General features: G+C 39.9%; 41 protein-coding genes, 6 pseudogenes and 1 other annotated feature (1 of these 48 cut by a window edge). Of the genes and pseudogenes, 6 read left to right on the top strand and 41 right to left on the bottom strand.

All coding sequences use genetic code 11. From position 1 onward, the window contains the following. Positions 1-606 (top strand): annotated as a pseudogene (locus tag FTU40_RS11160) (integrase core domain-containing protein); the annotation flags it as partial. Then, positions 95-208: a sequence feature (AL1L pseudoknot), on the top strand. (Overlaps the previous pseudogene by 114 nt.) A 40-nt stretch (positions 607-646) precedes the next feature. Here FTU40_RS11160 and istA (FTU40_RS11155) read toward each other — a convergent pair. The 29 genes and pseudogenes from istA (FTU40_RS11155) to FTU40_RS11015 form a co-directional block, all read right to left on the bottom strand. Continuing rightward, positions 647-1,324, bottom strand: a pseudogene (gene istA, locus FTU40_RS11155) (IS21-like element ISAba8 family transposase); the annotation flags it as partial. Between the two features lie 85 nt (positions 1,325-1,409). Beyond that, positions 1,410-1,535: pseudogene (locus FTU40_RS11150) on the bottom strand (transposase); the annotation flags it as partial. Between the two features lie 34 nt (positions 1,536-1,569). Continuing rightward, a complete protein-coding gene (locus tag FTU40_RS11145; protein ID WP_180040874.1) occupies positions 1,570-2,004 on the bottom strand; it encodes an excinuclease in 435 nt (144 codons plus the stop codon). A 17-nt stretch (positions 2,005-2,021) separates the two neighbouring features. Then, on the bottom strand, positions 2,022-2,426 hold the full coding sequence (locus tag FTU40_RS11140) for a hypothetical protein (protein WP_070154006.1): 405 nt from the start codon (positions 2,424-2,426) through the stop codon (positions 2,022-2,024). 15 nt (positions 2,427-2,441) lie between these two features. Then, a complete protein-coding gene (locus FTU40_RS11135; protein WP_070154005.1) occupies positions 2,442-3,674 on the bottom strand; it encodes a beta-ketoacyl-ACP synthase in 1,233 nt (410 codons plus the stop codon). Next, the gene (locus FTU40_RS11130; RefSeq protein ID WP_070154004.1) at positions 3,674-4,399 is read right to left on the bottom strand and encodes a 3-ketoacyl-ACP reductase FabG2; all 726 of its coding nucleotides are present in this window, start codon (positions 4,397-4,399) and stop codon (positions 3,674-3,676) included. The genes FTU40_RS11135 and FTU40_RS11130 overlap by 1 nt, the downstream gene beginning before the upstream one ends. Further along, positions 4,396-4,833, bottom strand: a complete 438-nt coding sequence (locus FTU40_RS11125) for a 3-hydroxylacyl-ACP dehydratase (RefSeq protein ID WP_180040872.1) — start codon at positions 4,831-4,833, stop codon at positions 4,396-4,398. The genes FTU40_RS11130 and FTU40_RS11125 overlap by 4 nt, the downstream gene beginning before the upstream one ends. Continuing rightward, complete coding sequence (locus FTU40_RS11120) at positions 4,830-6,026, bottom strand: beta-ketoacyl-[acyl-carrier-protein] synthase family protein (RefSeq protein ID WP_180040870.1); 1,197 nt, start codon at positions 6,024-6,026, stop codon at positions 4,830-4,832. Before FTU40_RS11120 ends, FTU40_RS11125 begins: the two co-directional genes overlap by 4 nt. Beyond that, a complete protein-coding gene (locus FTU40_RS11115; RefSeq protein ID WP_168384514.1) occupies positions 6,019-6,576 on the bottom strand; it encodes a DUF3261 domain-containing protein in 558 nt (185 codons plus the stop codon). The genes FTU40_RS11120 and FTU40_RS11115 overlap by 8 nt, the downstream gene beginning before the upstream one ends. After that, positions 6,566-7,867 (bottom strand): NAD(P)/FAD-dependent oxidoreductase, encoded by a 1,302-nt coding sequence (locus FTU40_RS11110; RefSeq protein WP_104500150.1) that lies wholly within the window; start codon positions 7,865-7,867, stop codon positions 6,566-6,568. Before FTU40_RS11110 ends, FTU40_RS11115 begins: the two co-directional genes overlap by 11 nt. 18 nt (positions 7,868-7,885) lie before the next feature. Further along, complete coding sequence (locus FTU40_RS11105) at positions 7,886-10,210, bottom strand: MMPL family transporter (RefSeq protein ID WP_104500149.1); 2,325 nt, start codon at positions 10,208-10,210, stop codon at positions 7,886-7,888. Next, complete coding sequence (locus FTU40_RS11100) at positions 10,185-10,826, bottom strand: outer membrane lipoprotein carrier protein LolA (RefSeq protein ID WP_075166727.1); 642 nt, start codon at positions 10,824-10,826, stop codon at positions 10,185-10,187. The genes FTU40_RS11105 and FTU40_RS11100 overlap by 26 nt, the downstream gene beginning before the upstream one ends. 7 nt (positions 10,827-10,833) lie before the next feature. After that, positions 10,834-11,253, bottom strand: a complete 420-nt coding sequence (locus FTU40_RS11095; protein WP_005090845.1) for a thioesterase family protein — start codon at positions 11,251-11,253, stop codon at positions 10,834-10,836. Between the two features lie 9 nt (positions 11,254-11,262). Beyond that, complete coding sequence (gene hutH / locus FTU40_RS11090) at positions 11,263-12,795, bottom strand: histidine ammonia-lyase (protein WP_104494806.1); 1,533 nt, start codon at positions 12,793-12,795, stop codon at positions 11,263-11,265. A gap of 5 nt (positions 12,796-12,800) precedes the next feature. Further along, positions 12,801-13,715 carry an acyltransferase gene (locus FTU40_RS11085; RefSeq protein WP_104500148.1) on the bottom strand — a complete coding sequence of 305 codons (915 nt, stop codon included), beginning with the start codon at positions 13,713-13,715 and terminating at the stop codon, positions 12,801-12,803. A gap of 17 nt (positions 13,716-13,732) precedes the next feature. Next, complete coding sequence (locus tag FTU40_RS11080) at positions 13,733-14,467, bottom strand: glycosyltransferase family 2 protein (RefSeq protein ID WP_070153995.1); 735 nt, start codon at positions 14,465-14,467, stop codon at positions 13,733-13,735. 13 nt (positions 14,468-14,480) lie between these two features. Further along, positions 14,481-16,142, bottom strand: coding sequence for an AMP-binding protein (locus tag FTU40_RS11075; RefSeq protein ID WP_104500147.1), 1,662 nt, complete (start codon positions 16,140-16,142; stop codon positions 14,481-14,483). A gap of 78 nt (positions 16,143-16,220) precedes the next feature. Continuing rightward, a complete protein-coding gene (locus FTU40_RS11070) occupies positions 16,221-16,775 on the bottom strand; it encodes a septation protein IspZ (protein ID WP_005090850.1) in 555 nt (184 codons plus the stop codon). Beyond that, positions 16,772-17,020 (bottom strand): acyl carrier protein, encoded by a 249-nt coding sequence (locus FTU40_RS11065; RefSeq protein WP_005090852.1) that lies wholly within the window; start codon positions 17,018-17,020, stop codon positions 16,772-16,774. The genes FTU40_RS11070 and FTU40_RS11065 overlap by 4 nt, the downstream gene beginning before the upstream one ends. Positions 17,021-17,029: 9 nt before the next feature. Beyond that, the gene (locus FTU40_RS11060; protein WP_005090854.1) at positions 17,030-17,290 is read right to left on the bottom strand and encodes a phosphopantetheine-binding protein; all 261 of its coding nucleotides are present in this window, start codon (positions 17,288-17,290) and stop codon (positions 17,030-17,032) included. Next, entirely contained in the window at positions 17,274-18,086 is an 813-nt protein-coding gene (locus FTU40_RS11055) for a 1-acyl-sn-glycerol-3-phosphate acyltransferase (RefSeq protein ID WP_075166721.1), read from the bottom strand. The genes FTU40_RS11060 and FTU40_RS11055 overlap by 17 nt, the downstream gene beginning before the upstream one ends. Beyond that, the gene (locus FTU40_RS11050; protein WP_075166810.1) at positions 18,080-18,700 is read right to left on the bottom strand and encodes a beta-ketoacyl synthase chain length factor; all 621 of its coding nucleotides are present in this window, start codon (positions 18,698-18,700) and stop codon (positions 18,080-18,082) included. Before FTU40_RS11050 ends, FTU40_RS11055 begins: the two co-directional genes overlap by 7 nt. 199 nt (positions 18,701-18,899) lie before the next feature. Continuing rightward, complete coding sequence (locus FTU40_RS11045; protein WP_180040868.1) at positions 18,900-19,190, bottom strand: transposase family protein; 291 nt, start codon at positions 19,188-19,190, stop codon at positions 18,900-18,902. Positions 19,191-19,494: 304 nt separating this feature from the next. Next, positions 19,495-20,517 carry a hypothetical protein gene (locus FTU40_RS11040; protein ID WP_180040866.1) on the bottom strand — a complete coding sequence of 341 codons (1,023 nt, stop codon included), beginning with the start codon at positions 20,515-20,517 and terminating at the stop codon, positions 19,495-19,497. Positions 20,518-20,736: 219 nt separating this feature from the next. Continuing rightward, complete coding sequence (locus FTU40_RS11035; RefSeq protein ID WP_075166716.1) at positions 20,737-21,522, bottom strand: acetoin reductase; 786 nt, start codon at positions 21,520-21,522, stop codon at positions 20,737-20,739. An 11-nt stretch (positions 21,523-21,533) separates the two neighbouring features. Next, positions 21,534-22,934 (bottom strand): dihydrolipoyl dehydrogenase, encoded by a 1,401-nt coding sequence (gene lpdA / locus FTU40_RS11030; RefSeq protein ID WP_104500146.1) that lies wholly within the window; start codon positions 22,932-22,934, stop codon positions 21,534-21,536. 11 nt (positions 22,935-22,945) lie between these two features. After that, positions 22,946-24,481 (bottom strand): 2-oxo acid dehydrogenase subunit E2, encoded by a 1,536-nt coding sequence (locus FTU40_RS11025; RefSeq protein WP_180040864.1) that lies wholly within the window; start codon positions 24,479-24,481, stop codon positions 22,946-22,948. Position 24,482: 1 nt separating this feature from the next. After that, positions 24,483-25,502 (bottom strand): alpha-ketoacid dehydrogenase subunit beta, encoded by a 1,020-nt coding sequence (locus tag FTU40_RS11020; protein ID WP_180040862.1) that lies wholly within the window; start codon positions 25,500-25,502, stop codon positions 24,483-24,485. Between the two features lie 15 nt (positions 25,503-25,517). Then, a complete protein-coding gene (locus FTU40_RS11015) occupies positions 25,518-26,480 on the bottom strand; it encodes a thiamine pyrophosphate-dependent dehydrogenase E1 component subunit alpha (protein ID WP_180040860.1) in 963 nt (320 codons plus the stop codon). Positions 26,481-26,822: 342 nt separating this feature from the next. Here FTU40_RS11015 and lipA point away from each other — a divergent pair, with 342 nt between their 5' ends. Continuing rightward, the gene (gene lipA, locus FTU40_RS11010) at positions 26,823-27,797 is read left to right on the top strand and encodes a lipoyl synthase (protein WP_180040881.1); all 975 of its coding nucleotides are present in this window, start codon (positions 26,823-26,825) and stop codon (positions 27,795-27,797) included. A gap of 259 nt (positions 27,798-28,056) precedes the next feature. Beyond that, entirely contained in the window at positions 28,057-29,148 is a 1,092-nt protein-coding gene (locus FTU40_RS11005) for a transcriptional regulator (RefSeq protein ID WP_075175507.1), read from the top strand. A gap of 233 nt (positions 29,149-29,381) precedes the next feature. Here the strand turns inward: FTU40_RS11005 and FTU40_RS15130 are convergent. From FTU40_RS15130 to FTU40_RS10995, 3 genes and pseudogenes are all read right to left on the bottom strand, one after another. Further along, positions 29,382-29,552 (bottom strand): annotated as a pseudogene (locus FTU40_RS15130) (IS5/IS1182 family transposase); the annotation flags it as partial. Positions 29,553-29,914: 362 nt separating this feature from the next. Further along, positions 29,915-30,601 carry a metallophosphoesterase gene (locus tag FTU40_RS11000; RefSeq protein ID WP_064095393.1) on the bottom strand — a complete coding sequence of 229 codons (687 nt, stop codon included), beginning with the start codon at positions 30,599-30,601 and terminating at the stop codon, positions 29,915-29,917. Positions 30,602-30,627: 26 nt separating this feature from the next. Continuing rightward, positions 30,628-31,608, bottom strand: coding sequence for a hypothetical protein (locus tag FTU40_RS10995; RefSeq protein WP_168398405.1), 981 nt, complete (start codon positions 31,606-31,608; stop codon positions 30,628-30,630). Between the two features lie 102 nt (positions 31,609-31,710). Between FTU40_RS10995 and FTU40_RS10990 the strand changes: the two genes are divergently transcribed. Then, positions 31,711-32,583, top strand: coding sequence for a competence protein CoiA family protein (locus FTU40_RS10990; protein ID WP_064095395.1), 873 nt, complete (start codon positions 31,711-31,713; stop codon positions 32,581-32,583). A gap of 251 nt (positions 32,584-32,834) precedes the next feature. Here FTU40_RS10990 and istB read toward each other — a convergent pair whose 3' ends face one another. Both istB and istA (FTU40_RS10980) read right to left on the bottom strand, forming a co-directional pair. Further along, positions 32,835-33,608 (bottom strand): IS21-like element ISAba8 family helper ATPase IstB, encoded by a 774-nt coding sequence (istB, locus tag FTU40_RS10985; RefSeq protein WP_180040858.1) that lies wholly within the window; start codon positions 33,606-33,608, stop codon positions 32,835-32,837. Then, complete coding sequence (gene istA, locus FTU40_RS10980; protein ID WP_180040855.1) at positions 33,608-34,627, bottom strand: IS21-like element ISAba8 family transposase; 1,020 nt, start codon at positions 34,625-34,627, stop codon at positions 33,608-33,610. The genes istB and istA (FTU40_RS10980) overlap by 1 nt, the downstream gene beginning before the upstream one ends. 88 nt (positions 34,628-34,715) lie before the next feature. Between istA (FTU40_RS10980) and FTU40_RS10975 the strand changes: the two are divergent. Then, positions 34,716-35,627, top strand: a pseudogene (locus FTU40_RS10975) (IS481 family transposase); the annotation flags it as partial. 17 nt (positions 35,628-35,644) lie between these two features. Here FTU40_RS10975 and FTU40_RS10970 read toward each other — a convergent pair. The 7 genes and pseudogenes from FTU40_RS10970 to FTU40_RS10940 form a co-directional block, all read right to left on the bottom strand. After that, the gene (locus FTU40_RS10970; RefSeq protein ID WP_180040853.1) at positions 35,645-36,928 is read right to left on the bottom strand and encodes an McrC family protein; all 1,284 of its coding nucleotides are present in this window, start codon (positions 36,926-36,928) and stop codon (positions 35,645-35,647) included. A 12-nt stretch (positions 36,929-36,940) separates the two neighbouring features. Continuing rightward, positions 36,941-39,145 (bottom strand): McrB family protein, encoded by a 2,205-nt coding sequence (locus tag FTU40_RS15325; protein WP_180040876.1) that lies wholly within the window; start codon positions 39,143-39,145, stop codon positions 36,941-36,943. 903 nt (positions 39,146-40,048) lie between these two features. Continuing rightward, positions 40,049-41,752, bottom strand: a complete 1,704-nt coding sequence (locus FTU40_RS10960) for a LeoA/HP0731 family dynamin-like GTPase (RefSeq protein ID WP_168416355.1) — start codon at positions 41,750-41,752, stop codon at positions 40,049-40,051. Then, a complete protein-coding gene (locus FTU40_RS10955; RefSeq protein ID WP_168416354.1) occupies positions 41,753-44,128 on the bottom strand; it encodes a GTPase in 2,376 nt (791 codons plus the stop codon). It lies immediately after the preceding gene. Between the two features lie 122 nt (positions 44,129-44,250). Beyond that, a pseudogene (locus FTU40_RS10950) lies at positions 44,251-44,592 on the bottom strand (ATP-dependent helicase); the annotation flags it as partial. A gap of 260 nt (positions 44,593-44,852) precedes the next feature. After that, positions 44,853-45,878: an HNH endonuclease domain-containing protein gene (locus tag FTU40_RS10945; RefSeq protein WP_180040851.1), complete on the bottom strand. Its 1,026-nt coding sequence runs from the start codon at positions 45,876-45,878 to the stop codon at positions 44,853-44,855. Positions 45,879-45,905: 27 nt separating this feature from the next. Beyond that, on the bottom strand, positions 45,906-46,490 hold the full coding sequence (locus FTU40_RS10940) for a bifunctional 2-polyprenyl-6-hydroxyphenol methylase/3-demethylubiquinol 3-O-methyltransferase UbiG (RefSeq protein ID WP_168416350.1): 585 nt from the start codon (positions 46,488-46,490) through the stop codon (positions 45,906-45,908). Positions 46,491-47,790: 1,300 nt separating this feature from the next. On the opposite strand from FTU40_RS10940, the gene FTU40_RS10935 reads away from it, so the two are divergent. Next, positions 47,791-49,014, top strand: the 5' portion of a protein-coding gene (locus tag FTU40_RS10935; protein WP_180040849.1) for an ankyrin repeat domain-containing protein. Its footprint extends 1,044 nt past the window's final position; only the first 1,224 of its 2,268 coding nucleotides appear in the window; the start codon lies at positions 47,791-47,793; its stop codon lies beyond the right edge, outside the window.

Raw genomic sequence — 49,014 nt, 5'->3', positions numbered from 1 at the left:
AAGTACAACAGATATCTGACCAAGAAAAAATGAAGCAAATGGAACGTGAAATTAAAGAATTAAAGCGTGCCAATGAAATTCTACGCAAAGCAGCCGCTTTTTTCGCCCAGGCGGAGCTCGACCGCCCTCACAAATAATGGTGGATTTTATCCATAATAAAGAGCTGTACGGAGTCGAGGCGATTTGTAGAATTTTACTGATCGCCCCTTCAACCTATTATCGGACTCTAGATCTCTGTGATGAGAAGCATTGCACGATCGAGGCATGCCAAAGAATGTGATTCATCATTCCGATAGAAGTGTTCAATATCTTTCTATTCGCTATACCAATCGTTTTGAAGCAGCAAATTTACGAGCATCAGTCGGTACAACGGGTGATTCATACGATAATGCTTTGGCTGAAACGGTGAATGGCTTATACAAAACAGAGGTGATTGAATATCTAAAAGCAGATTGGCAAGGTTTAGCACATGTACAACTTGCGACACTAAATTGGGTAGATTGGTTCAATAAAGAGCGTGTACATAGTGCACTAGGTTATGTATCGCCTTTTGAGTTTGAAGCAATGTACTATGATAAGGTTAACACGTTAGGTCAGGTGGCCTAACTTAAATAAAAAAGTCTCCGACAAACCCAGTACGGTTCAGTGCACGGTAGGGCTTACATACGCGAGGACGAAAGCTGTATTTCTTGGCGCAGTCGAGCAGTTTGGGATTCCATTTATGCTGCCCCTCCTGATAGGCATCCCGTTCAATCATGATCGTTTTAGCGTTATCAAACAGGATTTCTTGAGGTACTCCTGCAAAGAACTGAAATGCATTTTCTAGACCATCGATCCATGCATCGGTACGTTCATGATCATAAAATTTCACGAAAGTCGCTCTGGAATACCCTAATGTTGCGACAAAGGCTTTTAAAGTCGTGTTGTTGCGTCGAATTGTCGTGAAATCTACCTGCATTTGTTGGCCAGGTTGGGTTTGAAAACGAATGATCGGTTCCGGTTGAGCAACTGGTTTTAATGTTGCAAGATATTCCCTCAAGATCCTGATCTTTCCTGGATATCCCAACCCTAAAATTTCCTGGTAGAGCACAACAGCAGGAATCCATTCAGGATGAGCTGCGTTTACACGTTGGAGTAAATAGGCTTTATATGGGTCAAGGATACTTATTCTAGGCTGTATACGCTGATACTGAGGTGTGGTGTTTTGCCGTAAATATTTACGTACGGTATTTCTGGACACCCCCAGTTCACGAGTAATAGCTTTAATAGATTTACCTTGCTGATGAAGTATTTGGATTGTCACTGCTTGCTCCAAAGTTAACATGTTGAGCAGTCCAAAATGACCGCTATATTAACCAAGGGGGGGCAGTTTTTAAATGCCATTAGGGGGTCATTTTTACACTGCCGCTAACAATGGTGACCGGCGCTTGATCGGCATGCAGCACCTGCTGTTGCAGCACCACCTCTTTTAAAGCATTGGCCAAAGGTTCCAGTTCCACACCGCAGCGACCAATCCAGTCAGATAAGGTCTTTCTCTTGTTTCTAGAAAGACCATGCTATCAGACCATATTAGAACTTTACTAAGTCACCTTTTAATGCCACCCCTGCTAATGCCGTACCTTTCGCACATTGGTAAGTCGTGGTGCTACGTGCTTCATTGGACTTATAGAAACTCACCAGATTGGTCACCGCATTGGCGCCTTTGGCTTTGGCTGTATTTTGAAATTGAATCAATGCCGAACGAAGTACATGATCACATGAACTTTCCGCAGATTTGGCAAAACCATTGGTCTTTTTATTGGTCACTAAGCCTTTTTCAATCACCTTACCGCCCGACTTGGTTCCCGCCAAATAAAATTTTACTGAACCATCCAAAACCCCATCAGCAACAGCACGGCTTACAGCTTCTTGGAAATTGAAATCATGCATTTGGTCAGCTGCATGTGCTGATGTAAATGCAGCTAGCCCCAGAATAGCTGTGAAGCCAAATTGCTTAATATTCATAGTAATTGCTCTCTTATTTAATTTAACGTTTTTGAAAGTTGTGTAAATACCGAATTATCTAAACGTGCCTTCCATGCCATCGCATTTTTATGAATTTTATTACCACGTTGATCGAGATTACGGCTACCTGTAATTTGTGAACTGACTTGATTACCTGAAATGAGATAGGTTACTTGTAAATAATGGCTACGACGGGTTAAACCCGCAACTACCTTTGTCTGATCTGCCTGTTCAACTACCCAACCAGTGCGCGCATTTTGCCCAACACCAAGTCGAATATTGTTCACAATATCAGCCGCAGTCGCATATTTTGCTGTCATTAATTGCCGCTGCGGATAATCAGAAATTTTTACAGTACTACAAGCTGTTAATCCCAGCATACTCACTGCTGATAAGATATATAGTGTTTTTTTAAACCCCATTTTTTACCCTCTGTTTCAGTTATGGTCTATATTATTTTTGAAAATTAATGATGTATTAATGCCACCAAAGGCAAAATTATTCGTCATAATAATTTTTGCTGACATCGGGCGAATATCACCACAAATATAATCTAATTCCGCACACGCAGGGTCAATGTTATCTAAGTTTAAAGTTGGCACGAATTGATTACGTTGCATCATTTCAATGCTGAGCCATGCTTCAATTGCACCACATGCACCTAAAGTATGACCAAAATAGCTTTTTAATGAACTGATTGGCTTTTGACCCAATATACGCACAGTTGCTTGTGATTCAGCAATATCACCCTGATCAGTCGAAGTGCCATGTGCATTAACATAATCAATATCCGCAGCAGTAAGCTGTGCATCTTTCAGTGCCAATTGCATACAGCGTCCCATCATCTCAGAATCAGGTCGCGTCACATGCTGACCATCAGTATTGCTACCATAACCGATGATCTCAGCATAAATAGTCGCTCCACGTGCTTGAGCATGTTCATATTCTTCTAAAATCAAACAGCCTGCACCTTCACCAACAACCAAACCATCCCGATTTGCATCAAAGGGACGCGGAGTTTTCTCTGGATGATCATTTTGAACGCTGGTCGCTAACAGTACATCAAACACAGCTGAACCCGCAGCGCTGAGCTCTTCTGCTCCACCTGCAATCATCACAGTTTGCTTGCCGTATTTAATCGCTTCATAAGCTTGTCCAATGGCCATCGAACCGGAAGTACACGCACTTGAGGTCGGCAGCGTTAAACCCTTTAAACCAAAATACACCGTCATATTGACTGCACTAGTATGAGACATCATACGAATGTAGGTCGTAGCATTGAGTTGGCTCATATTATGCTCAATCAACATCGAGCCAAACTCACGTACGGCATCCACACTGCCCGCAGAGGAACCAAAGGCCACACCTGTATCGCCACTTTTTAAAATATCGGCATGTAGTAAACCTGCATCTTCCAGTGCTTTTTCAGCACATACGGCAGACATTAAAGCAACACGCCCCATGCCACGGGTCACCTTACGGTTAAAATGCTTGGGTACAGTAAAGGATTCCACAGGGCCCGCCAATTTACTGCGTAAATCAGGATAAATTTCCCAGTCAGGCATATAGCGAATACCGCTTTTCCCTTGTGCAAACTGCTCAAAAATTTGCTCTGCGGTTTCCCCCAAAGAGGTAATCCCAGACATGCCTGTCACAACAACACGTTTCATTAGATCAAGCCTCCATTGACTGAAATCACTTGGCGGGTGATATAACTGGCATCATCACTGCATAAAAACTTCACCGCTTTTGCGACTTCTTCCACCTGCCCCATGCGCTGCATCGGGATCATTTTCAGGGCATGTTCTTTGACTTCTTCCGTGACCATTTCGGTTTCAATCAAGCCTGGAGCCACACAGTTCACCGTAATTTTGCGTTTGGCCAATTCCAGTGCCAATGCTTTGGTCGCGCCAATTAAGCCTGCTTTAGCAGCACTATAGTTCACCTGACCACGGTTACCCATAATGCCAGACACCGAAGATAAGGTCACAATACGTCCGCCCTTTTTCAAGCGAATCATCGGCATCATCAAGGGTTTCAGCACATTATAAAAACCGTTCAACGAAGTAGAAACGACGTCATCCCAGTCTTCATCGGTCAGTGCGGGAAAAGCACCATCACGGGTTAATCCTGCATTCAGCACAGCACCGTAAAAAGCGCCATGCTGTGCTATATCTTGCTCTAAAATGGCGGCAATCTTTTCACGCTCATTCACATCGAACATCAGTACATGGCTGGCCTGCCCAAGCGCTTGAATTTTCTGAGCCACTGCTTCGGCCTCAGACTGTCTTGAACGAGCATGGACCGTGACATCAAAGCCTGCCTTTGCCAACTCCAAAGCAATCGCTTTACCTATTCCACGACTCGAACCCGTGACTAAAATTCTTCTGTTCACACTAATTTTCCAATGATTTCATTCATATTTTCAGGCTCAAATACGGTCAACATGGCGCTGAACCGATGTTCTTGATATTCAATTTCACAATTAAACTGCCCCAAACCTTCGTGCAGATAACTTTGTTCTACTCGAATCCGCACGGTTGTACCCAAACTAAAATAGGCACAGGGTAACTGCATTTTACGCGTTCCCAATAAAAAGCCAATTTTCGGTGGCAAGCCCTGAGTTTGTCCTTTATAACCGGCATAGGCACTAATGGTCTGCGCCATCAACTCAATGCTGCTCCATGTGGGCAAGCCTTCTGGCTCACAAAACATCAAATCTGGCGTGATGTGAAGTTCTGCAATAGCAAATTCATCATTGGCTTCAATCAAATGGCTCACGAAAACCATCGGTTTCGCATGCGGAATAAACTGTACTGCATCCATCATGGCAAAGCTGTCCCGAAAATTAAACTGATATTGCTGCCGCCAAAAGCAAAAGAATTACTCATCGCATAGCGAATGGGTGTATTCAAATGCGGTGTAAACACATAGTTTTGCCCAGCCAAAGCATCGTCCAATTCACCTGCATGATGCAGCGGCAACCAAGATTGATCCAATAAAACCTGCTGGCAAATAAAAGCTTCGATTGCACCCGCTGCCCCCAGACAATGCCCCGTTTTATGTTTGGTGCTGCTCAAGGCCACAGCTGCATCAGAGAAAACAGTCTGTACCGCCTTCATTTCCATCGCATCATTTTGCGGTGTGGATGTGCCATGCAAATTTAAATAATCAATATCGCTTGCTTGCAGCTGTGCAGCGTCTAAAGCTTTTTGCATCGCCTCCGCAGCCCCTTTCCCTTCTGGATGTGGTGCTGAAATATGCCATGCATCCATTGACTCGCCGCTCGACAGTAACATCACAGGGGCAGGCGCTTTAGAGAGTAAAAACAGTCCTGCGGCTTCACCAATATTAATGCCGTCACGGTTGGCACCACAGGGCTGGCAAATTCCGCTCGATAAGCTTTCTAAACTATCAAAACCATTTAAGGTCAGCTTGCATAGGGTGTCGACTCCACCCACTAAGACTGCATCAGCCAAATTAGCATTCAGCAGACGTTGCCCCGCAGCCATCGCTTTAGCCGCAGAGGAACAGGCAGTAGAAATGGTATAGGCAGGCCCTTCCCAGCCCAAATACTGTTGTAGGGCTTTCGCTAAACTGCCCATTTCTTGCTTTTGGTGCTGTACAGACTGCGACGCTGGCTGTTGAAACTGCGCTTTTAAAGTAGGCTCATTATCCGCGATGCCTGAGGTTGACGTGCCGATAATCACTGCGAGACGTTGTCTAGGAAACTGTGCAGTATAAGCATGAATCTCGGTTTGAATTTGTGCCAGAGCCGTCAGGGCAAAGCGTAAATTCCGTGAGTCTGCACCGCTCAAGCTTGCAGGAACTGCTTGAAGCAAGGCTTGGTCAGATGCACCGACCCAGACCGAACGCCCCGCAATCAGATCTCCTCGTTGCGATAGGGTATTTTCAGGGTTGGTCAAGGCATGTTGAAGCTCAGCAGCATTTTGTCCCAAAGCCGACAGCGCCGCACTGAACTGAATACCCACGGCTGAAACATGCTGTAGATTTTTAGTCATGATGGTCACCTTGATCATCTTCTAAAGTATTGCTCACCGTGCTGATCATCATTTGATAAGGCACTTGCAAATTATCCAGTTTAATTGCTCCTTCATTTTGCTGAATTTTCAACACGGGTTGCTGCTGTATATAAATGGTATCGTCTTTCTGCACGACCGCATTTTGAGCTGTATGTAAGGCAGCAAAATTTGGATATGTGGCATAGAGAATATCACGCACTACATAATCAAAAGGTAATCTTTTCATTGGATCAATGAGCTGTTCAGCTTCGACCTTTTGACCATCAAAACTGAGCTTAAACAACTGCTGTCCTGTGAGGCTCAGTGCCAACATGTCAAGCGACTGCCCCCGTTGTTGCTGATACAGTAAAAAGCTGAAACTCTGGGTTTTCCACTGTACTTCGATTTGATCTTGACGTTGATAATTTTGCGCAACCCACTGTGGGGTCGCGAGCCCCAGCGCCTTGGGAATCAAGCTTTGGCAGGCACTACAAAGCAGAGCACTGGCTAAAACCCAACTGACAGTTTTAAAACGCAGCTCAAGTTTCATCAGTTAGCGACTCTTTTTGCGGTTGTTCTTCTCGGCAATATTCGGCCAAAGTGCTCAAGCGTTGCTTGGCATTACGATGGATCGGGTTGCTTGCATCCCACGCATAACCTGCTAGCAAGGAAGCAATCATACGGCGGATTTTTTCATCCTGTTGAGTCGAAAATACCACATCCTGAAACTCACCTGAATACCATGATTCGACATAGGCACGGAACACTTGAATGCCTTTACGTAGCGGTTTTTCATATTGCTCCATCCAGTTTACCTTCTGACCTTGCAACACTTGCTCGACCAATGGCACAGCTAGACTAGACGATTTTAAGGCAATGGTTACCCCTGAAGAAAAGACAGGATCGAGGAACTCACCGGCATTGCCCAGTAACGCGTAGTTTTCAGATGCCAAATGTTTAACATCGGCAGAGTAGCCCACCAAAGTACGTACAGGAGTATCATGCTTAGCATGGCGCAATAAATGCGACAAACTGACATCATCGGCCAAAATACGTTTCTGTAAGGCTTCTAAATCATAATCTACACTGCCGTCATAGCCGTATTTTTCAAAAAAATCTTGCTCCGCCACAATACCAAATGAAGAACGCCCATCGGCAAAGGGAATCAGCCAATACCACGCACGGTGGTCTTTTTCATGCACGGTAATTAAAATTTTCTCGCGGTCAAACTCAGGATCATCCAACAAACCATCTTCAATATGGGTAAAGACCGCACGGCGCACTGGAAAGTCCGATGGACTTTCTAAGTCGAGAAACTTCGGCAAAATTCGGCCAAAACCACTGGCATCCAATAGAAATTTGCCTTGAATTTGGTAGTTGTTGCCTTGCTCACCTTTCACCGTCAAAATCGGTTGTGTAGATGCCACATCGACCGCCAAAACTTCATGACCAAAACGGATATCTGCGCCCATTTTTTCGGCTTGCTGTGCCAAAAGCTGGTCAAAGTTGGCACGTCTTACCTGCCATGTAGTGCCTGGACCTTCGCTAAACTTTTGAGTAAAGTCATAAAAACTGCGCTGCGTACCTCTTAAAAAAGCCGCGCCATTTTTAAACTGAAAGGCATATTCATCGGCATGTGCGCGAACGGTCTCCAACAAACCCGCTTCTTCCAAAAACACCATACACTGCGGCAATAAAGATTCACCAATGGAAAACCTCGGAAAATATTGCTTTTCGATGACCGTGACTTGGTAACCTTTTTGACGCAGCAAAGCTGCAGCCGAGCTGCCTGATGGTCCCGCCCCAATAATTAAAACATCTGTCTGTTGCATGGTGCTCATTGCACTGTACCCTTTGACTCAGCTCTTTGGCTGATATTGTTGAACCACCACATGTTTCGCATCGGAAGATGTAAAAAGTGTGGCATAAATAAATGAAAAAATAACGCCCAGCAACACTGTTAGGCCAAAACTGTGAATGGCATAAGTATGACTAAAGGACAGCAAACCAAAACCAAAGAACGTCGACATCATGCACAGAAACAAAGCCATACCCACCACTTGTGGATGATCATGTCCATGGCGGTAGAAAATAGCATAATCCACCCCAATTCCAATGATCAGGAAGGTACCCATAATGCTGAATAAATTAATCTCGACACCCAGCCATGCTTGAATCGCAAACGTGGTCATTAAGGCCATGCTGACAGGCAACACCAAAGGCAGAATGGATTTTTTGCCATACAGTGCCCCTAAGCCAATGGCTAAAATCAGCAAAGCGCTGAGTAATAGCCACTGTGCCTGCTCACGGTGTTGTTTAAACAATTCAGACAGTTGATGAACGGGGCGTAACAGTTGTACATCCGCATTTTCAAGCTGTTGCACGGCTTTGACGTCATGCACATTTTGCAGCATCACCAAACGTTGTGTCGGACTCATCTGCAAAAAATGCAGAGGATGATCTTTAAAGACCGCTTCGGTCAATAACGGTTGGTCTTTTAAATGCGCTTGCCAGTTTAAAATATCCGCTGCGTTGAGCTGCAACGCTTGCGCATATTCCACTAAAGCCGGCTGAGGAATCGCCTGTAACATTTCAACATTCTTTTTTTGCTGCTCAAGCGATGGAATCCACTGCCCTAAAGCTTGTACAGCATCCAACTTACCAGCCTGTTGCAAGGACGCAAGCTCTGCCAGTAGTTGCTGTTCGCGCTGCTCCAACTCTGCTGAGCTTCTGCCCCGTACCACAAAGTATTCGCTGCTTTGCTGCTGCATAAAACGTGAACGAATATATTGATCTTCCTGCTTTAAAGTGGCATCCATACTTTGTAAATTACGGATGTCATCATTGCTTTTCAGCAAGGTGAGACTACTACCCGTCACCAGTACAATCAATGCAATCATGCCATAACGTAGCTTGTTGTGGCTCTGCACATAACTACGCGCTTTGCCAATAAAGCCCAGTGCACGTATCGCAGGTTCCGCATTCAGCGCAGGCAAACGTGGCAGCAGTAAAATACTGGTCACCCATGCGGCACTCAGTCCAACCATAGAAAAGACTGCAATCTGTTTAAAGCCCGGAAATGGGGTAAAACTAAGCACCACATAGGCCAATAGCGTGGTCATTAACCCCACAAATAGACTCGGCAATAACGGCTTTAGAACAGTAAATCCATCGATCTGTCGGTGCTGAGACTGCATGGCCATGAAGTAAAATGAAAAATCGACACAGACCCCAATCAGACTGGCACCAAAGACCAGTGTCATCAGGTGAATTTCGCCAAAAACCCAATAGGTCACAGCAAAGGCCACCAAGCTGCCTGTGCCGACTGCAACCATTTCCGTCAGCATGGGTCGTATCGAACGGAAGCCAAACCAGACTAGAAGCAAAATCCCGATGGTCGAACCCACTCCAATGGTGGAAATTTCCTCTTTGGCAGAGTTAGTGCCGAACTGTGCAAACAGCAGCGTACCTGTCCAGTGCGGTTTGACCTGCAACTGGTTGAGTTGCTGATTGATATTTTGGATAAATGCAGCGGTCTGCTCTTGGTAGGCAATGTTATAGGGGCTGTTATTGAGCTGAAGTACCATCAGGCGCGAGATGCCCTGCTCATCACGAATCGTGGCAAAGCCCTGCTCTAAATTGATATCGGCATTGCTTTGTAAAGCACCTAACCCCACTGCATAGCGCGGAAACAACAGCAAAGGATCTTGCTTGAGCATTTCAGCCGTAATCGGCATGCCCGGACTCATCAGTTGTAATAAGCCCTGCTCCATCAACGCAGCATAGTCCTGCCCCTGCACAAGCTGCTGATCAGTCTTGGATAATAGCCCTGCTTTGTGCTGATACAGCGCTTGGGCAAATTGATCGGGGTCAAGCTGTGGACGAACAGGTAAAAACAGTTGACTTTGATTAGCTTGGGTTTTAAGTGCTCGTGTTGCCTGTTCTAATTGCTGATCCGTTTTGGCATCCAACACCACAAAAACTTTGTCATTTAACTGCTGACTCACATATTGCTGTGCTTGTTCCAGATGAGCATCTTGATGGGCTTCAGGCAGCAAAGCAAAAATATTGGTCTCAATCTTGATGCCTTTATTCAGCCAAGCCACGCCCAGTGCCAAAGCAATGACACACAGCACCAACAACCACAGAGCGCTAAATTTATTTTGCCAATTGGAAAAGCGCATTTTCCGCAGCCGTTAAAGTTTGAGGTTGAGCCGTTTGCTGGCTAAAACGAATGATGGTGCGGTTATTGGCTTGTTCCAAAATGGTAATACGGTCCACATAACGCTGACCTTGCGCATCGACTTGGACAAAAAGCTTTTTAAATAGACTGCTTTTCGGCGTTAAGCTGACATTCCACTGCGTTGGGCTGTAATTGGCAGACACCACATTAAAGTTTTTAGCGAGCGCCGCTTCATTGCCCGACATCAACTGTAAAAACATCGTCGCTACAGAGCCATAAGGAGTCTTATCGACTTCAATTTGACTGGACGTGCGATGCGTCTTTTGTACCAGCTTACGCGCTGTCACCACCAAATCGGCCTTGACTGGACTTTGAATCTGCCACAGCACGCCTTGGTTTTTGCTGAACAGCACAGTACCTTTGGACACATAGGTTTTATTCAATGCTGCCAGTTTTTTCTGCTGCTCAAATTGGGCACGCACCACAGGCGTTGCGCCAAGCTGAGCAAATACCTGCTTCAATTCAGTATTTTGTGCATTCGCTGTGGGAGCAAGCGAAGTTATCACACTGGCTGTACACGCAACGAAAATCATCGTGGAGAATTTGTATCGAATCATGCTTGCATTACTCCGCCTTAAACTCAGGCCATGCATTTAAACAATCCAACAACACCTGTGGGGATTGAAAACACATTTCACGCTTTTCAATATGAACTGCCACTTGCGAAGTAAAGCCCTTGGTCAACTTTCTACCCGAGACCGCATCAAAAATCAGATATTCAATTTTCAAGCGATTTTCCCACTCTTTCAAAACAGCGCGCACACGAATTTTCTGTTCAAATTCGATGCCTTGTACATAGCGCACATAGCTTTCAATGACAGGCCATGCATAACCCGAGTCGCGCATTTGGTTATAGTTATAGTGAAATTGATCTAACAGTTTGCAACGTGCAATTTCAAAATATTTTAAATAATGCCCATGCCACACCACATGCATGGTGTCGACGTCATGAAAAGGCACTTCAATAATTACATCAGCATACATGCTCATTTCCTATAAATATTGAACAGCAATGCTGTCTAACAGTTCTAAATGATCAAAACGATTGACCAGCGTTTGAAGCTCTTGTTGCAAAGGACGATCTTCCGCTACGTAGGTGAAGCTCTGAAGCACCCAGTATTGAAATGCTCTTAAAACAGGGCTGAGTTCTGTATCTACACCTTTAAGTTTAACTGCTTGAACTGCTGCACAACTGAGTGCTGCAATCACTTGTTCGGTCAGAGTAATGACACGGCTAGCATCACGTGCGGCAATGGTGCCCATACTGACTTTGTCTTGATTATGACATTCGGTTGAACGTGAGAAAATCGACGCAGCGAGTGTCTGTTTCAAGGCTTCTGCCGTCCATGCCGAAACCCCGATTTGCACTGCTTTAAAGCCATGATTCAGCGGTAACCGCTCAGGACTTGAACCAGTTAAATTACGCGGTAAACCATTGTTCATTTTATAGTCCACCAACTGCGCCAATTGACGATCCATCAGGTCAGCAATATTCGCAATCATGATTTTTAGACTATCCATGGCTTGGGCAATATGTCCGCCATAGAAATGCCCACCATGCAGTACCCGCAGGTTGACTGGGTCAATTAATGGATTGTCATTGCTTGAGTTCAGCTCATTTTCAATAAACTGACGCAGCCACAGTTTAGAGTCTTCAAACACCCCGATCACATGCGGTGCACAGCGCAATGAATAACGGTCTTGCAAGCGTGAACTTTGGTGTTCGGTTTGTACTTCACTGTTTAACCAGTCGCGTAACTGCGCTGCAATATGTTGCTGTCCCGGATGTGGTTTTTGTGCAAACAGGACTTCATCAAAATGACTTGGATTACCCTCTAAAGCCAAAACATTCAATGCAGTAATTAAAGTACTGGCAAAAGAAATCTGTTCGGCTTTTTTATAATTCAGGCAGGCAATCGCAGTCATAACCGCTGTACCATTCATCAGGGCCAAACCTTCTTTAGGACGCATCACCAAAGGCTGCAAGCCTTTTTCGGCATACACTTGTGCAATCGGCACGATCTGGCCTTGATAGTACACATCGCGCTCACCGACCAATGCCCCAGCGATATAAGACAAAGGGGTCAAGTCACCACTGGCACCGACCGAACCCTCAGATGGAATCACCGGAATCACATCTTCATTCAGCATCCAGACCAACCGCTGCAACAAGGCATGCGAGACACCCGAATAGCCGCGTGCCAAAGAACATAAACGCACCACCACGACAGCACGTGCGGTAGTTAAGTCTAAGTTTTGCCCCATGCCGCAGCCATGAAAACGCGACAAATGCAGCGGCAGCTCATGCACTTGGTGGGCTGGAATTTCAATCAAGCACGAGTCTCCATAACCCGTGGTCACGCCATAAATGACGCCTTCGTCTTGCAACAGCTGATCGAGGAAATCTGCACCGCGTTGAATCAATGCTGTCCATTCAGCAGAGTTAGGCAATACCACCTGTTTTTCTTTACGCGCTACAGCCAAAACATCTTCAATACTGAGCGGAGTTTCCCCAACAATTAACACAAGACTTATCCTTTATTCCAAAAATTATAAAAATTAAACCATTGATAGGGCGCTCGTATGCAATGCTGTTCCAACAGTTGCACATACTGTCTTGTGGTCTGTTGCATGGCCTGTAAACGCTCTTTACGCGGCCAGTTCAACTGCTCCGCCACTTGATGAATATGCACTTCAAAATGTGTATCAACTCGATAGCAAAACACTGCCAACACAGGAGCTTTCAACAAACTGGCCAAAATCCATGCACCCTGTGGCCACAGCGCTTGCTCTCCTAAAAAAGCAACCGATTGTACACGATCTGACTGCACGGGTACGCGGTCTGCTGCCACAATCACCCATTCACCTTGATCCAACTTATCCTGTAAAATCATTGCTGTTTCAATTCCCAACTCATCCACCGAAACCAAATTAACATCGGCATGTTCATTCAGTTTTTTTAAAAATGCATTGAACTTGGTAGCATGTTTTTGATAAACCAACACATTAATTTTCTGCGGATGCTCTGCTTTGACGGCGCGCAGCAATTCAATATTGCCAAAGTGTGACACCACTATCACCGCACCTTTTTGATAGTGCGAACGAAAGTGCGCATGACCATGCAGCTTTAAGTTCTGCTCAGGAATATGCCCGAGCCAGCCCTCAATTTTATCTAAAATACATTCGCCAAATTGCATCAAATGCGTATAGCTGTGCCACAGCTGCGGCTCAGCCTGAAACGGCGACTGCGCACCTGCAAAATGATGCAGTTTTTTTAAGTACAACAGTGAAGCCTGACGCGCAGTATTGGAAAAGAGCCAGTACCATAAAATCACAAAGTATAAGATGACTCGGCACAGCCAACGCCCACCCAAACGGTAGAAACCCAGCATCAGCATTAGCGGTAACATCCCGCCCCGTTCTTTCACGGCGCTCCATTTCTGCATATATTTCTCTGACCACCTTAACCTTTGACTTTCTGATAAATCAGTTTGGGGAACCGCAGCAGCATGCCACCCAACAAGCGGCTGTGCGCGCGCGCCATGCCCAAATTGTCACGCCACACATCAAAATGTGAAATACCACCTTCAGGATAAATCACATGCGTGGGCAGATTAATAAACGGCACATTGTCCCATTTCAAACGCACTAAAATTTCCGAGTCAAAGCCCATCCGCGGTTGAAACTTGGCAGTGTTTAGAATGTTCACTGTCTGCGCTAGAGGATAGACACGAAAGCCACACATGCTGTCTTTAATCTCAAAAGACAGACTGTTAATCCACACCCAAATATGCGTTGCATAACGGCCATAGAGACGTTTTTTGGGAACAGTCGCATCAAAGATCGGCTGACCAATAATCATGGCTTCGGGGTGCTGGATAGAGGTGTCTAAAAAGCGTTGCACATCCTGCCAGTCATGTTGTCCATCGGCATCGAGTTGCAAGGCATGGCTATAACCGCATTGAAAGGCATGTTTGAGCCCCGTGATCACCGCCTGCCCTTTCCCTTGATTGTGGGTATGTTCAACCAAATCGACCCTTGGATAGTCCTGCGTAAGCTGATGTAATACCGCCGTACAATCGGCATCACTGCCATCATTCACCATAATGATGGGTAACTCAAAAGCGCTTAAATGTGACAGTAACGCAGCCAAATAATGTGGATGGTTATACACAGGAATCACAAAGCAGTGTTTCATTTTTTCTCTCGGCTTAAACGTCTGAAGGGATAGCAAACAGCAAACGTCCTGATGCCAATATTTTGTCATGATTTTTCAGCTCAAAACTGACCTTATGCGCTTTACGGCTGAGCACCAGTTCCACCGTATGATAGGGTTGGATCAGTCCTTGAAATTTTAATTGCTCAAAACCATTGCACCACAGTAAATCCACCCAATTTTGTTTGGCAAAATGCTGGATAAAACCAATTTGCCCTACGCCCGGATAAATCGGAAAGTTCGGAAAATGCCCTTTAAAGCATTCCAGCTCAGGCACAAACTCCAAAGCATAACTGATCTGCATATCCTGAGACTGCTGTGTCAATACCACAGGCAAGGTCATCGGCAGAAAGAGTGATTTTAAATACTGTTTATTCAGCTTCGATTGTGCATTTTGTGGCATTTGCGTTAAGAACCGCCACTGCCGCGGAATCGCGATACTTTCCAGCTTCTGTTGTAATTGTTTTTTCAGCTGTGCGGTAAAGGCAGCTTTGCCCTTTTCGATAAGCAGCACCCTTGCATCCACTGTCAGCACCGCTACCACCGCCAAAATCTGACGCTGTTCTTTTTCATGAATTAAAACATGGCACTGCTGTATTTCTGCCAACTCAGCGATTTTCACTTCAATCGCATCGAGACTTAACCGCTTTTCTTCCAGTTTGACAATACGGTCCAAACGCCCCAATAGTTGGAATGGACTTTTGGGATTATTTGCATCCACGACCTGCACTTTATCTCCAGTCAAAATCCAATCCATGCTAAAGGCATGATTGGTTTTAACGGCTAACTCTTGTTGCTCGGCGCAGTTAATTTCGACATTGGCAAAGGGAGTCCATAGCGCATCATCTGCCTGACGGTGAGCAATCCCGCCTGTTTCAGAACTACCAAACACTTCGGTAATGGGACGGTTCAGCAAAGGACGCACGCCTGCATCCAACTTTCCACCAGAGGAATAGACCCGATGGCAGTCTTGCAACACTACATCTGTGGTCCAGCGCTTCAACAATGCAGGACTTGAAATGAGGTAATTGGGCAGTTGCAAATGGGTAATTTTCTTTTGAAGATCAACTACATCTTCAGGGAAAGCCAATTGTTTCTGATAGAAACTGCGTCCACTGGCTAAAGGCCACAACAACTTAAACAGCAAACCATAAATATGCTGATGGCTCACCGTAGCAATCGCGATCGCCTGCTCAGGCAAATCAAAACTGGCTTCTAAACCACAGACTTCATTGAACAATTGTTGCAAGGTGCGCGGAATCTTTTTCGGCTGCCCTGTTGAGCCCGAAGTATAAAAATACAGCTGTGCCTGATTGAGAAAGGTAGCATCAAATTGAAGCTCAAAAGTTGGCGTGGCTGTCGACGGCAAACGTTGTAAAAAATAAATCTGCTGTTCAGCCAATTCTTTTTCTAAGTCACTGACCCGATGCGGCGGCAACAGCACTTGCTTACCTGCTTGTAAGGCTGCAAACAACAATACTAAAAACTCATAACTGTCTTCTTGCCAAAGCGCCCATACTGGCTGTTCCAACTGCTGAATTTGCGTAGCCTGTAAAGCTACATCCAACCAAAAAGTGTGAAAGGAAACAAAACTTGAGTCCGCATGAATACACAAGGGACGCGATGAATGGAGATGGTGTTGAAAATGACAAGACATAAAATTTGTTTTTAAAAACCGTATTTCTAATCGCTATAGTTCGAGACCACTGTTTCAGCTGCCCTGACGGAAATGCTGTTATTTCTGTGCCTGATGCAGTCGTTGCTGGCGTTTACGCAACACAAATTCACCCAGCAATAATCCACCCATCAAGACATAAGAGATCAAGCCGTTATACATCACCCAAATTTTCATCGGTGCAAAGAAAACAGTGATCAGGGCAATGACCGCATTGATGCAAAAAAAACCACACCAAACTTTGGTCACTTGACGGGTCCATTCGACTCCTTCTTCTGGCAGATTAGGCTCTGCCAAACGTGCAAAACGCTCAATCATTGAAGGCGGTCGAATCAAGGTGCTGGCAAAAATAAACAGCGCCCCAAGACTCATAAAGACAGGATAGAGTTTAAGCCACGCATGATCTTTTAAAATCAAACTCAGCCCGCCACATAAAATGGCAAAACCTGTCAATGGCCACAGCAGGGCATTGCCCTTACTCAAGAGACGTAAAATGCCCAGTACAATCAATACCGCACTGACCCAGACATACTGTCCATGTGCCAAAGCATAAGCGACAAAAAAAGGATAGAGGATCAAACCGATCCCTGCTACCCCTTTTAAGATGTTGTTCATGCAACTGACATATTCTGAATCACGACCACCACATCTTGAATGGTGCGCACATTTTTAAAATCTTCAGGGTTGACTTGTTTGCCTGTCAACTCTTTAATTTTTACCACCAAATCAATGGCATCAATACTGTCAACATCGAGGTCTGAAGCTAGGTTTGACTCTAATTGCACATCTTCAGGCGCAATTTCAAACAACTCTTCCATCCATTCACGTAATTTTTCTAACACGGTTTCTTGTGCAAGCATAGCAACCTCTTATGCTGTTTTCTGTGCTTCAACCAAAGCCACTAAGCTTTGAATTGATTTAAAATGTTCTTTGGTTTCTGCAGACTCTGCATTCAAATGAATGCCATAACGTTTTTTCAATGCCAAGCCTAATTCAAGGGCATCAATCGAGTCCAAACCTAGACCATCGCCAAACAAAGGCGCGTCTGTATCAATGTCTTCAATACTGATGTCTTCAAGGGCAAGGACATCAATAATCATTTGCTTTAATTCATCAGCAAGATTCGTCATTTAGGGATAACTCTTGGTTAAAAAACCATTGTAATTGTTGATTTAATTGACGTACATTTTTTGGATTAACCGTTACGTCATCCAATACGTCTTCCACTTGGATCGCATCCAAGACTTTTACATGGATATGAAAAGGCTGTTCTGGAATGTGATACCATTTTTCGTTTTTGGTGAGTGTCGAGGGCGTACAGCTAATTAGCACAGGCCGAATCGGTACCCTTGCCCTTAGTGCAATATTGGCTGCGCCGCGCTGAAACTCGTTCAACTGCTCACCTTTTGCTGTTCTTGTTCCCTCAGGAAAGATCAACAAGGACGCGGCATGATCCTGCTGCAATTTGTGTACACAGTCCTGAATAAATTGTTCAGAACCCGCATTTAAAATATAGCCCGCACTTTGCACAGGACCTTTGGTAAATGGATTTGACCACAGTGCCTGCTTAACGACACAGTTTGCTTGCTCCATTAAACCAATTAAAACCACCACGTCAATCAGTGTCGGATGATTGGCAATCACCAACTCCTGTTGACTGTTTTTTAATTTCTCTAAACCTTCAACCGTATAAGTCATAATGCCCAGTTTCACCATCATTTCGGTGAAACCTTTAAAACTGTGTTTAATCACCTTTTGAGTGCGCTGTTTTCGGACATCCAGATCAGACGAACTCAGCTTAACCAGAGGGGCAACCAAACCGCCAATCGCCACACCGCCTAAGCCAAAGCTGGCAAAGCTAAATCCTGTCGCCCCAACCCGCCATGCATAGTTGGCTTTTTGCTTGATTCGATTTAATTTCAGCATTTCGTCCACGCTTCAGATTCAGTTTGCTCAGGATTAGTCCAAAACGTGTTAAATGCTAAAGCTTGCTGATAGGCTGGCGTTGCATTCGTATGCTTTGGCATCAATATCAAATTTGCAGGCGCTAATGAAATCATCGCTGCCATCGCAAAAGCAGAAAATGGCTGATGCTCGATATACATTTCAGGCAAGGCTTCATCATAATACACCAGCAAAACCTGACAGGCTTCTGGCCTTGTTTTTAACCATGCATAAGCTTCAATCAACCCATCATTCCACGAACCTGCCAAACTGGTCGCAGGTGTCGCATCCTGACATAAAATAGAATATAAGCCTGAAATTGCATTATGTACCGAGGTTGAAAATTGAGTCGGTGAAGGCGTTTGCCCTCTCAAGACATCTTCTAATATATTCAGCGTTTTGGCTTCATCACCATATTGCGACACCCAAACAATATAATCGACATTGCAGGCATCTAAAGCTTGTATGGCACAATTCAAAGCCAGTTTTGCCAGACGAGACAAACGTCGGCGTTGCATCGCAGGAATGTATTCTATAGCTGATAACTTTTGATCAATCGAACTTAGATTTAAGTGGGATACGTGGAGTTGCATCATCGTGATCAGTGTTTAAAAAATTGACAAATTATCAGGTTCGCAATTATAGCACCGTGTCAAATTTTTCACAAAATTTAACAAAACTACGTTGTTTTCAAAAAGGCTTTGTTGCACAAAGATTTCATAACTATATGATTTTAAAAGTTTTGATTATTTTTTGATCCAACATTAAATTTATTTAAATCAGATGCTTACATATTTATGCAACAAAGCCCCTTTGGATTGGAATTTCTGTGGCATCCACGATCACAACATTCCAATCGATGCCTTCGCCCTCGGGTAAATCTTTGGATAAATTAAAGAGATTGGACCGAATCAGGCAGTCTTCAACATGACGGACAATTCTTGAGGCTGTGGGCTCTGACACGCCATAACTTGTTGCGACATGGAACAATGTTCGGTATTCACGCCAATAGCTTAGACAGAGCAGAACCTGGTCTTCCAGGCTTAACTTGGGCGGTCTGCCTTTGGCAGGGACATGTTTCTTCAATTGCTCAACCATTAAATCAAAGGTTGACCATGAGATGCCCGTGTATCGCTTGAACTGAGGATCAGAAAGCTTGTTTGAATCGATGTATTTCATCCGCAGATTATGCATGAATGCCAAGAAATCTGGAGTGCAAATATCAACCAAAAAGAAGATCGTTTTTTGATTTATGAAAGAGATCTATTGAAGTTTTTATAAACATTTAATATTTAGCATACTAAAAGGTATACATAATAAAAAAGCGTGCTCTCAGGAGAGCACGCTTTTTTATTATAGATTCAGGTCGACCTGCTGTTGTTTTTTAATATTACCATCCTGGAGCCTGTGGACGTTTAAGAGGAGTTAACTCATAGCGAATTTTTGTTAGTTTTAAAGATGACTCTTCCGATAACTGGTAATCTTCTAAACGAAGACAAGACTTATAAATCATATTACTTACATATGCATTTACACGTAGCAAATCAACTTCTATTCCACCTGATTTTTGTCTATAATCTAATCGTATCGGTGCTTGTAAAGGTGCTTCCCAACTTTGAGTAACCTTTAAATGCAATCCACCTTGATTGATATTTCCTAATTTAGGATTTTCAGCCACAATTGTTAATGGATTTTTAGCTCGGCAAGTTGCTGAAGCAGCCAAACTAACAGCACTTCCAATACCTGGACACATACATGAAATTGCTTTATCAGGATAAATATTAAAAGTATAACCATCTAATTTTACAGGTTTATCAGTAATTTTCTTTGTTTTTTCTTTAACTCTCGCATTTTTTATAGTTATTACACGATAAGCAACAAACAGATTATCAGCCTTTACTTGTATCTTTTTATTATAGTTACTATCGGCACTAATCGTACTATTGCCAAATTTTTCTAAAATAGCTGTTTCAATTTCAGCATTTGCATCATTGATTATATCAAGAGTGAAACCTTTTACTCTTAAAGCTTCATAAATAATATTATTACCATTCGTGATATTAAGTTGAGTTAAATCTTTAACTGTAACAACTTCTACCCCTTCTAAATTCAATTTTACATTTTTTTGAATTTTTGGTGAAATGCCTAAAAGTCCATAAATACTAGCTGTTACATCAAGATCAAAATTCTTCTGAATATCATATCCATTAAATGACTTTGAGGTAATAGTGTTATCCCTTGATATTTCTAGCCCTATAGGACCTGTACCTTGCTGCCATAAAGCACCCAAACGTACATTATCACGAGCAACATCTAAGCTTTTAAAACCATTAAACTCTGAAGCATGACTTACATTTCCTAAAATAAAAGAACTGCTAAATACTAAAGTTGACAGATAAAAAAAATTCTTCATAAATGAACAAAAAAGTGAATGAAATTTAAATTGCTCCAATCCTACCCAGTCTATGAGTATCACTCAATCAAAATTTTAATGAAAAACTAATTAATATCGGCTTTGTTGCATAAATATGTAAGCATCTGATTTAAATAAATTTAATTTTGGATAAAAAAATAATCAAAACTTTTAAAATCATATAGTTATGAAATCTTTGTGCAACAAAGCCTGTTGATATTAACGGTAAACCATTCCACCATCTGTCAAAATAGACTGACCTGTAATATAGTTTGCATCCTCGCTGGCTAAAAATGCAACTAATGCAGCCACGTCATCTGGTGTTTCAGCACGTCCTAAAGCAATACCATCTACATATTTTTTATACGTTTGACCAATTGGTGCACCTGTAATTTCAGAGAACCGCTGATCTATTTCGACCCACATGTCTGTACCAACAACACCCGGACAATAGCTGTTTACCGTAATTTTAGCACTGGCATATTCTTTAGCCGCAGCTTGCGTCAATGCACGAACTGCAAATTTAGTTGCCGAATAAACACCGAGTAAAGCAAAACCTTCATGACCTGCTATTGAGCATGCATTAATAATTTTTCCAGCCTGTTGGCGTTGTTTAAATTTATTTGCTGCGGCTTGAATCCCCCAAAGTACACCACCGACATTGATGTTCATAATTTGGTTAAATTCACTCGGCGTTACTTCTGCCAAAGCTTTGACTTGTGCAATACCTGCATTATTAATCATGATATCAAAACCATTAAGTGTCGATTCTGCATGATTAATAGCGTCACTGATTTGTATTGGATCTGAAATATCCGCAATAAATGTGGTGGCTTTTACGCCAAAGGCTTCAACCTCTTGTTGAACAGTATTTAACTTTTCTTGGTGAAGATCGACCAATCCAATATGAACACCTTCTTGTGCTAAACGTAAGGCAATACCGCGTCCAATACCTTGTGCCGCACCCGTAATTAATGCAACTTTATTGTTTAAACCTCTAGGCATGTTGCGACTCCTTAGATATGAATTGCACGTTGCATCGCAGACAAGACCGACTCATGCATCGCCTCAGATAAAGTAGGATGAGGGAAAATGACCTGTGCTAAGCTTTCATCGGTTGCTTCTAGATATTTTGCGATCGCAAAACCTTGGATGTGTTCGGTGACTTCATGCCCAACCATGTGAGCACCCAACAATTCACCTGTTTCCTGACTAAAAATGGTTTTAACAAATCCTGCGCTATCGCCCAAAGCCAATGCCTTACCATTGGCTTGCAAAGGAAACTTACCCACATTGATATTCAAGCCCGCAGCTTTCGCTTTCTGTTCTGTCAAACCAATACTGGCCACTTGCGGATGGGTAAAAATACAGCCCGGAATTTGTGTACGATCTAAAGCATGTACATGACTTAGGCCTGCAATTTTCTCCACACAAAGAATGGCTTCATGACTGGCTTTGTGTGCCAAACACGGTGCGCCTGCGACATCACCAATTGCATAAATGCCCACTACATTGGTTTTACACCATGAGTCGACTTTAATAAAACCATTCTCAAATTCAATTCCCAAAGCTTCTAGGCCAAGATTTTCAGCATTTGGTTTCACGCCAATAGCTGAAAGCACCTTTTCAACAGTAATGATTTGTACACCTGTGGCAGTTTCAATATGACAATGTACTTGAGCCTGATCAGTTTCTATTTTTTTTACAATCGCTTCGGTTAAAACCTGCATACCCTGCTGTTCAAATTGCTTTTGTACATACTTCGCAACCTCAATGTCTTCGCTAGGAAGAATCTGCTTTGCAATATCAACCAAGGTGACTTGGCAGCCTAAGTCTTGGTATAGGCTTGCAAACTCACTGCCTATAGCACCCGAACCAATGACTAGTAAAGATTTTGGTAATTGTTCTGGAACTAAAGCCTCTTTATAACTCCAGACCTGATGGCCATCTACAGGAATATGAGGCAAATTGGCCGCACGTGCGCCTGTTGCGACAATAATATGCGGTGCAGAAATCTGCTGTTTTTGACCATTCGCATCTGTAAGCTCTAATTGCTCTTTGGCAATAAACTGGGCTGCTGCGTTAAAAACAGTGATTTGATTTTTTTTCAATAGTTGACCGATACCTTGCACCAGTTGCTCAGAAACCTGTCTGCTATGATGGACCAGTTTTTGAATATCAAAATCAATCGCGTTAAGCGTAAAGCCAAACTGCCCTGCATGTTTGAACTGCTGCGCAAGCACAGCCCCGCTCAATAATGCCTTGGTTGGAATGCATCCCCAATTAAGACATACTCCGCCTAAGTGTTGTTTTTCAACGATTGCCGTTTTTAATCCCAGTTGCGCTGCGCGAATCGCAGCGACATATCCTCCAGGACCAGCACCAATAACCACAAGATCAAATTGTGTATCTGACATGACTATTCCTCCTACACCAAAATTAATGCAGGATTTTCGACAAACTGCTTAAATGCCGATAAGAATTGAGCACCCAACGCACCATCAATGACACGATGATCACAAGACAATGTTGCGGTCACCATTTCACGAACAACAATCTCATCATTTTCAACGACAGCACGTTTCTCTGCTGCACCTAAGGCTAGAATTGCACCTTGAGGCGGGTTAATAATGGCATCAAACTGTTGAATACCAAGCATGCCTAAATTGGAAATACTGAAACTGCCCCCTTGAAACTCATCAGGTGCCAATTTTCCAGTTTTGGCACGTGTCGCCAGATCACGCATATCATTGGAAATTTGCGCCAAAGATTTACGGTTCGCTGCTTTAATAATTGGCGTGATCAGTCCATTTTCGATGGCTACAGCAACCGAAATATCAGCCTGTTCAAACTGTAAAATCTGCTGATTCTCTTCATCAAACTGAACATTAACTTGTGGAACTTTAATCAGTGCAGCAGCAGCAGCTTTAATCAGCATATCGTTAATGGACAGTTTGACTTGCGGTACAGTACTGTTAATTTGCTGACGCAAAACCTGAACCGACTCAACATTTAAGTCTATCGTTAAGCGAAAATGTGGTGCATTGCGTTTTGCCGCTTGTAGCCGTGCAGCGATTGCTTTACGCATACCATTCATAGCTACAGTAGTGAATTTTGCGGACTCTGCTGGATGCGCATGATCAGCATGTTGAGCTTGTACAGGGTTTTCACGTTGATATACAGCTTCAACATCTTCCTTACAGACTCGTCCACGTGAACCCGATGCACGACAATCATGCAAATTAATGCCCCATTGTCTTGCCAAACGGCGGGCAACAGGTGTCGCTAGAACATCACTATCATCTGCTTTAGATTTCGCGGCTTTCGTGCTGGCTTGATGACGTACATCTGGCCAAGAACCACCAGCAGCTTGAACTGCGGCCTGAATATCTTGAACAATGATACGGCCTTCACGTCCAGAACCCGTAATCTGAGCCAAGTTTACATTATGCTTTTCAGCCAATTTCAAGGCATGTGGCGTTGCAAAAATATCATCGCTTTGTTGGTAGCCTTGTAACTCATCAGGAATAGAATATCCGCCCTGAGTCACCGCTTTTGATCCATTACCAACACTGTTCTGTTTAGGAGCAGCTTGTACTTTGGTTTCAACTTGAGCCACATCGACTTTTTCAGGAACCGCTGCTACCGCTTTATTTTCAGTTACAGCAGGTGTTCCACCTAAAGACTGTGCAAATGCTTCAACTTCTGCATCGGAAACTTGAGCGTCTGCACAAATTGCAATGATTCCACCTACGACCAGTGTGTCACCATCGTTAGCAATAATTTTTCGTAGCAGGCCATCAAAAGGTGCCTCCAATACATTGACGATTTTTGTGGTTTCAATTTCACAAATTTCCTGTCCTTTACTAAATTGGGTACCTTCCTCAATCAGCCATTGGGCAATCGTACCCTCTTCCATGGACAAACCCCATTTTGGGATTTCTAAAGTTTTAATTTCGCTCATCCTAAGCCTCCAACGTCTTGCGTACAGCCTGTTCAATGCGTTCTACACTAGGTAGCCATTCTTTTTCTAGTACTGGTGAAAATGGTACGGGTGAGTGTGGTGGAGTGACTAATTCGATTGGTGCTTTAAGATAATGAAAGCCTTTCTGGGCAATAAGCGCAGCCACATCATGTCCGAAACCACAACGTGCTGCTGATTCATCTACAATCACCACACGACCTGTTGAAGCTACTGACTCTAAAATGCCATCTTCGTCTAATGGTGAAATGGTTCTAGGGTCAACCACTTCAACCGAAATGCCTTCTTTTGCGAGCTTATCAGCGACTTCATTGGCACGATGCACCATCAAACTTAAGGCTATAATGGTGATATCTGTGCCTTCACGGGTGTAATTTGCGACACCAAAAGGAATAGCGTAGGACTCATCTGGCACTTCGCCCTTAATGTCGTACAACAACTTGTGTTCACAAAAGACTACTGGGTCGTCATCTCGAATGGCTTGAATCAACAACCCTTTTACATCATAGGCACTTGAAGGCACCACCACTTTTAAACCAGGCACTGAGGCAAACACGTTATATGGCGACTGAGAATGCTGCGCTGCTGCGGAAAAACCTGCACCAATCATGCCACGTACAACGAGTGGCGCTTTGGCTTTGCCGCCAAACATGTAGCGAAATTTAGCTGCTTGGTTATACAGCATGTCATAACACACGCCGTAAAAATCCATAAACATTAAATCTGCCACAGGTCTTAAACCCGTTGCAGCAGCCCCTGCCGCCATACCAATAATCGCTGATTCTGTAATTGGCGTATCAATGACTCGTTCAGAACCAAATTCAGTCCATAAGCCTTTGGTTACACCAAGTACACCGCCAAAACCTTCCAGTTTATTATCATCGGTATTTTTGCCACCATGCCCACCACGAACATCTTCACCGACCACAATGACACTTGGGTCTCGGCGCATTTCTAATTCAATTGCTTCTTTAATCGCGTTTCGATAACTTTTATTTGGCATTTTTCTACTATTCCTTTAGTAAGAGACGTAAACATCAGTAAGTAACTGAGAGACTTCTGGGTACTTAGCTGCGCGTGCTTTTGCAACGGCATCGTCTACATTGGCTTTAGACTGGGCGTCAATCGCATCGAGTTTGGCTTCGTCAATTTTGTCTTTGACTTTTTCGCGGAATATTTTCAATGGATCTTTATGTTCTTTGACATAATCCAGTTCTTCTTTAGAACGGATAAGCCCTGGATCACCTTCAAAATGTCCATAAAATCGGTTAGTTACCGTTTCAATCACACTCGGGCCTTCACCACGGTGGGCACGTTCAATGGCTTTTTGTGCAACTTCATACACAGCAAAAAAGTCTGTTCCATCTACTTTTTCAGCGGGTAAGCCAAAACCTGCTGCTCGGCCTGCAATATCTTTACTGCCTACGGCATAATCATGTGCAGTACCTTCACCAAAACCGTTATTTTCAAAAACAAAAATGACAGGAAGCTTTAACACAACAGCCATATTAATGGCTTCAAAAGTTAAGCCCTGATTTGAACCGCCATCACCAGTAAAAGATAGACCAATCCCACCATTTTTGAGTGTTTTAGCACTTAAAGCTGCCCCAATAGCCAAAGGTGGACCACCACCTACAATACCGTTTGCACCGAGCATGCCTTTATCTAAATCCGCAATGTGCATTGAGCCGCCTTTACCACGACACAAACCATCATCTTTGCCAAAAATTTCTAACATCATGGCGTGAATGTCACAGCCCTTAGCAATACAATGTCCGTGACCACGATGTGTTGATGTAATGAAGTCCTTATCTGTTAAATTTTCACAAATCCCTACTGCAACAGCTTCCTCACCGCTATAAAGATGGATGAAACCTGGGATATCACCTGTATTGTTTTCATCGTGAAGTCGATCCTCAAATTCACGAATGTCGCGCATTCTTTTGTATGCTGCTAGCAATTGCTCTTCCGTTAATTGCATATATTTATTCCTTATTAACTACGCTTAAAAGAAAATCCAAAATTGAATAATTGGATTTTTAAATCGTATATTTATATAAGAATATTTTTACTTAATTTCATATTAGACTAAAAAAATATAATGCATAAAAAGATGAAATAAATATTAAAAACAGAAGGTTATAAAATTAAAAATTTTTGTAAAATTTTACAACAGTTCAATCACATACAAAAACAAACCTTTAACCAACCTTTGTTTTATATGATAAGTTTTTTGCCCTGTTTTAATATTATTAATGCATTTAAAGCAGTTTATTTAATATCAGGGTATATGTTAATTATTTTAAACAACGGAGTGTTTGAAATGGATTTAAATAACACAGTATTAACTGGAAAGAAGCTACGTGGCGCTGAGAAAATGGCGCGTATTCCGATTAAAGTTGTTCCAACGGAAACGACACCGAAAAAGCCAGAATGGATTCGGACTAAAATTAGTCAACCCGTGGAAGTCCAAATCATTAAGGATTTATTACGACAACAGGAACTACATACGGTTTGTGAAGAAGCGGCCTGCCCTAATTTGCCTCAATGCTTTAGCGGTGGAACTGCAACGTTTATGATCATGGGAGATATTTGTACTCGACGCTGCCCATTCTGTGATGTCGCACATGGTCGTCCTAATATCCTAGATACTAATGAGCCAAAGCATCTGGCTGAAACAGTCAAGAATCTAAACTTAAAGTATGTCGTGATTACTTCTGTTGATCGAGACGACTTAAAAGATGGTGGTGCACAGCATTTTGCAGATTGCATTCGAGAAATTCGTCAAACCAGTCCAGAGACTCTGATAGAAATTTTGGTTCCTGATTTTCGTGGTCGTGCAGATATTGCCCTGAAGATTCTGAGCCAAAACCCACCTGATGTTTTTAATCATAATATTGAAACCGTGCCACGTCTGTATAAAGCCATGCGACCAGGCTCTAACTATCAGCATTCATTGGATTTACTCAAGAAATTTAAACACTACTGCCCTGATATCCCAACGAAATGTGGTTTGATGGTGGGTTTGGGAGAGATTGAAGCTGAGGTTATTGCGTTATTAAATGATTTGAAAGATTATCAAATTGATTATGTCACAATCGGCCAATACCTACAGCCATCCAAATCACATGCGCCAATTCATCGTTTTGTTACGTTGCAAGAGTTTAAGCATTATCAAACACATGGAGAGCGCTTAGCGTTTAAAAATATTTGGAGTGCGCCATTAGTGAGATCAAGTTATTTTGCTGACCGTCAGTATTATGGCGAGTCTGTACCTGCCCCATATATACGTGAATGACTTTTCATTATTTACATGCTTCATTGATAAATATGACAGTTACGTTTATTAACATTTCAGATGTAAATAGTCATTTTCACCTTATAAGAACACTTTTAAAGTAGCTCAAGGACTGGTAAAGCCAAAAGATCTAATTTAACCAAGCAAAGATAAAAGCATTTAAAATCGAAGCAAGAAGAAATGACGTAAATGACTATAAATTTGGAAACTCATTTCTAAAGTTTAAAAATATTACAGTCTCATCATAAAGGAATATGATATGAACCTGTTCAATACACCACCTGCAAAAAAGCTGCAAACAACCCATTTAATTAATCAAACTACTGTGCATGCTGCCCCTGTTTTAGCATTGCCTCAAGAAGATCAAACGTCTTTATTCCGCCGTTCTATTCAGCATAATTATGCAGATTTACTCAAAATAGCAAATGATTCAGATATGGCAATTGGTCTTACAGATCATCACGGGACTCTCTTGTGGACATGGAGTAGTTCAGCGATGCTTTCTTCTGCTGAACAAGTTCATTTTATTGAGGGCGGACATTGGTCTACACAGGCAGTTGGAACCAATGCGATTGGTATGGCGTTAAACGGCCAAATATCAAGTTGCGTCTATTCTCATGAAAACCAAATGGACAGCGTTCGTGATTGGGTCTGTTATGCAGCACCTATCTGGGATCCGACTTCAGGTCAATTTCATGGCATTATCAATCTTTCCACAAAATATAAAAAACATACCCCTCTAGGCATTCTTGCTGTGGAACGCTGTGCAGACTTAATACAGCGTGCCATAAAATTTGAACAGAAAAATTTTTTATACATTAAAGCGCTAGGTTCGCCTTGGGTTCAATTTAATGGGCAAAATTTAAACTTGAGTCACCGTCAAATTGAAATACTTTGCATTTTAGCTTTGCATCCCCATGGAATTGGCTTAGAAGAGTTACACTATGCCCTTTATGGTGAGCGTAGTGTCAGCCTAAAAACCCTAAAGGCTGAGCTTTCACAACTTCGTAGCCTATTACCTCATTCAATTGAGGCTCGCATTTATAGGCTTAGTTGTGAAGTCCAATGTGATTTTTTACGTGCTGAACAATCATTAAATGCAAATCTTATTTCCAGTACATTCTCACTATATAAAGGTAGCTTTCTCTCTAAATCAGAAAGCCCTTTACTCAGCACTTGGAGACATTGTTTTGATGCCCGTTTGAGCCAGTTGATCTATCAAATAAAGGATATCGATCAATTATTAAGAATTATTGGACAAACACATGACCGAATTGATGCGGTACAGCGTTTATTAGAGTTATTACCACAGGACAGTATCCACCGTAATTATTTTTCAAATCTGATTTAGATTTGATCTGTTGCTTCAACTCGGCTATGTTGCATAAATATGTAAGCATCTGATTTAAATAAATTTAATTTTGGATCATAAAAATAATAAAAACTTTTAAAATCATATAGTTATGAAATCTTTATGCAACAAAGCCATTTGATAGTTTTGTTCCACCACTCACGATAAAACTAATTCAAGCTGCTGTGTTGCATAGACATTCAAAAGCTGAGTTTTCCCCAATTCATTCAAATTTAAGTGATAACTTGGGTGTGAGGTCTACCCAATTCCGTAAATCTATTCAGAACTACTACACGCGTGTGAATTTCATTGATCTGACTTTAAAAATGTCTTGCCGTCAGCTTATCTCCTAATAATTTGATACATGGCATTTGGGTTACCACCAAACTACGACGGTGATAGCCCATATTAGGCCGCCCTATACCCACCACATTGTCACTTTAATTTGATGAGTACCTACAGAAAACTCTATTTTTAAATCGTTTGTTTATCAAAGCCAATGGAAAATAATGTTGATTCATTCCGCTTACTATTTGCTTACTAGAATCTAAAAACAAAAAAACCACTTACGATTAGTGCACGTAAGTGGTTGTTTTATATGGTGGGCCCAGACGGACGAAAACATTAACCTACCCTATTGTTTTTAATGGATTAATTATTAATATAAAAATTTAGGATACAAGTCAGGATACACGATTCAAATGTTGTTTTTTTGATCAATTAAACTTTTTAACATCACTTTACTCCCCCACTCCAAAGCAAATCTTTATTGAACTTTTATAATACAAAGCTTAGAAGTGAAAGATGATCCGACATCAATATAATGGCAATTATCAATTTTAGTATATTCTTTTACGATCGTATGACCTAAATAGATTTCATTGATGTTTTCAACAATATCATAATGGTTTGAGTAATTACGTATTCGTCCCCTACCCCAGAGTGCATTTGAATAGGATGATGTGATCCCTGGAATTTTATAGTCACCTTTAAATATGTCTTGCTTAAAGATATTCCAGTCTTGGATATCAATGTCAGCATGAACAATACCAATCTTTTTGCCTTCCAATTCAATTTCTATGACTACGGGCAATTCCATAAATTTATTACTAATTTCTAGTTGTTTTTGTTGAGGCAACCCGTAAAACCATTCCCCTCCATTGCGTATATGTATATCTCTAATATTGGTGTCATATTGTCCTTTGATGCACATCTCTTCATGATTTCCACGTACAGTACGGAACCATGGTTGGTTTAGTAAAGAAATGCATTCAAGATTTTCATTACCTCGATCAATCAGATCCCCTGTACATATCAATAAATCACTTGCAAAATTAAAATTAATTTTTTTAAGTTCTTCAAGTAAAAGCCCATAGCAACCATGTAGATCACCTACCACAAATAATTTTTTGTGTGAATCGACCTTTAAATACGAAATAAGATGATCTGCCATAACTTAATAAAAAATATCTTTAGCTACTATGATAACTTTTTACCCTTCATAATAACACGGTCAAAACTATATACATGTGCAAATGGGCTTTCCACACATCTTCCAACAAGTGGTACTTTCTGATCTGGTCGTCCCTCTCTAAGAACAACATCTGCTGAACATACCGGACAAACGCCTTTAAATCGTGTTATCCGTGTAAGTTGATTACGATCTTTATCTCGATACATTTCAATATCGGCATGATCTTCATGTAATGCAATGAATGTCATAGGGGCCTTAATCACACGATGCTCGGGTAAATTCCAAATAGGAATGAACCAATATTTGAGTGATAGGTAAGAAAATCCAATTAAACAGAAAATTAAAAAAAGATCAAATGAAGTGAAATTTTGCCCAGCACGCACTAAAACTAATGAGAATGTACAAATATATAATGCCCATCCAATAAAACTTCCAAAAATAACTGCCAGCATAACTAGCCCTCTTATACTTTTATTTTTTATTTCTCCATCTCTAAAAATCAACTTATAAAACCAAGATATTTTTATTTCGGCTGGATCAACTCGGTCATAAATAACCAATTCCTCCCCTTCATCTAAATCATTTTCAATAACATTATTTTCTTTTTGTTTAATATCCAACCAAAATAGACGTTCATTTCCTTTACCACCAACAGTCTCATTGGTTTTTATAACTGGAACATATCCAATCTCTAAAAATCTTTTACTATGTTTTTGTATAACACGATCCAGATATTCATTTAGTTTTTTATCAGTAATCCACTTTCCGAGATCTTTTGAATCCATTCTATCAGCAGATAGTTTTCCATCAACTATGGCCTTTAATTGATATCTGGAATAAACAATTTGTTCTTCAATTTGATCTTCTAGTGCATTTATTGAAGCGCTACAAATTACCTTTAAACAATCATAAGCTCTATTCTGAGCCAAGTCCTCTTTTAAAATCTCAAATAACGCATTAAAAACTTTTAATTTTAATTCAAACACTTAAACCCCCACTTTACCCGTATTTCCCCTTTATACGGTGTTAGGTCAATTAGATCACAAGCATAGTGAGAGAGTAAATCAACTTCCTAAAGGATTTTAATCATGACTATGTATATTGCTTTGGACGAAAATAAAAAATTGGTCGATATCAAAGATGTTGAGCGTGGACTTGCTTGCCAATGTACCTGCTTTGAATGTGGTGAAACTGTTATTGCACGTAAAGGTGAAATAAAAGAACATCACTTTGCACATGCAAGTAATAAAGAAAGCTGTACGATTAATCCAGAATCTGTTCTACATAAATATGCCAAAGAAGTCATTCTTGAATCTATGGGCCTCATGCTTCCTGCTTTACCTAATTCTGATAATGAAGCAGCATGGTGGACATTTGAAAAATTATTACCCGAGTTTTCTCTCGGTTTAATACGCCCAGATTTAGTTGGATATTTTGATGGAGAACCTATTTTAATTGAAATTGCGGTTACTCATTTTATTGACGCTGAAAAATTCAATCGCATCGAGGTTTTTAAATCAAAATGTATCGAAATTGATCTTTCATCACTTGTTAAAAGTAATATTTCGATTCCTAGCCCTGAAGCAAAAAAAGAGATTCTCGAAAACTTGAACAATAGAAAATGGGTTTATCCATTCCCATTAACTCAAAATATTGAAGATATTCCAGATAACGTACCAACAGACAATTCAAACATAAGTCTAGAAAAATCTGAAATCGTACAGGCACCTCCAAAATGGCAGGACTACAAATTCACAATCAAAGGTATATTTGTCAATGTTCGAAAATTTGATAGCGGTATGATTTCAGTCAATAGCACTTATAATCCTGAGATTATTTCAATGCTCAAAGAATGGAAACGTGAAGGTCGTGGTTCATTCAACCCTAAATACAAATCATGGAACTATTGGCTACCATTTTCTGAGGTTGTTTTAGATCGACTCAAAGAACTAAATGAGTAAGGGGGACTATTCCCCCCTCTCATCACCAACTTGGCTAGGTTGTGGTGTAAAGTACAGAAAGTGATTATTCAGTCATATAAAATGTGTGATTCATAGACATCATTTCAATATTCTATGAACAGAGAAATTCAACAAAGACTCGTATGGGTTAAATTATTTGAAGAGACCAATGATGCTTGTCAACGGCATTCTAAAATTGACCCCTTTTACCTTACAAATGGCAAAGTAAAATTGACCCCTTTGATCTCGTATTAAGTTTCAACCTGGGGCTGAATCCCAATTCTTTTTTTATCCTTCAAACGATAACTCTCACCCGATATTTGTACCACATGACAGTGATGCAGCAACCGATCTAACATCGCAGCGGTCAACGTAACATCATCCGCAAATGACTTAGACCATTGGCTAAAGGGTAAGTTACTCGTCAATATCGTACTGCCTTTTTCATAACGCTTGGCAATCACATTAAAGAACAGATTCGCTTCTTCACGTCCAAAGGGCAAATAACCAATTTCATCGATAATCAGTAATTTTGGGGCGAGTATCACCCGTTGCATATAGGTTTTCAATTTACCTTGCTGATAGGCTGTACTGAGTTGCAGCATTAAATCCGCTGCGGTAATGAACTTGATCTTAATGTTGTTCATGATGGCCTTATAGCCTAATGCCATAGATAAATGCGTTTTTCCTACTCCGCTAGCCCCCAGAAACACCACATTTTCTGCTCTAGCAATAAAGCTCAGATTGAACAGTTCAATCACCTGTGATTTAGGGGCCCCTAGGGCATAATTAAAATCATAGTCTTCCAGGGTTTTGACTTGAGGCAGGCCTGAGAGTTTCATCAGTACCTGCTGACTGCGCTGTTGCCTGGCAGCATATTCATGCGTCAAGATCGCTTCAACAAAGTCGGCATAACTTCCATCCTGACCTAATGTTTGTTGTGCATGATGTGACCATTGTGATGCGATGGTAGGCAGATTGAGTTTTTGGCAAAGCTGCTCTATACGTTCGTATTGCAGATTCATCAGGAAACTCCCAGCAACTGGTCATATACCGATAAGGGATGCTGCAAACTCTCGTAGGGCATGACATGCTGTGCTGCTGCAACAGGTACAGTGCTAGAACCCGTATCTGATTGCGGTAATGGCGTAAATTTTTGCTGCTCTTGTTGCAGTCGAACAGCCGGTTTTTCTTGCGTGGTGGCATGAATCCGCTGATTGGCGGTTTCATGCAGCCACCGGCCAATGTGGGCATTGGCGACATCAACATCTAACAGTAAACCCGAAGTCTTCAGGCTTGCTTTCAATGGCACAATAAAGCTTGATTTGAGGTATCTATTAAAGCGTTCAACTTTGCCTTTGGTCTGTGCACGGTAGGGCTTACATACGCGAGGACGAAAGTTGTATTTCTTGGCGCAGTCGAGCAGTTTGGGATTCCATTTATGCTGCCCCTCCTGATAGGCATCCCGTTCAATCATGATCGTTTTAGCGTTATCAAACAGGATTTCCTGAGGTACTCCTGCAAAGAACTGAAATGCATTTTCCAGACCATCGATCCATGCATCCGTACGTTCATGATCATAAAATTTCACGAAAGTCGCTCTGGAATACCCTAATGTTGCGACAAAAGCTTTTAAAGTCGTGTTGTTACGTCGAATCGTGGTGAAATCCACTTGCATTTGTTGGCCAGGTTGGGTTTCAAAACGAATGATCGGTTCCGGTTGAGCAACTGGTTTTAATGTTGCAAGATATTCCCTCAAGATCCTGATCTTTCCTGGATATCCCAACCCTAAAATTTCCTGGTAGAGCACAACAGCAGGAATCCATTCAGGATGAGCTGCGTTTACACGTTGGAGTAAATAGGGTTTATATGGGTCAAGGATACTTATTCTAGGCTGTATACGCTGATACTGAGGTGTGGTGTTTTGCCGTAAATATTTACGTACGGTATTTCTGGACACCCCCAGTTCACGACTAATGGCTTTAATAGATTTACCTTGTTGATGAAGTATTTGGATTGTCACTGCTTGCTCCAAAGTTAACATATTGAGCAGTCCAAAATGACCGCTATATTAACCAAGGGGGTCTGTTTTAAATGCCATTAGGGGGTCATTTTTACACTGCCGCTAACATGCTGGCCTAGTTTGTCGGAGATGTGGCATTTCTAGACCAACGTTACGCAAGTGGTGGAAACGATATTCTGAACAAGGTATTGATGGATTAAGTAGTCAGAGTAAACGTCCCTTAAAATCGCCAAATACTAAAATCAATGCTGAGCTAGAAGCTTTAATATTAGAAATGCGCTCGGCTAGAAATCTTGGTGCTCGACGTTTGCAAACAGAATTGATGAGGCTACACGGAGTCTCGTTGTCCTTAGCGACTATCCATAAAGTACTATCCACCCATCAAGTCAAACCGATTAAAAAATTCCGTCGTAAAGTAGATTTCATTCGTTATGAACGCCCATTACCAGGCGATAGAATTCAAATGGATACCTGTAAATTGGGTCCTGGAATATATCAATACACATCTATCGATGACTGCACACAATATCGCGTTTTAAGGATATATAAACGCCGAACAGCAGCGAATACTCTCGACTTTTTAGACTGCGTAATTGAAGAAATGCCTTTTCCCATACAGCGAATACAGACCGATCGAGGGCGAGAATTCTTTGCTGAAAAAGTACAGAAAAAATTGATGCAGCATGGAATCAAATTTAGGCCAAATAAACCAGGTTCACCTCATTTGAATGGCAAGGTAGAGCGTTCTCAAAAGACTGATAAATCTGAGTTCTACGCTACTGTCGATATTAATTCTGAAGATATCCAAGACAAGCTAGCCGAATGGCAGCATTACTATAACTGGATGAGACCACATTCAGCTTTGAAAGGTAAAACACCGATGGAAAGGTACTTTGAATTATGTGAAGAAACCCCTTTCTCTGATGAGGTCCAGAAGCAATACAACCCATCAAATGAACGGATTCAACACGCCAATTACAAGATGGATTTAGAGATCGCTAAATTGAAACGATCTCTATGAATCACACATATAAAATGTTAAATAATCTTAAAATTTTGTGGTTCATCTAAGTTAAAAGGCACTACTTTTAACTTTGCACCATGTGTATGCCTAAAACCAAAATCATCCAAAGGCTGATCAAACTTCCCTGCTCGATACGGATATACCAGAATCACTTCACTCTCATGTTTCAGGTAATAATGACTGTAAGCAAACATCTGCTGAATATCACTGTCTTTTAAGCCATACCGTCCACCACGGTCATTCTGATCTATCAGTTTCCACTTGGTATCCATTACAATATTTTTTGCATTCGCTTGTGAACGATCAATAAAAATATCGGGCTTCAACTTAAAGATCTTATTCTGTTGATGCTCACAAATATGTTCCGTCGCATGCTGTGTTTTGACCTGATATTCAGGCATCCCACGGCGCAAATGATATGCCACAAAGTATTCAAACAGCTTTTCCATTGGAAAAAGTAAGCTCATACCTCGCCATTCACCTTGTGTAGATACAGGCATATACTCACCTAAAATCAATTCCGTCCAAGGTTTGATTTCACTATATAGCGCAAGTAAACGCCCTGACTGCCATTGTCTAAAATCCTGCTGAATCTTTTGACTTGGCGGTATTTCAGCGGTCATCAACCGTAGTTCTTGGGCAAGTTTCCAATTGTTGGCATCTTTGGTCTTTTTACACACGACTTCCAATGCTGTACGAATCAGACGGTTCTCAGGACGATTGACTTCATAAACGTCATGTTCAATCGGAAATATATGCTTCTTAGCAGGTGGATGACGCATGTATTTCACATGCTGTAATTGCCCACGTAGAAACTTTTGTTCTTCTTGCACACGGTTGTAGTCAAAACGTAGTCCTCGTTGTACCAAACGCTCAAATGATGCAAGGAATTGAGTGATAATCCATTCATGTAAGGGTTGTTTAAAACGATTTAGACTGGCACTCCCTGCTTCTCTATATGGTAAGTGCAAAGAGACACTCAGCATTTTTTGCAGGAGTTTACGCTCTGCTAAAATAACCGCTTGATCATCTGTACCACTCAGCTCTACATGCTTTGGCAGAATTTCTATACGTGTTCCACACGGCGTTTCAATGACACCCACATATTGATCCAGCTTTAGCTTTCTACGCCCTGCAAGTTCAAATACTTTTGCACCATGCTTGGAGAAAGAAGCTGAGAGATCACACAGATGTTCAAATGCTTTTTCGGGAATATAAGCATGGTCTAGACTAGACGTAGGACAACCTTCATAAGCAACGCTAATGAAGGCATATTCTCGGACGGTAAAATCAGGCATATAAATCCCCGATTAATGCTTGATGATTTTGATAAAGCTAGCGATTGAATCAAATGCAGTATCGTTTAATTGCCACGTTTTTTGTTCTTCAAAGAAGGCATCTGAATCACTCTCTACATTTGGAAATAATACCGAACGCTCAATAGCTTTAGGCTTCAACATGCCATTGGCATTTAACACCATATTGATTTTTGACCAATCATCAAAGAAGTACTCCTGAAGTTGAGGTATTATTTTTTGTTTGAAGATTAATGTTAAATTCTCAAGTGTTGGCTGTTTCTTCAAATTCATAAAGTTGGCATGACCAATACAATGATCACGGTCTAAAAGCACTTCAATACGTTGATTAATGACTTTTAACAGCTCACCAATATTCACCCCTTTCACCTCAATTTCATTTAATAACTCTGGCTTTGGGGGCATTTCAATAAAGGTAAACCGACGGCGCAAGGCAATGTCTAATCCTGTTAAAGAGCGGTCTGACGAGTTCATTGTGCCAATAATGTAGACATTACTTGGAACAGAGAATTCTTCTTTTGAGTAGGGCAACGTTACCGATAACGCTTCTTCAGCACCTTGACGTTTTGTGTCTTCAATCAAGGTAATTAGTTCCCCAAAGATACGGGAAATATTCCCTCGGTTGATTTCATCGATGATCAATATGTAGGGGTTGTGCTCTATATCTTGTTTTTCTTCTGAAAATTTAATTTTATCAGATAGCAAACTTACAATTGGTTTTATATAACTAGGCATTCCATAAGTTTCAAGTCTGACACCATTTAATAATTTTTTGATTGTATCTAAGCTTAAACTATAAGTACCTTTATTTACTGACTCTAACAAAAAACATTTTAGGGTTTTTCCACCCTCATATGTAATTTGATATGTTAAACCAGTTTTAGTTTTCAGTTGCAAAGGCTGTTCAGCTATTTCATTGCAAAAATTGGTGATCACCTCATCAATATTTGAATGAGGCAAATTTTGATTAAAGGCAATATCACAAATCTCTTTAAAAACACCGGGCTTAACATCATAGGTTAACTTTCCTACATCATTTGTTTCAGCCCTAATCCCTTCAACAAAGTCTTCATAACTAAAGCTTTGATGAAAAGTCACAAACTTGATCTGACCTTGCTCTTTGTATTGATCAAAGCGTACTTTTAGCGCCGTGCGATCTTCTTGTTCTAAAACTTCGAGAGGTTTGTTTTCAAGAATGGATAAAGCATGGTTAATACTGTGAAAGGTTTTACCTGTCCCTGCTGCACCAAATAAAATGCGGTTTAAAGGTTGTTGATTCATGACTTCATCCATTAATTCTTTAGTTTGCTGTTTCTTTTGTTTGTTATCCAAATAGCCTTTTCTAACCATTGCAAAAAGTTTTTCCACATATGGGAAAAATGCTTGTTCACCACGATCTTTCAATAAAACTGGCAAAAACTCAGGAAGTGGTAATTTTGGATATAAGTGTTCATAACCAATTCGTTTGGTATTTACCTTAGTCACGATAGGAATAACCAAAGGATCATTAAAATCTTGGTATAAAAATGCAATCATCCATTTCAGTCGTTTAGGGAACTGAATTGCATCTATTGATTTTAAGTCACGGCGCTGAACGGCATCTACAATATTGAGTATTTCTTGTTTGAGCGTTTCAAATGCTAACTCTGCATTATCCCCTAGTCGTTTATGCCATGAATACGGCTTTTCATTATAATATTTATCATCCTTACCTAAATTAATAGGCTCCCAAATATCAAAATAGTTAGCAAAAGTAGGCTCACCCTGAGTTGGGTCAAAACTATCAATCTGAGCGATAAAACAATCTTTATTTTTAGCTTGATGATAGTCCTCAAGAGTTAAATTCTTGAGACGATCAATTGGCCAAATCTCTAAAAAACGCTTTACCTTTTTTTCAAGCGCCGTGGGCTGATTATCACCTTGCTCATACCAATCACAAAACTTTTCTAATGCTTCAGCAGTATCAATTTCAATATAATAAATTGGATTACCCAACCACAGATTTTTACTTTGTGATTTTAAACCACTGTGGCGACCATCTTGCTCAGTATATTTACCATTTGGTACATCTTTCGTAGACTTAAATTTAAAATCGAACCTTGCATTATTTTCAGGATCAATTTCAATAAACAAAGACACTTTTGATCCAGTCAAGACAAGTGCAATTTCTCTACCTATATCATTTGTGACTACAGTCATTTTTTCACGACTGATATAGCTGTCCGGATACTTCTGACTTAATATTTCGTTTGCTTTGCTTGGTGTCAAATGTATGGTCTTTGGATGTGCATCGAAGTATTTTTTCAATAACTGGCCATTATAATCAAATAAAGAAAGATCACCTTTATTGAGCAGCAATTTTTCATATGCTTGAACATAATTCATTTTCTTATCTTGCGTTAGAAAATCCAACATTACTTTCCAAAAAATTGCAATAATGCGAGGTTTATTTCTGTCTTGATATAGAAACGCAATCTTCCATTTAAACATGTCGCTGATTGGAATTGCTTCAATGGACTCTAAATCACTACGTTGGATTGCCTCAATAATTTGAATAATATATTGATGAACTCGAGTAAAAGCTTCTTCCTTGGTCTTACCAAATCTTTCGTACCAAGAATATTCACCTTCGTATATACGACCACGAGCATTGTCTTTAACATCACTTGCACGTCGATGAAAAATTCCAAATTTACTTGCAGTTCCACCTCGAATATCCGCAATGGGACGGGTAGTATGTTCTAACCAATAGGTAAACGTGTCTTTGTTACCAACCTCACTATATTCCTTCAATACCATGGCCTTTACACGGCTGAGTGGCCATTTTTGTAGAAATTCATCCCAATTCTTTAGTTGCTCTGCTGACACGTTTTATTCCAAAATTCTTAATAGACTACTTTTATAAATCACTATTCACTTGGCTAAGCGATTACCAAACTCAACCTTGCCTTATTTATTTATCCCAAATACAAGGGCATAACTCTGTTAGATCATTAAACTAGTGATCTGTTTCTTGAACACCGTATATCCAATGCTATCCGTATGGCGACCAACTATATAAATAAGAAAAGAGAGTTCCCTCTCTTTTCTTATTTAATAGGCTTAGTTCAAACTTCTAAACTCTCCTTCAATCACCATCCCCTCTTTTCTCCACGAGGCGAAAGACTTTGTCTTTGATTCGTGATCAGTATGCATGAGCTTTATTTCCTCAATTTTTGACTGAAGTTCTTTATAAATAGGGAAGAATTTTTCGATAAACTCTTCTTTGTCAATTAGCTCTAGAATGCTTTTTTGCTGGCTTTGTAGGGTTTCAACTAAATCCTTTTTTGCAATTTGGAAGGCTTCTAATTTCTTCGCTTGATTCCAACTGTCCCAAGCGTCAACCGCTATACCAATCAGAGGTAATGCTTTATTGATATTATTTGCAAACTTCACGGCTCCCCAAGGATTAAATTTCAACGCATCTTTAAGATTTAATCCCATTAACTTACCAGTAGCGACTAAACCATTTCGTGCAGCTAAAATAGTATTATTATCTAACTTAATATTTTTAGCTAAATGATTAAGTCCTTTCTTCGTTAGAGACCCAACAGCAGTATCGATATTCTCAATTTCTGCATTAAAATTAATCGCTTGTGTATTTAATGCAATATTGATTTGATTTGTTTCATTTTGAAAATACTCGTTAATTTTACTCGAGATAACAGAACCCTCATTGCCTATCTCTCGTACTAGAAACTCACCAATCGTCTCAAGACTAGTGCCCTGAACTTGCATTACCAAATCTTGAAAATATCCATTAAAACTTGATCTTAGATTTGTTTTTGCATTTGCAATCTTTTTTGAAATTACATTCAGTGCGCCAGTTTCAATTTCATAAATTTGATTAAGTTTTTCCATTTCCTTTGATAGGAGTGATTGTTGTTCTTCAATTTCAGGTATTTTTTTAATCAAAATATCACTAATGATGGACTTTCTTGTTTCTTCAATTAATCCAGTATAACCACCACTTTTTTTCACAATTTCGCTTGTCGCATTTTGCAAAAGTTTGATATGCGACAATTGTTCAAATTCAGCTCGATTTTCCATCCAGTAGTCAACACCTTCATCAAATGGATTTGCTGAAACTGCGACTACTTGTAAATTGTTGGTGTCTTGTGGAGTAAGATCCAAGATTGAACTTAATCTTTCTTTAACATTTTGCTCTTTAATCTTAAATTTATCTTGGTAGTCTAATTCATCTTCGACATCTGCTACCTCATCAAAACGACTAAGAACAAATACTGTTCTTGGTAGCAGGTTTAAATCTTTAAACAACCATTTCAAATCTTCTATATGACTTTCTTTGATCGGATTTTTAGAGTTCATAACATAAAGAACAATATGCGCTTCACTGACATATTTTTTAGTGATGTCTTTATATTTTTCGATCTCTTGAGCATCTGTATTCACTTGCTCTTTGTAACCGTATAATCCTGGTGTATCAATAAGCTGATACTCTTCATCAATATCATAAATTTTAACGGCATTTGATGATTCAGAAGCACTAATGTTCATCGTTGCTGGATCTATTTTACCTAGCCATGCCGCAGCAATTGAGGTTTTTCCTTCCGAGAATCCACCTATCAGTGCAATTTTAAGTTTATCACCTTGCAAGATATTTAATGAGTTCTGCAACTTAGCTTTAATATCCTTAGATACTTCTAAACCAAATTCTTGTCCTTGAGTAATAAAGCCTTCTAATTTACTTAATAAATTGATTACTTTAGCCTGATTTTCCTGATGATTTTTTAAAGTTTCAGACATTTATTTTACCCCGTAAGTACTACTAATATTATTTGACAACGTATTAAACATTTTGATTGATTGATGAATATCTTCTACAAGCCCTGTAATTTGATCACTTGGCTCATTCAACTTTTTCTTCAAATCCAATAAAGATGGCTCAATTTTTTCTTCCACACCACTCAAGTTTTCTTTGGCAACTTTTTTCAGCTCTTTTACAATGTTTGATAAATTTTTATCAACGCTTTTCTTTTGCTCAGATTTTTTAAAGTCTGAATCGAAAAAGCTCCAAATTGCTTTTGCAAAGCTAAATAATAACCCTGCAGCAGTTAGTGCAATTGCTCCCCAACCCACAGGGTTCCACCACATCGCTGCACCAACACCAATACCAACCCCAAGAAGTCCCATCTTGTTGATGCCACTGTTAATATCAAATTTTAATGAAACATTGTTTTCTATCCCTGCAATATCTTGTGATTTAAAATTATTTTGGATACTTGCTAAACGTGATGAAAGTTTCTGTATTTTTTGCTTTAGATTTTCATCAAACTGTGAAGTTTCTTTTTTAAAACCTGCAACCAAATCATTACTTACACTTTCAAGGTTCGCATCAATTTTTAGCTTTAAAATACTTTTGAAATCATCATTACTAATATTACTTTCTATTCGCTGATAAACTTCCTGACGTGTTTCACGTTCAAAATCTTGAATATTTTTATCGATCATTGTCTTTAGGCTTTGAACTAAGTCCAAGTAGTCACTATCAATTTCTTGTTTAGTAACTGCCACTTGCTTATTAATATTCAACTTTAAATCAGTAAAGCCATTATGAACATTATTTAACTTTTCTACAGTTTGCTTCAGAACATAATTTGCTTTATTAAAGTTACTTGCTTTAATTTTGTAAGGGACATCTCCAACAACTTTTTGAGTTAAGTGGTCATGGAAAGCACGTAAACCTGACTTTTCCTTTAACTCTTCTCGATCCGAATTATTTAGGAATTTTAGCTGATTGCGATTTTTTTCACCAAATGGAACCAAACAATTCGCTACAGCATAAAATCCAGCTAGCCCAGCTACTACAGTATAATCTTTGTAATTTTTATCTAATGCCGATTCCATCTGTTTATTAAGATCACTCAATGCTCCTCGCTCATCATCATTACTAATCAAACCATTTTTTAGCGATCTAGGTGATGTAACAGGCTTATTGTAAACAGTCCATACTTCCGTCTGATCTGCCAAATGAGCTTTAATCTTCTGAAGCGTACCTTCATTTGGCGCAGCATCTTTACTAGTAACATAGAAAACAGCATGTGCTTTTTTTACAGCTTTAGAAATTTCGTTCTCAACTAGTTTTTCATCACCCTCAATACCAGGCACATCAATTAATTTTACCTGTGTGCCATTAATATCAAATAAAAATTCTTTACTCTCTCGAGTGAAGTCACTTCGACCATCTCCCATAATTTGGCCGTCTTCAAACTCCCTTAGCTTCTCTAGCATTTTTTCAAATTGCTGTAATTGCTGTTCAACCGATTTTTTTTCACTTTCTAACTGCAAAGAAACTGTGCTTGTTGTTTTTCTGGTTGCATCATATTCATCTTGTATCATAGTAAGATGTGATTGTTTCAAAGCATATTCTTTTTCTATTTTTTGCTTCAATAATTTCAGTTCAGAATCTAATTGTGCTTTTTGTTTAATTAGCTCTAGTTCAATTGCACCAATTTGCTTTTCTTCTTCTAGGCGTTTAAAAATATAAAGAATTTTTAACCACCATGACATATTCTGTTTTTTGTATTGAACTGTTTCTTTTAAAGACACAATTTGAGTATTAAAAACCTCAAGCTTTTGTTCATTCAGCAAAGATTGATCTTTAATCTGCTCATCATGCTCATATTTAAGCGCATTCAGTATTTTTTGATAATCTTCTAATTTTTGAGTATAGGTTTCATCTATTTCCTTTAATTTTTGATTATTTTCTAAAATTTTATGACTAATTTCATTATCAGTATTTTTTAACTGGCCATAGGCTTCTTCATCTAAAGAAAATTCATCTTTAAGTGCTTTGAATTTATCTTGTATTTCTTTTTTAGTTTTTTCGGCAAACAACAGACGTAGCACTTCTATGAGAGTCGATTTGCCTGCATTGGTTTCACCAAAAAATGCAATAGTGAAATAATCCCATTCAGCATTGCGTTTTAGCTCATCCATTTTTCTATCAATTTCTTTCTGTTGAAATTGCAGAATTCGCTTAGATTCATTAAATTTTTCGCCCACTAATTGGCTATTTAAAACATCTTCATTCTTTACAATTTTCGTAATGAGATCGGATATTTTTTCTTTTAGCTCATCATATATTTCTGATGGATGCTGTAAATCAACACGGCTATTCACTAAGGTCCCCTCTTTTTTAATTTACTTTATAAAAATCAGCCAGTGACCCTTGGTCATTGGCTGTAACTCCTACTGCAACAACTGTTTCAACTCAGCTAAGCTTGAAATTACGCTATACCGTACTGCTTCACCCAGTCAGCACATTCTTTTGCAATGGCTTTTTGTGAAAGTTTATTCTTGAGATGAATTTCGAACTCAGTGCCATATAGACTGTTTTCAGTATTCGCTTTAGGAATAATAAATTCGCGACGTTCTTTTTTCAGACGATCTGTAACCTGATCAGCTACAAAGGTTGGCGAGGTAAAAATAAAAGATAACTCATCTACTTTTTCAAGCTCTTTCTTGAGAGCCTCGTAAGCATATATGGAGAAGTAAGATGCTGCGACACCAATTTTCGCCTTAGTCCCTAAATTACCCTTAAGGTCATCACCCAAATTCAAATTGATGTTATCAATGATTTTCATACCACAAGTCTATGCTTTGTTTCTTATCACTTTAATTCTATATATAAAACAATGATTTTAAAAGATTAATTAAAAAAATAGTATTACCAATATTTAGATAAGATACCTTTCAAAGGCTTTGTTGCACAAAGATTTCATAACTATATGATTTTAAAAGTTTTGATTATTTTTTGATCCAAAATTAAATTTATTTAAATCAGATGCTTACATATTTATGCAACAAAGCCCTTTACATATCAAGAATATCTCAATCTAAACTCTTAAAAAACACTGCTTCCACAATGAATTGGCTCCCACTTCTTCCCACCACCCATTGTCAATGTTGCGCAGTTATACGCATCTTGTAAAAAACCACGACGCGCTTGTTCTGTAAACCCAGTCTGAGCAATCAACGTCTCACGAAGCGGATGATGACTCGTAATTAAATACTCATTACGCTTATGCAAGCGCTCTAATAAATTGACCGATGGTAAACGATCAAATTTCCCTTGATGTCCTCGATTACATGTAGGACATGCCAATACCAGATTCGCTACGCCGTTGATTGGTTTTTGAATATCACATTCACGTAACTTATGTGGAAAAAAATGATCGACATCGGCAGAATGTTCAAATAACTGTTCAATAGTAATCGGTGCAAAACAGTAGAAACAGCGACTCTTTTGATAACCATTTAAAGCTGACTTTGCTGAAGTGACATTCACACGCCTGATTTTATTGTTTGCAACCAAAATCCCCTGATCATCATGCTCAATCTGCACCAAATGCTTCGGCAAATTCATATCCCAAGCTGTTTCAACTAAACGCCATCTTGCTTCAGTTTCATCAACAAGATCAGTGGCATTTTGTGCCTCAAATAGTTGAAATACTTCATCAGTCAAAATAATGCCACCATGGGTTTTACGGGCATCCATAAAGAATCGTTTAGGCAATTCTTGTCCATGTACGTTGTGAAAGGCATCGATCACATTTACGAAGCCATACTGCACGGTTTTTGCAATTAAGGTTTGTTGATCTATTTCACCGGCATTATAAGAACGACAAAAATCCAAGAATTTACTTGAGCTTGAAGTCGCCTGTTTATCTACAAGCTTTAAATGTTCACAAATATGGTGACTAAAAGGCTGTGCCAATTGATCAAGGGTAATAACAGTATTGCCTTCAGCTTTTAGGTCATAAAGTGATTTGGCTATGGCAAATTTATAGGAGGCAACATTACGTCCAAATAGAATGACTGCTCGCCAATAGTTTTCAAGAGACGGTTCAATCTCATAAAACTCAGACATAAAGCACCCCCACTTGAATTGTAATATTTAAGCAATCTTCTTAATTAGAATATTTAACCATTTTTCTTCACGATCTGGTCGCTGATCTATAGTAATCCAATGCTTAATTAATTCAATTTGATGAAATTGATTTAATAATTCTTTGGCCTGCTCTTCATTTAAGTCTGTGAACTTTCGACCATCTTTTTCGCGGTCTTTGTCTCCATATTTAAATGACATATACAAAATCCCATTCACCTTAAGAGCATTCAGAATACTTTGCATAACATCAGTCAAACGATCACGTTCACAATGCAATAAAGATGCACATGCCCAAATTCCGTCGTATACACTATGATCATTCAAATCATAAAAACTTTGATATCTTACAGGAATCCCAGTGAGCGCCGTGGCTTTTTCAACCAAAGCTTTAGAATAGTCTAACGCTTCAACCTGATAGCCTTTATTCTTGAACGCTAATGTATCCCGTCCTGATCCACACCCCAAATCAAGAATATGGCCTCCATTCGGTAGAAGTACTAGAAATGCCTGATATAAGCTTTCCATATTTACATTTAGCGTTGTTTGAACAAACTGCTCTGAGTTTTGGTCATAGTAGCCCACATTCCCCATTATTGAATTCCTAAAAATAAAATTGATCACTAGCCAACTTGTACGCACATGATTAGATAAATTTCAAATCTTAGATTGCGACAAAATGTCGCTGTATTATCTGAAAGTTTATAATGTGTAAGATGAAAAAATTAGAACTGATTTTAATTTTCCCAAAATAAAGATGGTTAAAAAATAATCGAAACCACTTGTTTAACAGTCCTTTTTAAACAAATCCATATAAAAACTTAAAATTCTGTTTATTTTTTATACATCTCTACCGTTACACTATAAAATTAACAAAATTTACGTGCGTTACACTATAGAAAGCGCTGCGTTACACTATAAAATTTTAGGCGTTACACTATAAAAATGGGTTTATTTCATGTGCGTTACACTATAAAAATTGGTGCATTACACTATTTTCGACGATCCGTTACACTATAAAAAATAGTGCATTACACTATTTTCGACGATTCATTACACTATAAAAATAGTCGTATCTTGTTTAATTTTTAATTTATTTTTTGGCTTAGATTGACACAAAATGGCAGAGATTTGACTCAAAAATGCCGCCTATCTACCACTAAAAGGAAGTTATTGGCAGCGATTGGCTATTTTTGTCTTTTGAATAGCACACAAGTGTTTAAGAATGGCTAATTCATGAAGATTTTTGGCATTTATTGGCATTAAAAATATAGTTATTACCAAAAAACAAAACCCTATTGTCTATGGATGGCATGGATTCGAAAGTAAATGTATTTTAATTTTCAGAAATCGAATTCTCAACATGGAAATAATAATTAAATAAATTATTATTCTGAAAATATCTATCCAATTATCTCTTGAATCTAGAACAAGAATTCACAGAATGAAGTAGTAAAAAATTAAACTCCATTCTCTCAGAAGAAGAAAATATTGCATTTCTATATTCTTTGATTCATAGCACTTTCGCTATGAACACGAGGGATTCTTCTCATGCACATTCAATATAATCGCCCACCGTCATCTCACCCTGGCCCTGGTGGTAACTGGCCAAGCACAACAGGTCGCCCATCAGGTGGTGGCCGTGGTAATGCCAAGTAATTATTAAGGGGAGCAATCCCCTTAATCTAGGATTACCGATGAAAAAGTACAGTAATGACAAAGAGCTGAACAAGTTTATTCGGCAACTTATTAAGGATGGTATCGCATCTTTTAGACCTGGCAAAAAACATGATTTTTTGCTTGTAAATCAAATACAGAAGATTACGATTCCAGGTACACCTAGTGACCGAAAAGCCTATTTAAACTTTAAGACAGATATACGCAGAGCTTTACAATGCCAAAGAATACCTTTCCAACAACTATAGAAATTGTTCGTGATTTATTTAGTCACATGGATACTAAGAGCCAACTCTCAGAGACAGACTCTAAACACTTAGATGGTTCATCAAACAAACTATTCACTTCACACTATGATATAGACTTATTTTTGGATCAGTTGTGCCCAAAAGAGTTTTCAGATCGTACAAATTTGCAATTTATAACGTTGCTTAAGCGCAATGTGTTAGAGCGTTATAATGCAATGCTATTACATGCTCGCTTAACTGCCTTGATGAATGTTGATTCTATCCGAACTTCACTATGGTCGAATTACTTAGTTCCATCTCTTCATCAACTCATAAGCTTTTGCATTATACAAATGGACATTACTAAGCACTGGAAAGGCGAAAATTTTATTCAAGAAAGCTTGAGTTATCTAAAAAATAATGATGAAAACTTTGCTAATTTTTGGAAAAGTGATGATTTAGATCCTGATGAGAAAAATTACATCAGCAAATTTGGTCGCCCAGATGCATTACCTACGCCGTCGACCTTAAAACGCCTATTTTTGACCAATACGGAATCATCGCAGACGCATTATGAATTGTTGTGTTTTGCACGCTTGCTACAAGCCTTAAAAATTAAATATGGGTTCTCATTGCAACATGGAAACTTTATCCAGTTTTTGGCCGAACAACACAACCAAAAATTGAAGTCTCATCGTATTTCGCAACATGATACCCAAGCTCTTACATTTAGAGTGATGGCTATTGCCAATGCACAAACGCATTTTCCTTTTTTAATGGAAATCCCTCTTTCATATCAAAAACTAACTCAAGTATTTTTTGATAAAACGCATGTTAAACGTATTGATCAAACCGATGCCCGTTTAGCATCAATTGTCTATAGCTCAACAGGTGAGACAACTTTTCAACTCAATACATTGATGATAAACCAAATCGATAAATACCTTACTGAGCACCAAGAAGTCGGTCATCTTCTTCCATATATTCATTGGGCTAAAGCAATTAATTTGGTATATCAATATCAATTTAAGGAAGCACTAGCTGAATATGAACTATGCCTAGATGGTTTGTTATATCGTGATATGCGTTATTTAGAAGTACTGCTGAATGAGATACTTTGTATTGCTTCACTTGTGGAGAGCCAAAATAAACTCATTGGAAAGATCTCAAATTTAGCGATCCAATTTGACCTTAAAGTTGGAATATTTAATCCA

It is taken from the genome of Acinetobacter sp. YH12100 (genome assembly GCF_013419135.1).
Lineage (GTDB): Bacteria > Pseudomonadota > Gammaproteobacteria > Pseudomonadales > Moraxellaceae > Acinetobacter > Acinetobacter pseudolwoffii.
The sequence above is the reverse complement of the archived record's forward strand: the minus strand, read 5'-3'. Positions and strand labels throughout refer to the sequence as shown.

Coding starts and splice junctions, on each gene's coding strand:
- FTU40_RS11145 (WP_180040874.1), bottom strand. CDS start 2,004: ATGAATATTAAGCAATTTGGCTTCACAGCTATTCTGGGGCTAGCTGCA.
- FTU40_RS11140 (WP_070154006.1), bottom strand. CDS start 2,426: ATGGGGTTTAAAAAAACACTATATATCTTATCAGCAGTGAGTATGCTG.
- FTU40_RS11135 (WP_070154005.1), bottom strand. CDS start 3,674: ATGAAACGTGTTGTTGTGACAGGCATGTCTGGGATTACCTCTTTGGGG.
- FTU40_RS11125 (WP_180040872.1), bottom strand. CDS start 4,833: ATGATGGATGCAGTACAGTTTATTCCGCATGCGAAACCGATGGTTTTC.
- FTU40_RS11120 (WP_180040870.1), bottom strand. CDS start 6,026: ATGACTAAAAATCTACAGCATGTTTCAGCCGTGGGTATTCAGTTCAGT.
- FTU40_RS11115 (WP_168384514.1), bottom strand. CDS start 6,576: ATGAAACTTGAGCTGCGTTTTAAAACTGTCAGTTGGGTTTTAGCCAGT.
- FTU40_RS11110 (WP_104500150.1), bottom strand. CDS start 7,867: ATGAGCACCATGCAACAGACAGATGTTTTAATTATTGGGGCGGGACCA.
- FTU40_RS11105 (WP_104500149.1), bottom strand. CDS start 10,210: ATGCGCTTTTCCAATTGGCAAAATAAATTTAGCGCTCTGTGGTTGTTG.
- FTU40_RS11100 (WP_075166727.1), bottom strand. CDS start 10,826: ATGATTCGATACAAATTCTCCACGATGATTTTCGTTGCGTGTACAGCC.
- FTU40_RS11095 (WP_005090845.1), bottom strand. CDS start 11,253: ATGTATGCTGATGTAATTATTGAAGTGCCTTTTCATGACGTCGACACC.
- FTU40_RS11085 (WP_104500148.1), bottom strand. CDS start 13,715: ATGCAGAAATGGAGCGCCGTGAAAGAACGGGGCGGGATGTTACCGCTA.
- FTU40_RS11080 (WP_070153995.1), bottom strand. CDS start 14,467: ATGAAACACTGCTTTGTGATTCCTGTGTATAACCATCCACATTATTTG.
- FTU40_RS11075 (WP_104500147.1), bottom strand. CDS start 16,142: ATGTCTTGTCATTTTCAACACCATCTCCATTCATCGCGTCCCTTGTGT.
- FTU40_RS11070 (WP_005090850.1), bottom strand. CDS start 16,775: ATGAACAACATCTTAAAAGGGGTAGCAGGGATCGGTTTGATCCTCTAT.
- FTU40_RS11065 (WP_005090852.1), bottom strand. CDS start 17,020: ATGCTTGCACAAGAAACCGTGTTAGAAAAATTACGTGAATGGATGGAA.
- FTU40_RS11060 (WP_005090854.1), bottom strand. CDS start 17,290: ATGACGAATCTTGCTGATGAATTAAAGCAAATGATTATTGATGTCCTT.
- FTU40_RS11055 (WP_075166721.1), bottom strand. CDS start 18,086: ATGCTGAAATTAAATCGAATCAAGCAAAAAGCCAACTATGCATGGCGG.
- FTU40_RS11050 (WP_075166810.1), bottom strand. CDS start 18,700: ATGATGCAACTCCACGTATCCCACTTAAATCTAAGTTCGATTGATCAA.
- FTU40_RS11040 (WP_180040866.1), bottom strand. CDS start 20,517: ATGAAGAATTTTTTTTATCTGTCAACTTTAGTATTTAGCAGTTCTTTT.
- FTU40_RS11035 (WP_075166716.1), bottom strand. CDS start 21,522: ATGCCTAGAGGTTTAAACAATAAAGTTGCATTAATTACGGGTGCGGCA.
- lpdA (WP_104500146.1), bottom strand. CDS start 22,934: ATGTCAGATACACAATTTGATCTTGTGGTTATTGGTGCTGGTCCTGGA.
- FTU40_RS11025 (WP_180040864.1), bottom strand. CDS start 24,481: ATGAGCGAAATTAAAACTTTAGAAATCCCAAAATGGGGTTTGTCCATG.
- FTU40_RS11020 (WP_180040862.1), bottom strand. CDS start 25,502: ATGCCAAATAAAAGTTATCGAAACGCGATTAAAGAAGCAATTGAATTA.
- FTU40_RS11015 (WP_180040860.1), bottom strand. CDS start 26,480: ATGCAATTAACGGAAGAGCAATTGCTAGCAGCATACAAAAGAATGCGC.
- lipA (WP_180040881.1), top strand. CDS start 26,823: ATGGATTTAAATAACACAGTATTAACTGGAAAGAAGCTACGTGGCGCT.
- FTU40_RS11005 (WP_075175507.1), top strand. CDS start 28,057: ATGAACCTGTTCAATACACCACCTGCAAAAAAGCTGCAAACAACCCAT.
- FTU40_RS11000 (WP_064095393.1), bottom strand. CDS start 30,601: ATGGCAGATCATCTTATTTCGTATTTAAAGGTCGATTCACACAAAAAA.
- FTU40_RS10990 (WP_064095395.1), top strand. CDS start 31,711: ATGACTATGTATATTGCTTTGGACGAAAATAAAAAATTGGTCGATATC.
- istB (WP_180040858.1), bottom strand. CDS start 33,608: ATGAATCTGCAATACGAACGTATAGAGCAGCTTTGCCAAAAACTCAAT.
- istA (WP_180040855.1), bottom strand. CDS start 34,627: ATGTTAACTTTGGAGCAAGCAGTGACAATCCAAATACTTCATCAACAA.
- FTU40_RS10970 (WP_180040853.1), bottom strand. CDS start 36,928: ATGCCTGATTTTACCGTCCGAGAATATGCCTTCATTAGCGTTGCTTAT.
- FTU40_RS15325 (WP_180040876.1), bottom strand. CDS start 39,145: ATGACTGTAGTCACAAATGATATAGGTAGAGAAATTGCACTTGTCTTG.
- FTU40_RS10960 (WP_168416355.1), bottom strand. CDS start 41,752: ATGTCTGAAACTTTAAAAAATCATCAGGAAAATCAGGCTAAAGTAATC.
- FTU40_RS10945 (WP_180040851.1), bottom strand. CDS start 45,878: ATGTCTGAGTTTTATGAGATTGAACCGTCTCTTGAAAACTATTGGCGA.
- FTU40_RS10940 (WP_168416350.1), bottom strand. CDS start 46,490: ATGGGGAATGTGGGCTACTATGACCAAAACTCAGAGCAGTTTGTTCAA.